This is a genomic window from Aquipuribacter aurantiacus (assembly GCF_051216895.1).
In the GTDB taxonomy this organism is placed as follows: Bacteria; Actinomycetota; Actinomycetes; order Actinomycetales; family JBBAYJ01; genus Aquipuribacter.
In genome coordinates, this window is the sequence record NZ_JBPKAO010000004.1 from 111,797 (window position 1) to 169,467 (window position 57,671).

General features: G+C 74.7%; 49 protein-coding genes (2 of these 49 running past the window's edge). 32 read left to right on the top strand and 17 right to left on the bottom strand.

Going from position 1 to position 57,671, the window contains the following annotated elements; all coding sequences use genetic code 11:
- The 4 genes from ACR80Q_RS07195 to ACR80Q_RS07210 form a co-directional block, all read left to right on the top strand.
- Positions 1–1,299, top strand: partial view of a Clp protease N-terminal domain-containing protein gene (locus ACR80Q_RS07195; protein WP_435376917.1) — the 3' end only. The gene continues 1,473 nt to the left of window position 1, outside the view; only the last 1,299 of its 2,772 coding nucleotides appear in the window; the start codon falls outside the window, past its left edge; the stop codon is at positions 1,297–1,299.
- 35 nt (positions 1,300–1,334) lie between these two features.
- Positions 1,335–1,871: an amino-acid N-acetyltransferase gene (locus tag ACR80Q_RS07200; protein ID WP_435377115.1), complete on the top strand. Its 537-nt coding sequence runs from the start codon at positions 1,335–1,337 to the stop codon at positions 1,869–1,871.
- 321 nt (positions 1,872–2,192) lie between these two features.
- Positions 2,193–4,238 (top strand): putative bifunctional diguanylate cyclase/phosphodiesterase, encoded by a 2,046-nt coding sequence (locus ACR80Q_RS07205; protein WP_435376918.1) that lies wholly within the window; start codon positions 2,193–2,195, stop codon positions 4,236–4,238.
- Positions 4,235–4,813 (top strand): DUF5317 family protein, encoded by a 579-nt coding sequence (locus ACR80Q_RS07210; RefSeq protein WP_435376919.1) that lies wholly within the window; start codon positions 4,235–4,237, stop codon positions 4,811–4,813. Before ACR80Q_RS07205 ends, ACR80Q_RS07210 begins: the two co-directional genes overlap by 4 nt.
- Here the strand turns inward: ACR80Q_RS07210 and ACR80Q_RS07215 are convergent.
- From ACR80Q_RS07215 to ACR80Q_RS07235, 5 genes are all read right to left on the bottom strand, one after another.
- Positions 4,795–5,574, bottom strand: a complete 780-nt coding sequence (locus tag ACR80Q_RS07215) for an iron-sulfur binding domain-containing protein (protein WP_435376920.1) — start codon at positions 5,572–5,574, stop codon at positions 4,795–4,797. The genes ACR80Q_RS07210 and ACR80Q_RS07215 overlap by 19 nt on opposite strands.
- 203 nt (positions 5,575–5,777) lie before the next feature.
- A complete protein-coding gene (disA, locus tag ACR80Q_RS07220; RefSeq protein ID WP_435376921.1) occupies positions 5,778–6,854 on the bottom strand; it encodes a DNA integrity scanning diadenylate cyclase DisA in 1,077 nt (358 codons plus the stop codon).
- A gap of 182 nt (positions 6,855–7,036) precedes the next feature.
- Positions 7,037–8,488 carry a DNA repair protein RadA gene (gene radA / locus ACR80Q_RS07225; protein ID WP_435376922.1) on the bottom strand — a complete coding sequence of 484 codons (1,452 nt, stop codon included), beginning with the start codon at positions 8,486–8,488 and terminating at the stop codon, positions 7,037–7,039.
- Positions 8,489–8,565: 77 nt separating this feature from the next.
- Positions 8,566–8,937, bottom strand: coding sequence for a hypothetical protein (locus ACR80Q_RS07230; RefSeq protein WP_435376923.1), 372 nt, complete (start codon positions 8,935–8,937; stop codon positions 8,566–8,568).
- Between the two features lie 32 nt (positions 8,938–8,969).
- On the bottom strand, positions 8,970–9,833 hold the full coding sequence (locus tag ACR80Q_RS07235; RefSeq protein ID WP_435376924.1) for a DUF3109 family protein: 864 nt from the start codon (positions 9,831–9,833) through the stop codon (positions 8,970–8,972).
- Between the two features lie 62 nt (positions 9,834–9,895).
- Between ACR80Q_RS07235 and ACR80Q_RS07240 the strand changes: the two genes are divergently transcribed.
- The 4 genes from ACR80Q_RS07240 to ACR80Q_RS07255 all read left to right on the top strand — a co-directional run bounded on the left by ACR80Q_RS07240 (position 9,896) and on the right by ACR80Q_RS07255 (position 12,948).
- Positions 9,896–10,720 (top strand): sugar phosphate isomerase/epimerase family protein, encoded by an 825-nt coding sequence (locus tag ACR80Q_RS07240; protein ID WP_435376925.1) that lies wholly within the window; start codon positions 9,896–9,898, stop codon positions 10,718–10,720.
- 9 nt (positions 10,721–10,729) lie between these two features.
- Complete coding sequence (locus ACR80Q_RS07245) at positions 10,730–11,677, top strand: proline dehydrogenase family protein (protein ID WP_435376926.1); 948 nt, start codon at positions 10,730–10,732, stop codon at positions 11,675–11,677.
- Positions 11,674–12,534 (top strand): pyrroline-5-carboxylate reductase, encoded by an 861-nt coding sequence (proC, locus tag ACR80Q_RS07250; protein ID WP_435376927.1) that lies wholly within the window; start codon positions 11,674–11,676, stop codon positions 12,532–12,534. The genes ACR80Q_RS07245 and proC overlap by 4 nt, the downstream gene beginning before the upstream one ends.
- A gap of 66 nt (positions 12,535–12,600) precedes the next feature.
- Positions 12,601–12,948, top strand: a complete 348-nt coding sequence (locus ACR80Q_RS07255) for an oxidoreductase (RefSeq protein WP_435376928.1) — start codon at positions 12,601–12,603, stop codon at positions 12,946–12,948.
- A gap of 15 nt (positions 12,949–12,963) precedes the next feature.
- On the opposite strand, the gene ACR80Q_RS07260 is transcribed toward ACR80Q_RS07255, so the two are convergent.
- From ACR80Q_RS07260 to ACR80Q_RS07280, 5 genes are read right to left on the bottom strand one after another with little or no spacing between them, the layout of a single operon-like run.
- Positions 12,964–14,400, bottom strand: a complete 1,437-nt coding sequence (locus ACR80Q_RS07260; RefSeq protein WP_435376929.1) for a TrkH family potassium uptake protein — start codon at positions 14,398–14,400, stop codon at positions 12,964–12,966.
- Between the two features lie 5 nt (positions 14,401–14,405).
- Positions 14,406–15,911 carry a TrkH family potassium uptake protein gene (locus ACR80Q_RS07265; RefSeq protein WP_435376930.1) on the bottom strand — a complete coding sequence of 502 codons (1,506 nt, stop codon included), beginning with the start codon at positions 15,909–15,911 and terminating at the stop codon, positions 14,406–14,408.
- Positions 15,908–16,687 carry a potassium channel family protein gene (locus ACR80Q_RS07270; RefSeq protein WP_435376931.1) on the bottom strand — a complete coding sequence of 260 codons (780 nt, stop codon included), beginning with the start codon at positions 16,685–16,687 and terminating at the stop codon, positions 15,908–15,910. Before ACR80Q_RS07270 ends, ACR80Q_RS07265 begins: the two co-directional genes overlap by 4 nt.
- A 40-nt stretch (positions 16,688–16,727) precedes the next feature.
- Positions 16,728–17,441 carry a DUF305 domain-containing protein gene (locus tag ACR80Q_RS07275; RefSeq protein WP_435376932.1) on the bottom strand — a complete coding sequence of 238 codons (714 nt, stop codon included), beginning with the start codon at positions 17,439–17,441 and terminating at the stop codon, positions 16,728–16,730.
- 14 nt (positions 17,442–17,455) lie between these two features.
- Positions 17,456–18,091 carry a thioredoxin-like domain-containing protein gene (locus tag ACR80Q_RS07280; protein ID WP_435376933.1) on the bottom strand — a complete coding sequence of 212 codons (636 nt, stop codon included), beginning with the start codon at positions 18,089–18,091 and terminating at the stop codon, positions 17,456–17,458.
- A 281-nt stretch (positions 18,092–18,372) separates the two neighbouring features.
- Between ACR80Q_RS07280 and ACR80Q_RS07285 the strand changes: the two genes are divergently transcribed.
- The 17 genes from ACR80Q_RS07285 (at position 18,373) to ccsB (ending at position 35,145) form a co-directional block, all read left to right on the top strand.
- The gene (locus tag ACR80Q_RS07285; protein WP_435377116.1) at positions 18,373–19,428 is read left to right on the top strand and encodes an acetoin utilization protein AcuC; all 1,056 of its coding nucleotides are present in this window, start codon (positions 18,373–18,375) and stop codon (positions 19,426–19,428) included.
- A gap of 101 nt (positions 19,429–19,529) precedes the next feature.
- On the top strand, positions 19,530–19,628 hold the full coding sequence (locus ACR80Q_RS07290) for a 30S ribosomal protein bS22 (protein WP_012085056.1): 99 nt from the start codon (positions 19,530–19,532) through the stop codon (positions 19,626–19,628).
- A 26-nt stretch (positions 19,629–19,654) separates the two neighbouring features.
- Entirely contained in the window at positions 19,655–20,707 is a 1,053-nt protein-coding gene (locus tag ACR80Q_RS07295) for an NAD-dependent epimerase/dehydratase family protein (protein WP_435376934.1), read from the top strand.
- On the top strand, positions 20,704–21,951 hold the full coding sequence (locus ACR80Q_RS07300) for a lysophospholipid acyltransferase family protein (protein ID WP_435376935.1): 1,248 nt from the start codon (positions 20,704–20,706) through the stop codon (positions 21,949–21,951). The genes ACR80Q_RS07295 and ACR80Q_RS07300 overlap by 4 nt, the downstream gene beginning before the upstream one ends.
- A complete protein-coding gene (locus ACR80Q_RS07305; protein WP_435376936.1) occupies positions 21,948–22,232 on the top strand; it encodes a glutaredoxin family protein in 285 nt (94 codons plus the stop codon). The genes ACR80Q_RS07300 and ACR80Q_RS07305 overlap by 4 nt, the downstream gene beginning before the upstream one ends.
- 94 nt (positions 22,233–22,326) lie before the next feature.
- Positions 22,327–23,133, top strand: a complete 807-nt coding sequence (locus ACR80Q_RS07310) for a redox-sensing transcriptional repressor Rex (protein ID WP_435376937.1) — start codon at positions 22,327–22,329, stop codon at positions 23,131–23,133.
- A complete protein-coding gene (locus tag ACR80Q_RS07315) occupies positions 23,130–24,455 on the top strand; it encodes a glutamyl-tRNA reductase (RefSeq protein WP_435376938.1) in 1,326 nt (441 codons plus the stop codon). Before ACR80Q_RS07310 ends, ACR80Q_RS07315 begins: the two co-directional genes overlap by 4 nt.
- The gene (gene hemC, locus ACR80Q_RS07320) at positions 24,452–25,495 is read left to right on the top strand and encodes a hydroxymethylbilane synthase (RefSeq protein WP_435376939.1); all 1,044 of its coding nucleotides are present in this window, start codon (positions 24,452–24,454) and stop codon (positions 25,493–25,495) included. Before ACR80Q_RS07315 ends, hemC begins: the two co-directional genes overlap by 4 nt.
- A complete protein-coding gene (locus ACR80Q_RS07325) occupies positions 25,492–27,120 on the top strand; it encodes a uroporphyrinogen-III synthase (protein ID WP_435376940.1) in 1,629 nt (542 codons plus the stop codon). Before hemC ends, ACR80Q_RS07325 begins: the two co-directional genes overlap by 4 nt.
- On the top strand, positions 27,117–28,130 hold the full coding sequence (gene hemB, locus ACR80Q_RS07330) for a porphobilinogen synthase (protein WP_435376941.1): 1,014 nt from the start codon (positions 27,117–27,119) through the stop codon (positions 28,128–28,130). Before ACR80Q_RS07325 ends, hemB begins: the two co-directional genes overlap by 4 nt.
- 74 nt (positions 28,131–28,204) lie before the next feature.
- Positions 28,205–28,663, top strand: a complete 459-nt coding sequence (locus tag ACR80Q_RS07335; RefSeq protein WP_435376942.1) for a MarR family winged helix-turn-helix transcriptional regulator — start codon at positions 28,205–28,207, stop codon at positions 28,661–28,663.
- 31 nt (positions 28,664–28,694) lie between these two features.
- The gene (gene hemL, locus ACR80Q_RS07340) at positions 28,695–30,062 is read left to right on the top strand and encodes a glutamate-1-semialdehyde 2,1-aminomutase (RefSeq protein WP_435376943.1); all 1,368 of its coding nucleotides are present in this window, start codon (positions 28,695–28,697) and stop codon (positions 30,060–30,062) included.
- On the top strand, positions 30,059–30,676 hold the full coding sequence (locus ACR80Q_RS07345; RefSeq protein WP_435376944.1) for a histidine phosphatase family protein: 618 nt from the start codon (positions 30,059–30,061) through the stop codon (positions 30,674–30,676). The genes hemL and ACR80Q_RS07345 overlap by 4 nt, the downstream gene beginning before the upstream one ends.
- Before the next feature lie 26 nt (positions 30,677–30,702).
- A complete protein-coding gene (locus tag ACR80Q_RS07350; protein ID WP_435376945.1) occupies positions 30,703–31,347 on the top strand; it encodes a TlpA family protein disulfide reductase in 645 nt (214 codons plus the stop codon).
- Positions 31,344–32,279, top strand: a complete 936-nt coding sequence (locus tag ACR80Q_RS07355; protein ID WP_435376946.1) for a cytochrome c biogenesis CcdA family protein — start codon at positions 31,344–31,346, stop codon at positions 32,277–32,279. Before ACR80Q_RS07350 ends, ACR80Q_RS07355 begins: the two co-directional genes overlap by 4 nt.
- Positions 32,276–34,078, top strand: a complete 1,803-nt coding sequence (gene resB, locus ACR80Q_RS07360; protein WP_435376947.1) for a cytochrome c biogenesis protein ResB — start codon at positions 32,276–32,278, stop codon at positions 34,076–34,078. Before ACR80Q_RS07355 ends, resB begins: the two co-directional genes overlap by 4 nt.
- Entirely contained in the window at positions 34,075–35,145 is a 1,071-nt protein-coding gene (ccsB, locus tag ACR80Q_RS07365) for a c-type cytochrome biogenesis protein CcsB (RefSeq protein WP_435376948.1), read from the top strand. The genes resB and ccsB overlap by 4 nt, the downstream gene beginning before the upstream one ends.
- 9 nt (positions 35,146–35,154) lie before the next feature.
- On the opposite strand, the gene ACR80Q_RS07370 is transcribed toward ccsB, so the two are convergent.
- Positions 35,155–36,870 (bottom strand): GGDEF domain-containing protein, encoded by a 1,716-nt coding sequence (locus tag ACR80Q_RS07370; RefSeq protein ID WP_435376949.1) that lies wholly within the window; start codon positions 36,868–36,870, stop codon positions 35,155–35,157.
- Positions 36,871–37,040: 170 nt separating this feature from the next.
- Here ACR80Q_RS07370 and pruA point away from each other — a divergent pair, with 170 nt between their 5' ends.
- Positions 37,041–38,732, top strand: coding sequence for an L-glutamate gamma-semialdehyde dehydrogenase (gene pruA / locus ACR80Q_RS07375; RefSeq protein WP_435376950.1), 1,692 nt, complete (start codon positions 37,041–37,043; stop codon positions 38,730–38,732).
- Between the two features lie 24 nt (positions 38,733–38,756).
- Here the strand turns inward: pruA and ACR80Q_RS07380 are convergent, their stop codons facing one another.
- Both ACR80Q_RS07380 and ACR80Q_RS07385 read right to left on the bottom strand, forming a co-directional pair.
- Complete coding sequence (locus tag ACR80Q_RS07380) at positions 38,757–40,484, bottom strand: tetratricopeptide repeat-containing diguanylate cyclase (RefSeq protein ID WP_435376951.1); 1,728 nt, start codon at positions 40,482–40,484, stop codon at positions 38,757–38,759.
- A 66-nt stretch (positions 40,485–40,550) separates the two neighbouring features.
- Entirely contained in the window at positions 40,551–41,033 is a 483-nt protein-coding gene (locus ACR80Q_RS07385) for a DUF2505 domain-containing protein (protein ID WP_435376952.1), read from the bottom strand.
- A gap of 89 nt (positions 41,034–41,122) precedes the next feature.
- Here ACR80Q_RS07385 and ACR80Q_RS07390 point away from each other — a divergent pair, with 89 nt between their 5' ends.
- On the top strand, positions 41,123–46,180 hold the full coding sequence (locus ACR80Q_RS07390; RefSeq protein ID WP_435376953.1) for an NAD-glutamate dehydrogenase: 5,058 nt from the start codon (positions 41,123–41,125) through the stop codon (positions 46,178–46,180).
- A 21-nt stretch (positions 46,181–46,201) separates the two neighbouring features.
- On the top strand, positions 46,202–47,719 hold the full coding sequence (locus tag ACR80Q_RS07395; protein ID WP_435376954.1) for a sensor histidine kinase: 1,518 nt from the start codon (positions 46,202–46,204) through the stop codon (positions 47,717–47,719).
- A gap of 98 nt (positions 47,720–47,817) precedes the next feature.
- On the opposite strand, the gene ACR80Q_RS07400 is transcribed toward ACR80Q_RS07395, so the two are convergent.
- Positions 47,818–48,066: a WhiB family transcriptional regulator gene (locus ACR80Q_RS07400; protein ID WP_435376955.1), complete on the bottom strand. Its 249-nt coding sequence runs from the start codon at positions 48,064–48,066 to the stop codon at positions 47,818–47,820.
- Between the two features lie 419 nt (positions 48,067–48,485).
- On the opposite strand from ACR80Q_RS07400, the gene ACR80Q_RS07405 reads away from it, so the two are divergent.
- On the top strand, positions 48,486–48,944 hold the full coding sequence (locus tag ACR80Q_RS07405; protein ID WP_435376956.1) for a hypothetical protein: 459 nt from the start codon (positions 48,486–48,488) through the stop codon (positions 48,942–48,944).
- Between the two features lie 34 nt (positions 48,945–48,978).
- On the opposite strand, the gene ACR80Q_RS07410 is transcribed toward ACR80Q_RS07405, so the two are convergent.
- From ACR80Q_RS07410 to ACR80Q_RS07420, 3 genes are all read right to left on the bottom strand, one after another.
- Positions 48,979–49,836 carry a SigB/SigF/SigG family RNA polymerase sigma factor gene (locus ACR80Q_RS07410; protein ID WP_435376957.1) on the bottom strand — a complete coding sequence of 286 codons (858 nt, stop codon included), beginning with the start codon at positions 49,834–49,836 and terminating at the stop codon, positions 48,979–48,981.
- Between the two features lie 3 nt (positions 49,837–49,839).
- Positions 49,840–50,322 carry an ATP-binding protein gene (locus ACR80Q_RS07415; RefSeq protein WP_435376958.1) on the bottom strand — a complete coding sequence of 161 codons (483 nt, stop codon included), beginning with the start codon at positions 50,320–50,322 and terminating at the stop codon, positions 49,840–49,842.
- Positions 50,323–50,456: 134 nt separating this feature from the next.
- A complete protein-coding gene (locus ACR80Q_RS07420) occupies positions 50,457–54,836 on the bottom strand; it encodes an FtsK/SpoIIIE domain-containing protein (protein ID WP_435376959.1) in 4,380 nt (1,459 codons plus the stop codon).
- A 210-nt stretch (positions 54,837–55,046) separates the two neighbouring features.
- On the opposite strand from ACR80Q_RS07420, the gene ACR80Q_RS07425 reads away from it, so the two are divergent.
- The 3 genes in view from ACR80Q_RS07425 to ACR80Q_RS07435 are tightly spaced (each overlapping or abutting the next) and all read left to right on the top strand, a layout consistent with a single transcriptional unit that may run on beyond the window.
- Positions 55,047–56,273 (top strand): TadA family conjugal transfer-associated ATPase, encoded by a 1,227-nt coding sequence (locus ACR80Q_RS07425; protein WP_435376960.1) that lies wholly within the window; start codon positions 55,047–55,049, stop codon positions 56,271–56,273.
- Positions 56,270–57,142 carry a type II secretion system F family protein gene (locus ACR80Q_RS07430; protein ID WP_435376961.1) on the top strand — a complete coding sequence of 291 codons (873 nt, stop codon included), beginning with the start codon at positions 56,270–56,272 and terminating at the stop codon, positions 57,140–57,142. Before ACR80Q_RS07425 ends, ACR80Q_RS07430 begins: the two co-directional genes overlap by 4 nt.
- Positions 57,139–57,671 carry the 5' portion of a type II secretion system F family protein gene (locus tag ACR80Q_RS07435; RefSeq protein WP_435376962.1) on the top strand. 403 nt of this gene lie beyond the right edge of the window, so 533 of the gene's 936 nt are visible here — the first part of the coding sequence; the start codon lies at positions 57,139–57,141; its stop codon lies beyond the right edge, outside the window. The genes ACR80Q_RS07430 and ACR80Q_RS07435 overlap by 4 nt, the downstream gene beginning before the upstream one ends.

Consider the following 57,671-nt stretch of genomic DNA (forward strand, 5'->3'; position numbering starts at 1 on the left):
GACCTGCGCGAGTTCGACGAGAAGATCGCCGACGTCCGTCGCGAGAAGGAGTCGGCCATCGACTCCCAGGACTTCGAGAAGGCCGCCTCGCTGCGCGACGACGAGAAGCGCCTGCTGGGCCAGAAGGCCGAGCGCGAGAAGCAGTGGAAGTCCGGTGACATGGACGTCGTCGCCGAGGTGGACGAGGAGCTGATCGCCGAGGTCCTCGCCATCGCCACGGGCATCCCGGTCTTCAAGCTGACCGAGGAGGAGTCCCAGCGGCTGCTCCACATGGAGGACGAGCTGCACAAGCGCGTCATCGGCCAGGAGGAGGCCATCAAGGGCCTCAGCCAGGCGATCCGGCGCACCCGCGCCGGCCTCAAGGACCCCAAGCGTCCCGGTGGCTCGTTCATCTTCGCCGGCCCCACGGGCGTCGGGAAGACCGAGCTGGCCAAGTCGCTGGCGGAGTTCCTGTTCGGCGACGAGGACTCGCTCATCCAGCTCGACATGTCCGAGTTCAGCGAGAAGCACACCGTCTCGCGGCTGTTCGGCTCGCCCCCCGGCTACGTCGGGTACGAGGAGGGCGGCCAGCTGACCGAGAAGGTGCGGCGCAAGCCGTTCTCGGTGGTGCTGTTCGACGAGGTCGAGAAGGCCCACCCGGACATCTTCAACTCGCTGCTGCAGATCCTGGAGGACGGACGCCTGACCGACAGCCAGGGCCGGGTCGTCGACTTCAAGAACACCGTCATCATCATGACGACCAACCTGGGCACCCGGGACATCGCCAAGGGCATCAACATGGGCTTCAGCGCGGGCAACGACTCGCGCACCGGCTACGACCGGATGAAGGCCAAGGTCCAGGACGAGCTCAAGCAGCACTTCCGTCCCGAGTTCCTCAACCGCGTCGACGACATCATCGTGTTCCCCCAGCTCACGCAGGAGGAGATCGTCACGATCGTCGACCTGATGATCGCCAAGCTCGACAAGCGCCTGAACGACAAGGACATGGGCATCGAGCTGACCCCGGCGGCCAAGGGCCTGCTGGCCGTCCGCGGCTACGACCCCGTCCTGGGGGCGCGCCCGCTGCGTCGCACGATCCAGCGCGACATCGAGGACCAGCTGAGCGAGAAGATCCTGTTCTCCGAGCTCACCTCGGGCCAGCTGATCCTGGTCGACGTGGAGGGCGAGGGCGACCTCGCGCACTTCACGTTCAAGGGGACCGAGAAGGATGTCCCCGAGGCGCCCGAGCCGGTCGTCGCCGCAGCGTCGGAGGGCCCCGGCCCCGCCGAGGCCGTGGGCGAGACCGGGACCGGCAGCTGAGCCAGGCCCCGCAGCACGACAGAGCCCGGCCGTCCCTGCAGGGGACGGTCGGGCTCCGTGCTGCTCGGCCGGCGGACGTGCCGCGCATCGCCGAGCTGGTCTCGGCGTACGTCCTGGACCGCCGCCTGCTGGCCAAGGACCTCGTCACCCTCTACGAGGACGTGCAGGAGTTCGTGGTGGCCGAGCACCGGTCGCCGCCCTCGGCGGCGCACCCGCACGGCCGCAGCGAGGTCGTGGGCTGCGGGGCGCTGCACGTGATGTGGGCCGACCTGGCCGAGGTGCGCACCGTCGCCGTCAGCAGCCGGTTGCGGGGCGCCGGGGTCGGCCGGGCGCTGGTGGCGGACCTGGTCGAGCGGGCGCGCGCGCTGGGCATCGACCGGGTGTTCTGCCTGACGTTCGAGCGGGAGTTCTTCGGCTCGTTCGGCTTCGTCGAGATCGAGGCCGCGCCGGTCGCCCCCGAGGTGTACGAGCAGCTGCTGCGCAGCCACGACGAGGGCGTCGCGGAGTTCCTGGACCTGGCCCGGGTCAAGCCCAACACCCTGGGCAACCACCGGATGCTGCTCACCCTCTGAGCCCGGCCCGGCGTCCCCCGCGGTGCCGGCGAGCCGCGCGTCACACGATCGGCTGCTTGAGTCCTCCGCGCTGCCTGCCGATGCACTGTCGACGGCAAGGCGCCGCCCACGCACGGCAGAGGAGACGCACATGCTCACGAAGTGGACGCTGCAGAACAGGCTCGCGATCCGGGTCGCGACCTCCACCGGAGCCATGACCGCCCTCGCCCTGGTCGTGGCCGCCCCCGGCAAGTGGACCTGAGTCCTAGTACCTGACGAGGGCCTGGCTCGTCCCGGTCGGCGTTCGTCGTCCTCGTTGATCGTCGACCCAGGAGGTCAGTCGTGGCGTTGTCCGACACCCTGACCCGCTACGTGCTGGGCGTCGTGCTGTGCGGGGCGGTGGCGGTGGGGACGTCGCTGGCGCACGTCGACCGGACCGCGTGGACGGCGTCCGGGGCCGTGGTGGCGGGGCTGCTGGTCGTCGGCATCGTCGTCGGGGAGTGCCTCCCGGCCCGCATCTGGCGGGGGGACGAGTTCCGGGAGTACACCTTCTCCGGCCCGTTCACCATCGCCCTCGTCGTGGTCGGACCGCTGTGGCTGGTCCTGCTCACCCAGACCTGCGCCCTGCTGGTGGCCGAGGTGCGCGACCGTCGGCCGCCCATCAAGGCCCTGTTCAACATCAGCCAGTACGCCGTGGCGGTGGTCGTGGCGTCGGCGGCCTACGCCGCGCTGACGGGCCAGCCGTTCGGGTCGGCCCACACGGGGCCCTTCACCACCGACCAGCTCCTGCCCTCGCTGGCGGCCGCCGCCGTGTACTTCCTGGTCAACGCCGTGCTGGTGGCCGTCGTCATCGCCCTGGCCGACCAGCAGCGGTTGGCGAGATCCGTGGTGACCCACGTGCGCGACGAGATCTCGATGACGACGATGCTGCTCTGCCTCGCCCCCGTGGTGGTGCTGTCGCTGCAGTTCTCACCGCTCACCGCCCCGCTGTGCCTGCTGCCCGTCGCTGCGGTCCGGCAGGCGGCACGCACGGCGGCGCGCAGCCACGTGCAGGCCATGCACGACCAGCTGACGGGCCTGCCCAACCGGGGCATGCTGATGCTGCGCAGCCGGCGCGTGGCGGACGAGGCCGACGGTGGTGAGCAGACCGCGCTCCTCATGCTCGACCTCGACCACTTCAAGGAGATCAACGACACCCTCGGCCACCCCGTCGGGGACGAGCTGCTCCGCCTCGTCGCGGCGCGGCTGCTGTCGGTCGTGGGGGAGGAGGACACCGTCGCCCGGTTCGGGGGCGACGAGTTCGCCGTGCTCAGCCACGGCTGCGGTGTCGAGGCCGCGGAACAGCTCTCGCAACGGTGCCACGACGCGTTGTCGGAGCCGTTCCAGCTGGCCCAGATCTCCCTGCACATCGGGGTCAGCATCGGCATCGCCCTGCTGCCGCTGCACGCCGACGGCATCGACCAGCTGGTCCAGCGCGCCGACATCGCGCTCTACCAGGCCAAGGCCGACCGGGGCGCCACCCGTACCTACGACGCGGAGCGGGACGTCAACACAGTCGCGCGCCTGGCCCTGATGGAGGAGCTGCGCCGCACCATGGACACCCAGCTGGTGCTGCACTATCAGCCCAAGTGCCGGGCCGCCGACGGCGTCATGGTGGGTGTCGAGGCGCTCGTCCGCTGGCAGCACCCGGTCCGCGGGCTGATCGGTCCCGCGGACTTCCTGCCCGCGGCGGAGAACGCCGGCCTCGTCGTCGCCATGACCATGCAGATCCTGCGGCGGTCGTTGCGGCAGGTGCGGCAGTGGCGTGCGCAGGGTCTGCAGGTCAACGTGGCGGTCAACATGTCACCACGCCACCTCAGCGACGTCCAGCTGCCGGAGCAGATCCGGGCCCTGCTGCAGGCCGAGGGGCTGCCGGGCACCGCGCTCACGCTGGAGGTGACGGAGAACTCGATGCTGTCCGACCCGGCGCGGGCCGCACTGGTGCTCCGCCGGATCCGCGACCTCGGCGTCGACGTGTCCATCGACGACTTCGGCACCGGGTACTCCTCGTTGGCCTACCTGCGGGACCTGTCGGCCACCGAGGTCAAGATCGACCGGACGTTCGTGTCGAACGCGAGGACCAGCGGGCGCGACCTGGCCATCGTCAGGGCCGCGGTGGAGCTCGGCCACAGCCTGGGCCTGCAGGTGGTGGCCGAGGGCGTCGAGGACGCCACCACGGCCGCCCTGATGGTGGAGAGCGGCTGCGACCTGCTGCAGGGTCACCTCCTGCTGCCGGCCTCGCCGCCGGACGACGTTCTCGCGTGGAGCCGAGGACCGCAGCGACGGGGTCGGGACCTGCCGCCGACCCGAGCCGACCGCCCCGCCGACCGCGAGCCGGTGACGCGGTGATCATCCTGTACTGCTGCCTGCTGCTGCTGGCCGTGCACGCGGTGCTGCCCGGCAGCGACCTCCGGCGTCTGGGGCGGCTGTCGATGCGTCACACCTGGCTGGTGTGGTTGGCCCTGGCCGTCCAGGTCGTGGTGATGTCCGTGCTCCCGGACGCAGGTCCGCTGAGCCAGGCGGCGCACCTGGGCACCTACGGGCTGGCGGCCGTGTTCGCCGGGCTCAACCTGCGCTCGGCGGGGACCTGGGTCGTCGCGGCCGGCGGCGCCCTCAACCTCACCGCGATCACCGCCAACGGCGGGGTCATGCCCGCGTCGGCGAGCGCGGTCGCTGCCTCGGGCTGGCAGGCCGCCCCGGGGCAGTTCGCCAACTCCGCAGTGCTGGCGCAGCCACGGCTCCTGCCCCTGGGGGACGTGTTCGCCACGCCTGCCTGGCTACCGGTGAACAGCGTGTTCAGCGTCGGTGACGTCCTGGTCGTCCTGGGGGTGGCGGTCTTCCTGCACCTGACCTGCCGTCGCCCGGTGACCGCCGCTGACGAGCGGGGCGATGTCACCGCTCGGGATCAGGTCGGCAGGCGGTAGCCACCGACGGCGGCCTCGGCCAACCCGTCGGCGAGCAGACCGGTCAGGCACCGGGCCGTCTGGTCCTGGTCGGGCCAGACGGCCTCCAGACGTGCCGCGGGCACGACACCGGTCTCCTCGCGGAGCGCCGCCAGCAGCAGGCCGCGGACGTAGCGGTCGGTGCCCACCCAGGCCTGCGGACGGGTGGTGCGGCCCCGGGCTGTGGCGTCGGCTGCGCCGTCGGGGGGCGGGGCGAGGGCGGCCCAGCGGCATCGGTCCCGCAGGGGGCATTCGTCGCAACGCGGTGCCCGGGCCGTGCAGACCACCGCGCCCAGCTCCATCACGGCGGCGTTCCAGGCCACCGACCGCGGAGGTGGTCCCGGCAGCAGCCGCTCGGCGCGCGCGACCTCGGCCCGGGCCGGGGCGCTCGGCAGGGCGTCGACCCCCTCGTGCACCCGGGACAGGACACGGCGGATGTTGACGTCGAGCACCACCGCCCGACGACCGTGCGCGAAGGCGGCCGTGGCTCCGGCGGTGTACGGGCCGACGCCCGGCAGGCCCAGCAGGGCCTCGTAGGTGGTGGGCACCTGCCCGTCGTGCTCGTCCCGCACCGCCACCGCGGCCGCGTGCAGCCGCAGCGCCCGGCGGGGGTAGCCGAGCCGGCCCCACATCCGGACCGCCTCGCCGGGGGAGTCGTCGGCCAGCGCGGTCGGTGTCGGCCAGCGCTGCAGCCATGCGTGCCACGCGGGGACGACCCGGGCCACGGGGGTCTGGTGCGACATCACCTCGCACACCAGCACGGCCCAGGCGTCGGTCCCCGGCCGTCGCCACGGCAGGTCCCGCGCGGCCGAGACGTACCAATCGACGACGTCGTCGACCAGACCGCCGTCCTCGCCGGCCGCCGCCGAGGGGGGCGGACCCTCCCGTCGGCCACCGCTCGACCGTGCCGATCCGGCCTCCTCGGTGGGAGGGGCCGACGAGGGGCTCAGACGTACCGCTCGAGGATGCTGGTCTCGGCCAGGCGGCTGAGGCCCTCGCGGACGGCCCGCGCACGCGACAGGGTCAGCCCGTCGACCTGCTGCAGGTCCTCCACACCGGCGGCCAGCAGCTTCTGCAGGCTGCCGAAACGACCGACCAGCCGCTGCACCACGACGTCGGGCAGGCGGGGCAGGCGGTGCAGCATCCGGTACCCACGCGGGCTGACGGTCGCGTCCAGGCCGGGGTCGCCGGTCTGCAGGGCCACCTGCGCGGCCACCTGGTCCAGGCTGAGCAGCTGGGAGGAGTCCAGCGAGGCGAGCCCGGCCAGCGCGTGCTCCGCCTCGGCGACCGAGCCGTCGGGGCCGACGTAGTCGCGGACCACGCTGGCCAGCTCCAGGCCGAAGCCGGTGATGAGCTCGTCCATCTGCAGCTCGACCAGGCGCCCGTCGGTGCCCAGCTCGACGACGTAGCCGCGCACCTCCTCGCTGATCCGGCGGACCATCTCGGCCCGCTGGAGCACGGTGGCGACGTCGCGCACCGTGACCAGGTCCTCGATCTCCAGCGCCGAGAGGTTGCCGGTGACCTCGTCCAGCCGGGAGGCGTACCGCTCCAGGGTGGCCAGGGCCTGGTTGGCGCGGGCCAGGATCGCGCCGGAGTCCTCGAGCACGTGCCGCTTGCCGTCCAGGTAGAGCGCAATGAGGGTCATCGACTGCGACACCGAGATGACCGGGAAGCCGCACTGGCGCGACGCCTTGTCCGCCGTCCGGTGCCGGGTGCCCGACTCCGGGGTCTCGATGCGCGGGTCGGGCACGAGCTGGACGCCGGCACGGACGATGTTCCCGCTGCCGTCGTGGTCGACCACGATGGCCCCGTCCATCTTGGCGAGCTCGCGCAGCCGGGTGGCCGAGAAGTGGACGTCCAGGACGAACCCGCCGGTGCACATGTCCGCGACCACCTCGTCGAAGCCGAGGACGATCAGGGCGCCGGTGCGACCGCGCAGGATCCGCTCGAGGCCGTCGCGCAGCTGCGTCCCGGGCGCGACCAGGGCGAGGACCTCTCGGAGTCGCTCGTCCGTACCGTCCACCGTCGCGGCCCCCGCGTGCTCGAGCGCCGGTCGTGTCGGTCACACGCGGCGCAGGTCGGTCGTGTCGTCGGCCAATGCTCGATCCCTCGGCAGTGTAGAGCCGGTCCCTCCCGTGGCGGGCTTCGCGACCGGACCGTGACCAGGCGGTGACCTGGGAGTGACCTGAGCGCGACCTGGGACCCTCAGCCCGTGCGGCCCGCCAGGTCGCGCAGGGCCCGGAACGCGCGTTCGACGTGCCCGACCTCGACGACCCGGACGCCGCTGGGCAGGGTGCCGAGGCGTTCCAGCGAGCCCGGGGGCACGAGGATGCGGCGGTAGCCCAGCCGGGCGGCCTCGGCCACCCGCTGCGGCGTCATCGACACCCGGCGCACGTCCCCGCTCAGCGCCACCTCGCCGATCGCCAGGACGTCGGCGGGCACGGGCACGTCCCACGCCGCGGAGGCCACCGCCAGCGTGACGGCCAGGTCGACGCCCGGTTCGCCCAGCCGGGCCCCGCCGACCGTGGCGACGAACACGTCCTTGTCGGCCAGCTTGAGCCCGCTCGCGCGTTCGGTGACCGCCAGCAGCATCGCGGTGCGGGCGCTGTCGAGCCCGCTGACCCCGCGCCGGGGGTTGGGCGTGGACGCCGTGGCCACCAGGGACTGGATCTCGGCCAGGAGCGGGCGGCGACCCTCGACCGCCACGGCCAGGCAGGTGCCGGGCACCGGTTCGTCGCGCTGGCCGCGGAACAGCTCGGAGGGGTCCACCACCTCGCGCAGACCGTCGTCGGCCTGCTCGAAGCAGGCGATCTCGTCGGCGGGCCCGTACCGGTTCTTGGTCGCCCGCAGCAGGCGCAGGCTGGTGTGACGGTCGCCGTCGAAGGTGAGGACGGTGTCGACCAGGTGCTCCAGGGACCGCGGCCCGGCCACCGAGGAGTCCTTGGTGGACTGCCCCACCAGCAGCAACGGGGTGGGGCGGGACTTGGCGACCCGGGTGAGCACCTGCGTGACCTCCTGCACCTGGGCCATGCCGCCCGCCCGGCCGTCGACGTCCCCGCTGGTCAGGGTCTGCACGCTGTCGACCACGACGAGGTCGGGGTCGTGCTCCTCCACGTGGTGCAGCACGGCGCCCAGGTCCTGCTCGTCGGCCACCAGCAGACCGGGCGCGTCCGCGCCGGTGCGGCGCGCGCGCACGGCGATCTGCTCCGCGGACTCCTCGCCCGACACGTAGAGCACCGTGCGGGCCCGGTGGGCCTCGGCGCCCAGCGCGCGGGACCCGGTCGCGGGCCCGACGGGGCCGAGCGCGAAACGGTGGGCGACGTCCAGCAGCAGCGTGGACTTGCCGACCCCCGGCTCCCCGGCCAGCAGGACGACCTGGCCGGCGACGAGCCCGCCGCCGATGACCCGGTCGAACTCGCCGAGCCCGGTGGGCGTCCGCTCCGTCCGCGCCTCGTCGACCTCCCCGAGCCGTCGTGCGGGCCGAGGGGCGCCGGCCGTGGCCCGGGCGCGAGGACCGCTGCCCTCGGTCAGCCCGGCGGGGACCTCCTCGACGGTGCCCCAGCCCTGGCACTGGCTGCACCGCCCGGCCCAGCGCGGGTGCTCCGCCCCGCACGCGGTGCACGCGAAGACGGCACGACGGGTACGGGAGCTGGCCACCGGGTCAACCTACGCAGTGCCGCGACACAACCCGGGGCCCTACCCCGCCCCCGGGGGCGTCGGCCCCGGCGCCGGCCTCAGATGGCCAGCAGGGTGGCGGTGAGGATGACCCCGCCGCTGACGATCGACACCGCAGGCACCAGGGCGAAGACGAGCACGGCCTGGCTCTTGAGGTGCTGGGACAGCAGCATCCCGGCGCCGGCGAAGATGGCCACGCCCACCATGGTCACGGCGAAGGCGATGCCCACCTGTCCCGGGTCCGGGGACGACGAGGTCGGCGGGACGATGAGGAACGGGAGCACGGTGGAGACCGCGATGCCGAGCGTCCAGACGGCGAACAGCCCGATGGACCGGACGTCGGGGTGCGGCCAGTTCGTCCTGCGGTGGCCGCGCGCGGTGTACTCCGCCTCCTGGCGTGGTGCCCCGTCGCTGTATCGGGTGTCCGTCATGCCTACAGGGTGCTCTGCTGCCGCCGCCGTGGCTAGTCGACGGGCCGGGCCGCCGCCGTGGCCGGGTGCACCGTGAGCGGCAGCAGCCGTCGACCGCGGCGGGGCCGCAGCTGCTCGCAGTGCTCGGCCAGGCGGGCGTAGACATCGGCCCCCACCAGCTCCACGAGCTCCTCGCGCAGCGACACCCAGACCGGTTCGGCGCCGACGTGGGCCGACGGGCTGGTCGAGCAGTACCAGTCGAAGTCGGCCCCGCCGCCGCCCCAGCCGGCCCGGGTGTACTCGGTCACGGTGACCTGCAGGTGCTCCGAGCCGTCGGGGTGCCCGACGGTGTCGTAGGTCCGGCGCAGCGGCAGCTGCCAGCAGACGTCGGGCTTCGTGGTCAGCGGCGGGACCCCCTCGGCCAGCGCCAGCGCGTGCAGGGCGCAGCCGTAGCCACCGGCGGAGCCCCGGGGGTTGTGGAACACGCAGGCCCCGTCGACGCGGGCCGTCCGTCGGTCGCCGTCCTCGTCCGACTCGGCCCAGGCGGCGTCCGCGCCGTGCTCGGGGTGGTCGTGGTTGGCCCAGGTCGAGGGGGCGAGCCGGCCCACGGCCTCCGCCACCCGGGCCTCGTCGTCGGGCTCGGAGAAGTACGCCCCGTGCACGCAGCAGCCCGCGTCCGGCTCGGTCGCGTCGATCCCGGGGCACCCCGCCCCGAAGATGCACGTCCAGGACGAGGTGAGCCAGGTCAGGTCGAAGCGGTAGACCGTGTCGGGCTCACCCGGCTCGGCGGTGCCGACGGTGCCGTCCTGGTCGTGCTCCCCGTCGTCCACCGGCTCCGCCGTGGTGGCCGAGAGCTCGAGCCACAACCGGTCGGTGGGGGCGGGGACCTCGTCGGTCGGGACGTCGGGGCGTGCCACCGGAGGAGGGTAGACCGCACCACGGTCCCGGTGAGGGCCGGGGCGACGTAGGCTCATCCTTCGTGACCGGGACACCCGCCCCCGACGGCGGAACGACGGCCGGCCCCCTGGTGGGCCTGGCGACGACGTCGGTGTACCCCGAGCCTGCCGAGGAGGCCTTCCGGCTGGCGGCCGAGCTCGGTTACGACGGCGTCGAGGTCATGGTCTGGTCGGACCCGGTCAGCCGGGACGCCGACGCGCTGCTGGAGCTGTCCGCCACCTACGACGTCAAGATCATGAGCATCCACGCGCCGACCCTGCTGCTCACCCAGGGGGTGTGGGGCCGGGACAACTGGGCGCGGCTGGTCCGCACGGCCGAGCACGCCGAGGCCCTCGGCGCCGACACCGTCGTCGTGCACCCGCCGTTCCGGTGGCAGCGGACCTACGGCGCCGGCTTCGAGGAGGGCATCGCCACCCTGGGCGAGGAGCACCACTGCACGTTCGCGGTGGAGAACATGTTCCCCTGGCGCGTCGGCGGCAAGGACGTCCGGGCCTACGCACCGGGCTGGGACCTGCTCGACCACGACTATGAGCACTGCACGCTGGACTTCTCCCACGCCGCGACGGCCCGCCAGGACGCCATGCACCTGCTGGAGGTGCTGGGCGAGCGCATCACCCACGTCCACCTCACCGACGGCAGCGGGTCGTTGATGGACGAGCACCTGGTGCCCGGGGACGGCACGCAGCCGGTGGCGGAGGTGCTGGAGAAGCTGGCGGCCGGGGGCTGGTCCGGGCACGTCGTGGCGGAGATCAACACCCGCAAGGACAAGGCCCGGCGCGAGCTGGCCCTGCAGCGCAGCCTGGCCTTTGCGCGACGCCACCTGCAGGGCCATCTGTCCGGCGGCTAGCCTGCGGAGGTGATCGCCGAGGCCCAACGGGCAGTGCTGCTGGCCGCGTCGCGCAACTCGCGACTGCGGGACGTCGTGGAGAACGCCCCGGTGACCCGGGACCTGGTGCGGCGCTTCGTCGCGGGCACGGGCGACGACCACGCCCTGGAGGTGTCCGCGGACCTCCGCTCCCAGGGTCTGCTCGTCACCCTCGACCGCCTCGGCGAGGACGTGACCGACGAGGCCGACGCCGAAGGGGTCCGGGACGCCTACGTGGGCCTGCTGGGCCGGTTGGCGGCCGTGGGCCTGGCCGACGACGGCGACGTCGAGGTGTCGGTCAAGCTCTCCGCGCTCGGGCAGGCGCTCGGCTCGACCGGGGAGTCCGTGGCGCTGGAGAACGCCCGGGTGATCTGCGAGGCGGCCGCGGTCGCCGGCACCACGGTCACCCTGGACATGGAGGACCACACCACGGTCGACTCCACCCTGCGGGTGCTGGAGCAGCTGCGCGCGGAGCACCCCTGGGTGGGGGCGGTGCTGCAGTCGCAGCTGCGCCGCACCGAGGCCGACTGCCGTGACCTGGCCACCGCCGGGTCGCGGGTGCGCCTGTGCAAGGGCGCCTACGCGCCGACCGACGTCCACGCCTTCGACGCCGCCCACGAGGTCGACCGCTCCTACGTCCGCTGCCTCAAGGTGCTGATGAACGGCGACGGCTACCCCATGGTCGCCAGCCACGACCCCACGCTGCTGGAGATCGCGCAGGCGCTGGCCCGCGACGTCGGGCGGGAGCAGTCCAGCTGGGAGCTGCAGATGCTCCTCGGGGTCCGGCCGGACGAGCAGACCCGGCTCGCCGCGCTCGGGCGGCGGACGCGGGTCTACGTGCCCTTCGGCGAGGACTGGTACGCCTACCTGGTGCGGCGCCTCGCCGAGCGACCCGCCAACCTGGCCCTGCTGCTGCGCTCGCTGGGGAGCCGGCGGTGACCGAGAGCGAGGCCGGGACGCCGACACCTCGCGAGGACGTCGTCGCGGTGCTGGGCGCCGGGGTGATGGGCGAGACCCTGCTGTCGGGGCTGCTGCGGGCCGGTCGACCGGTGTCCGCGCTGCGGATCAGCGAACGCCGGGCCGAGCGTGCCGAGGAGCTCCTCGACCGGTACGGCGTGCGCGTGCTGGACAACGCGACCGCGGTGGCGGAGGCGGGCACGGCGGTCGTGGTGGTCAAGCCGCAGGACGTGTCGGCGCTGCTCGCGGAGGTCGGCCCCCACCTGGCGCCCGGCGGCCTGCTGGTGTCGTTGGCCGCCGGCGTCACCACCGCCTCCATCGAGGCGGCCCTGACGGCCGCCGGGGCGCCGGCGGACGTGGCCGTGGTCCGTGTCATGCCCAACACGCCGGCCCTGGTGGACGCCGGCATGAGCGCGGTGTCGCCCGGGAGCCGCTGCGACGCCCGTCACCTGGACGCCGCCGAGGCGCTGCTCGCCAGCGTCGGCAAGGTCGTGCGCGTCCCGGAGCACCAGATGGACGCGGTGACCGCGGTGTCCGGGTCCGGACCGGCGTACGTGTTCTACGTCGTCGAGGCGATGATCGAGGCCGGCGTCCTGCTGGGCCTGTCCCGCGACGTCGCCACGACGTTGGCGGTGCAGACGGTCCGTGGTGCGGGCACGATGGTCTCGGAGACCGGTCAGCACCCGAGCGTCCTGCGGGAGCAGGTCTGCTCCCCGGCCGGCACCACGATCGCCGCGATCCGCGTGCTGGACGACCACCGGGTGCGGGCTGCGTTCGTGACCGCGATGGAGGCCGCCCGGGACCGTTCGGCGGAACTAGGACGGCTCGCGGGTAGTTGACGACGAGCAGTGGTCGGCGGTCGCCGACCGCGAGGCCCGGGTCCGCCCGGTTGACGGAGGTGTGACGTGGGTTGGCTCTCGAAGGTGTTCGGCGGGCGTGGACGGTCCGGTGCGTCCGGACCCTCCGGGCCCAGCCGGCTCGAGGAGGACCTGGCGCACCTGCGTGACTTCGCGACCACCCGCCGCGGGGTCGAGTTCTACCTGGAGCCGCAGACCGACGGCTTCGACACCACCATGGTCGCCGTGGCGCACGACGGGGAGTGGACCCGTCGCCGGGTCGGGTCGCCGTCGACGGCCGGCAAGCTCGCCCGCAGCCTGAGCGCACCGGTGTACGAGGCCGGGGTGACCGGCTACCCGAAGCGCATGAAGGAGTGGAGCCGCAACCACCCCGAGCGCCGGCTCGGACCCCGCTGACGGGGGGCAGGAGCCCTAGCCGATGAGCGGGCGGGTCTCGGGCAGCCGGAACAGCCGGGGCCGCTCGCGCAGGGCCAGCGCGCCGGCCACCGTCACCGGTCCCAGCCGGCCCAGGAACATGCAGACGATCAGCACCCAGTCCCCGCCGGGCGGCAGGTCGGGGGTGATGCCCGTGGACAGCCCCACGGTGGCCGTGGCCGAGATGACCTCGAACAGGACGTCGGCCATCCGCTCGCCCGACAGGTGCAGCAGCAGGATCGTCGCCGAGCCGACCACGGCCAGGTACAGGCCGATGACCGCCAGGGCCTGCCGGACGGTCTCCGGCCCGATCCGGCGCCCGAACGCGTTGGCGTCGGCGTCGCCGCGCGCCTCGGCCAGCACGGCGGCGACCAGGACGGCGACGGTGCCGACCTTGATCCCGCCCGCCGTCCCGGCCGACCCGCCGCCGATGAACATCAGGGCGTTGGTCAGGAAGAGCGAGGCGTCGGTCACCTCGCCGTAGTCGACCGTGTTGAAGCCGGCCGTGCGGGCCGTCACCGACAGGAACACCGCGGTCCACAGCTTGTCCGAGCCCTGGAACCCGCCCAGGGTCGCGGGGTTGTCCCACTCCAGCAGCAGGAACATCAGGGTGCCGCCGACCAGCAGGACCGCCGTGGCCACGAGTACGAGCCGGGTGTTGACGCTCCAGGGCAGCCGGGTGCGGCGCAGCACCTCCAGGACGACCGGGAACCCGATCCCGCCCAGCACGATCGCCGCCATGATCGGCCCGGTGACCCACTCGTCGGTGGCGTAGTCGTACAGCGCGTTCTCCGCGAACAGCGAGAAGCCCGCGTTGTTGAACGCCGACACCGCGTGGAACACGCCCAGCCACAGCGCCCGCCCCGGCGGCTCGCCGTAGTGCACCGCGAAGCGCAGCGTGAGGAGCAGGGCGACCGCACCCTCGATCACCACGGTCGTGCGCAGGATGCCGACCAGCACCGAGCGCGCGTCGGCGAGGCCGCCCACCCGGGTGGCCATCCCCGCCGTGATCCGGCTCTGCAGGCCGAGCCGGCGGGTCACCGCCAGCGCCAGCAGGGCCGAGATGGTGGCGATGCCCAGCCCGCCGACGTGGATCATCGTCAGGATCAGGGCCTCGCCCGTGGTCGACCAGTACGTCCCGGTCTCGACCAGGGTCAGCCCGGTCACGCAGACGGCCGAGGTCGCGACGAAGACCGCCGTGGTGAACGGGACGCCGTCGGGGGCCTGGCCGGGGGCCACCGCCCAGGGGGTCAGCAGGGCCAGCGTGCCGACGGCGATCGCGACGACGAAACCGAGCGGGATGACCCGGGCGGGGCTGAGCAGCGCCCGGACCCGACGGCGACGCCACAGCGGGCCGTGGGGCGGAGGGCGCCGGGGCAGGTCCCGGCCCGTCCGGCTCCGGGACGGGCCCCGCGGCAGCGGGTCCTCCGTCATCCGGCTCAGCCGATCAGGGGGCGCGCCTCGGGCAGGCGGAACAGCCGCCGGCGCTGCTTGGTGGCCACCGCGGCGGCCACCGCGACCGGACCCACCCGGCCGACGAACATGCAGCCGGTGACGAACCACATCGCCGGTTCCGGCAGCTGGGCGGTGACGCCCGTGGACAGGCCCACCACGGCCGTCGCCGAGACCGCCTCGAAGATGGTGTCGCTCAGCTCGAAGTCGGTGAGCTGGAGCAGCACGACGATCGCGACGCCGGTCAGGGCGATGGAGAAGCCGAGGACCGCCAGCGCCTGCCGGACCGTCGCCGTGGCGATCCGACGGCCGAAGGCGTGGACGTCGGTGTCGCCGCGCGCCTCGGCGTACACCGCCAGGGCCAGCACGGCCAGGGTGCCGACCTTGATGCCGCCGGAGGTGCCCGCCGAGCCGGCCCCGACGAACATGAGGGCGTCGGTGACGAACCGACCGGCCTCGCCCATGCCGCCGTAGTCGATGGTCGAGAACCCGCTGGAGCGGGGCGTCACGGCCATGAACGCGATGGCGAGCAGCTTGGTGGGCATCGCCATCTCGCCGATGGTGGCCTCGTTGCCCCACTCCAGGGCGCCGAGCGTCAGCGCCGCCCCGACGAGCAGGACGGCCGACGTGGCGATCACCAGCTGGGTGTGCAGCGACCAGGTCCCCGGCCGCTTGAACCGGGCCAGCTCGACGAGGACCGGGAACCCCAGCCCGCCCAGGACGACCGCCGTCATGACCGGGACGATGATCCAGGGGTCGCCCACGAAGCCGATCAGGCTGTCGCTGAAGAGCGCGAACCCGGCGTTGTTGAAGGCCGAGACGCCGTGGAAGACGCCCAGCCACAGGGCTCGGCCGGGGGGTTCGTCGTAGTGCAGCAGGAACCGCAGGGTGAGCGCGACGGACACCACGGCCTCGATGACGGCCGTGGTCAGCAGCAGCCGGGGCAGGATGGTGCGGATCTCGCCGAGGTCGAAGCCCTTGGTCTCCTGGCTGGCCGCGAGCATGCTGCCCAGGCCGAAGCGGCGCAGCACCGCCAGGCCCACGAGCGAGCCGAGGGTCGCGATGCCCAGGCCGCCGACCTGGAACAGCACGAGCATGACGACGTGGCCGAACGTCGACCAGTACGTCGGGGTGTCCACGACGACGAGTCCCGTCACGGCGGTGGCGCTGGTCGCGGTGAACACGGCGACCACGGTCGGCGGGAGACCTTCCGGCCCCGTGCCGCCCTCGCTGACCGAGCGCACCGCCCAGGGGGTGTGCAGGAGCAGGGCACCGACGACGATGACGGCGAACAGCCCCAGCGGGATGATCCGGACCGGCGACAGGAAGGCCTCGAGGCCGGCGCGGCGCGCGATGGCCGACGGCGTGCGGTCCCCGCCCGGCAGGACGCGGCGGATGCTGAAGCGGTCCCGCTTGCGACGGCGGAACCGGCTCGTGGCCAGGGTGGGCTCGAGGTCGTCGTCCGGCTCGCCGGGGCCTGCGGGGCTGGTCACGGTCGGGCCGCGAAGGCCTCGATCTGGTCGACGTGGCCCGACACGATCAGCGTGTCGTCCGGGTGCACCTTCGTGGTGGGGATGGCGTAGGTGAAGTCGTTGCCGGGCCGCTTCACCCCCACCACCGTGATGCCGTACTTGGTGCGGACCCCGGCCTGGTCGAGGGTGAAGTTGTGGGTCTCCTTGGGCGGGGCCATCTTGACGATCGCGAAGCCGTCGTCGAACTCGATGTAGTCCAGCAGCTTGCCCGTCACCAGGTGGGCGGTGCGCTCGCCCATGGTCGCCTCGGGGTAGACCACGGTGACGCGGCTGCCGGTCCGGCGGACCGGGTTGTCCTTGCGCTGGCGGGTCTCACGGCTGCGTCGGGCCGCGGTGGCCAGGTCCTCGTCGCCGGTGATGCGGTCGGACTCGGCCTCGGTGGCCAGCCGCTCGAGGATCTTGCCGTGGGCGTGGGAGATGGCCTTGGCCCAGATCTGGCCCACCTTGAGGTCGACCAGGTTGAGGGTGGACAGCACGCTGGCCTCGATCGAGGTGCCGATCCCGACCACCGCGATCGGGAACTGCGCTGCGCCGATCTGCTTCATGGCCTGCAGGTTCGTGGAGTCGGCCTCCACGACGTGGGTGAGGCGGCCGGACCACTCCTGCACCAGCTCGGGGTTGCGCTCGACGGCGAGCACCTCGTGCCCGAGCCGGTGCAGCGCCTCGGCGGCCGCGGCCCCGAACCGGCCGAGCCCGACCACGAGGACGGCGTCGGAGTGCAGCTTCCCGTTTCCCACGAGGGGTCACGCTACGCCCGCGGGCGGGGTGCTGCGGGCGCTACAGGCCGACCGGGCCGCCCCGGTCGTCCAGCAGGTCCTGCAGCACGGTGATCTCGAACGTCTGGGCGTTGACCATCGACTCGGCCAGCCGCCTGACCTGGGGCTGCGTGGCCTCGTCCTGGGCGACCTCGGCCATCTCCACCCCGCCGACGTGGTGGGGGATCATCAGCTGCAGGTAGATCCGCTCGGCCTCGACGCCGTCCGCGTCCCGCAGCGCGGCCATCTGCGCGTCCGTGGCCAGGCCCATGGCGATCATCGGGTTGCCCGGGGCCCCGTCGACGGCACCGTCCGCCGACTCGTCCTCGGCCATGCCGGTCATGCCCTCCATCCCGTCGGAGAACGGCCCGGACATCCAGCCCATGATGGGCTCGGCCGACGCCTGGGGCAGGCCCCACAGCTGCAGCCAGCCGGCCATCTGGCCCTGCTGGTTCTGCTGCGTGAGCAGGACGTCCAGGGCGATCTGGCGCAGGGTCGGGTCGTCGCTGCGGTCCCGCACCATCACCGACATCTCGACGGCCTGACCGTGGTGGACCTGCATGTCCCGGGCGAAGCCGGCGTCCACGGAGTCCTCGGTCGGCACGGCGGCGCTCGCCGGACCGGCCAGGGCGGAGCCCAGCAGCAGCCCGACGACCACCAGCAGTGCGCCGCCGACCACGGCGAGGGCGGTGAGGAACGGCCGGGCGAGCAGGGGGGAGGTGCTGCGTGACGTCATCGCGCCCCGACCGCTCAGGCCGTCGTGTCGATGCTGCCGGAGCAGGCTGCCCCGGGCTCCTGCGTCTGCTCGCCCTGCAGGTACTTGACGAGGAACACCGGCAGGCGCTCGTCGTCGACGGAGTCCAGCTGCAGCTGCAGGCCCCAGGCGCTGGCCACCACGGGGGAGGGCAGGTCGGGCATGGGGGAGACCAGCAGGTAGCTGTTCTCCCCGGCGAGCCGCTCGAGCTCGGCGACGTCCTCGGCGGGCAGCTCGGGGTCGTAGGTCACCCACACGGCGCCGTGCTCGAGGGAGTGCACGCCGGCCTCGCTGGTGATGGGGGCGTCGTAGAAGCCGCAGTTCTGCCACTGGGCCAGGTGGTCGCCGCCCACCGGGGGCATCACCTCGTACTGGACCGGGGTGGTGACGTGGTTGGCGGTCTGCTCGCCGAAGTCCTCGACCCCGTCGATGTCGGCGTCGGCCGCCCGCTCGACCTGGCTGCGCTGGCCCTCGCTCTGCACGATGACGGCGACGACGACGCCGATCAGGACCAGGGCCAGCGTCGCGGCGACCCCGACGATGAGGAACGACCGACGTCGCTCCTCGCCCTTCTGGGCGGCCTGCATCTGGGCCAGGCGGGCCTGGCGGTCGGCGGGGGTCTTGGCGGCCACGGTCAGGCTCCTCGGTCGGGTCCGGCGGGTTGCACGGGCGTGCTGCGGGGGGCGAGCGCGTGGGTGCGGCGCCCTCGTCACAACACATGGTGCCCTGTCCTGGTTCCCGTCGCGGCATCCGGTCGTGCACCGGGCCGGCGGCACCGGGCTAGCGTGAGGCCATGAGGAGTCGGACGCGGGTCGTCTGGGACGAGGACTTCGTGCGCTACGACTTCGGTCCCGGGCACCCGTTCGCCCCCGTCCGCATCGCGCTGACGGCCCGGCTCTGCCGCGACCTCGGCCTGTTCGGCCACGTCGAGGTGGTGGACGCCGGGGTCGCCGGGGTCGACCTGCTCCGCACCGTGCACACCGCCGGGCTGGTCGAGGCGGTGCAGCGCGCCTCGGTCGACACCCGCGCGGACGTCGGTCACGGCGTGGGCACCCTGGAGACGCCGGCGTTCGCCGGGATGCACGACTCCGCCGCACGGGTGTTCTCTGGCTCGGTCGACCTGGCGCGGGCGCTGGTGGCGGGTGAGATCGACCACGGCGTCAACTTCGCGGGGGGCCTGCACCACGCCTCGGCCGACGCGGCGTCCGGGTTCTGCGTCTACAACGACTGCGCCGGCGCCATCCGGGCGATGCTCGACGCCGGCGTGGAGCGGGTGGTCTACGTGGACACCGACGTGCACCACGGCGACGGCACCGAGTCGATCTTCTGGGACGAGCCGCGCGTCACCACCATCTCGGTCCACGAGTCGGGCCACACACTGTTCCCCGGCACGGGCTACCCCGGCGACGTCGGCGGGGCGGGTGCCGAGGGCACGGCCGTCAACGTCGCGCTGCCCGCCGGCACCGGTGACGCCGGGTGGCTGCGCGCCGTCCACGCCGTGGTGCGCCCGGTGGTCCGTGCGGTCGAGCCGCAGGTGCTGGTGACCCAGCACGGCTGCGACACCCACGTGCTCGACCCGCTGGCGAACCTCCGCGTCTCCGTCGACGGCCAGCGGGCCGCGGCGGTGATGATGCACGACCTCGCGCACGAGGTCGCGGGGGGTCGCTGGCTCGCGCTGGGCGGCGGGGGCTACGAGCTGGTCGACGTCGTGCCCCGGGCCTGGACGCACCTGGTCGGGGTGGCCGCGCACCACCCCATCGAGCCCACCACCGCCGTGCCGCAGGCCTGGTTGGACTACGTCACCGAGGCGCTGGGGCAGCAGGCGCCGCGGCGGATGACCGACGGCGAACCCGCCTCCTTCTCGACCTGGGAGTCCGGTTACGACCCCGCCGACCCGGTCGACCAGGCGGTCATGGCCACCCGCAAGGCCGTCTTCCCGCTGCTGGGCCTGGATCCCTGGTTCGACTAGGGGGCGAGGTCGCTCCGCGCGGGCGGTAGCCTGGGCCCTCAGTCCAGGGGCGCGCGCAGGCGGGCCCGACCCTCAGCACGATCTGCGGAAGAAGGACCCACGTGGGCTCTGTCATCAAGAAGCGTCGCAAGCGGATGGCCAAGAAGAAGCACCGCAAGCTGCTTCGTCGTACCCGTCACCAGCGCCGCAACAAGAAGTAGTCGGACCCGTAGGGTCCGGGGGAGCCGTGAGCCGGCGCGTCGTGCTGGTCACCGGGGTGTCTCGATACCTCGGCGGCAAGGTCGCGGCCGCGCTGGCGGCACACCCCTCGGCCCCGGACGTGATCGGGCTCGACGTCGTACCGCCCCACGCCTGGATGGGTGGGGCGCGCTTCGTCCGCGCGGACATCAGGAGCCCGTCCATCGCGAGGCTCCTGGTCGACGAGCGGGTGGACACCGTCGTCCACATGAACGTCATCGCCACGCCCCGCTCCGCCGGCGGGCGCGTGCCGATGAAGGAGATCAACGTCATCGGCACCATGCAGCTGCTCGCGGCGCTGCAGAAGGTGCCCGGCGTCACCCGGCTGGTGGTCAAGTCCACCGCCGGCGTCTACGGCGCCGGCCCGGGTGACCCGGCCATGTTCACCGAGGACTCCACGGCGGCCACGCCGCCGCGGACCGGGTGGGCCAAGGACTGCCTCGAGGTCGAGGGCTACGTCCGCGGCTTCACGCGGCGACGCCCCGACGCCTCCGTCGCGCTGCTCCGCTTCGCCAGCATCGTCGGCCCCGGCCTGGAGACCCCGCTGTCGCGGGCGTTCGCGCTCCCGGTGGTCCCCGGGCTGCTGGGCCACGACGGCCGGCTGCAGTTCGTCCACGAGGTGGACGCGGTCGAGGCCATGGTCGTCGCCACGCTGGGAGAGGTCACCGGCCCGGTCAACATCGCCGGGGACGGGGTCCTGACCACGAGCCAGGCCGCGGCCATGGCCGGGCGCCCCGTGCTGGGCCTGCCGGAGCTGCTGGCCCCCACCGCGTCGCGCTGGCTGACCCGGCTCGGGGCCGCCGAGCTGTCGTTCGAGGACCTCAGGCTGCTGGGGTACGGCCGGGTCCTGGACACCAGCCGCAGCCGTGACGTGATGGGTTTCGTGCCCGCCCGCACCACCCGCGAGGCGTTCGCGGAGTTCCTGGCCGCCCACGGGCTGCGCGGGGTGCGTCCGGTCGTGGACCTGGTCGCCGACGAGGTGAGCAAGGCCGTGGTCGACACGGTCGGCGCCCCTCGGGCTGCGAAGGGGACGACGCGATGAGCCCCTCGGGCCGGGACCCGGCCGGCGGGGGCAGCAACCCCGTCTCCCTGGGGGCGGACCGGGCCGCGGCCGAACGTGACCGCCGCCGTCGCCGGGGGACGCCGCTGCTGAGCGCGTCGGGACCGGCCGCGCCGCGCACCCGGCCCCCGGTGCGGCGCACCTCGCCCGTCGTGACGCCGCTGCGCCGTGACGACCCCGTCGAGACGGTGATCGACCTGGTCGCCGAGGAGGCCGGCCAGCGGGTCGTCGAGGCCCTCGAGGCGGGGGCGCCGCCCCACCTGGCCGTGGTGCCGGACGAGCCGGCGCCGGACGGGCCGGGACCGGACGAGCCGGGACCGGACGAGCCGGGACCGGACGGGGAGCTGTCGGGGGGCGGCGAGGCGCCGGTGGACCCGGACGGCAGCGCGCACCTGCAGGAGCTGCTGCTGGACGCCGTCGACTTCGTCCGGCGCCGGCTGCAGGGCGACTACGCCGTCGACGAGTTCGGCTTCGACCCCGAGCTGACGGAGCGGGTGATGCTCGCCGTGCTCCGCCCCGTGTACCGGCGCTGGTTCCGGGTCGAGCTGCGCGGGGCCGAACGGATCCCGGCCGACCGCGGCGCCCTGCTGGTGGGCAACCACTCCGGCACGGTGGCCTGGGACGCCCTGATGACCCAGGTGGCGGTGCACGACAGCACCGACGGGCGGTTCCTGCGGCTGCTGGGCGCGGACCTGGTGTTCGCCACGCCGGTCGTCGGCGACGTCGCGCGTCGGATGGGGGCCACGCTGGCCGCCAGCAGCGACGCCGAGCGGCTGCTGTCCTCCGGCGAGCTGGTCGGGGTCTGGCCCGAGGGGTTCAAGGGCATCGGCAAGAACTACCGCGACCGGTACCGGTTGCAGCGCTTCGGCCGCGGCGGCTTCGTGTCCGCCGCCATCCGCACCCAGGTGCCCATCGTGCCGGTGAGCATCGTGGGGGCGGAGGAGATCCACCCGATGCTCGCCGACGTCCGGCCGCTGGCCCGGCTCACCGGGGCCCCCTACTGGCCCGTGACCCCCACGTTCCCGTGGCTGGGGCCGCTGGGGCTGGTGCCGCTGCCCAGCAAGTGGCTGATCGAGTTCGGCGAGCCGATCCCCACCGACCAGCTCGACCCCGGCGCCGCGGAGGACCCGATGGTGGTGTTCGAGATCACCGACCGGGTCCGCGAGGTCATCCAGCAGACCCTCTACGCGCTGCTGGTGCAGCGTCGCAGCGTGTTCCTCGGATGAGCGCTCGCGCCGCGAGGCCGCCGGTGCAGGTCCGGCTGATCGGCAAGCCCGGCTGCCACCTGTGCGACGAGGCCCGGGTCGTGGTGCAGGCGGAGTGTCGGCGCGCCGGCGCCGAGCTGACCGAGGTGTCCGTCCTCGACGACCCGGAGCTGCACGCCCGGTTCTGGGACCGGATCCCGGTCGTGGAGGTCGACGGCGCCACCGTCGAGCAGCTGCGGGTGGACCCGGTGCGCCTGCGGCGGCTGCTGAGCCCGGGCCGGCGGCGTCGCCTGCTCTGGTGAGGCCGGGCGGGGGCTACGGCGGACGCGTCGCGCCACTTTGTGCACGTCGTCACAAGCCCTTACGATGACACTTCCCGGCCGAGGAGAGACCCAAGTGCCCTTGCAGCGACTGCGACTGCCCCGCACGGGCTCCCGCGCGCCGAAGGGCCCCCTGGTCCAGGTCCGGACCGACGACGCCGTCGCCCGCACCGCCGCCGCCAGGGGGGTGCCCGAGGCCACGGTCGCGAGGCTCCCCACCTACCTGCAGGCGTTGCACGCCCTCGCCGACCGGGGGACCAGCACGGTGTCGAGCCAGGAGCTGGCCGACCTGGTCCACGTGTCCGCGGCCATGCTGCGCAAGGACCTGTCGCAGCTCGGCTCCTACGGCACCCGCGGTGTGGGCTACGACGTCGCGACCCTGGTGCACGAGATGTCCGCCGTGCTGGGCCTGGAGCACGACTGGCCCGTCGCCATCGTCGGCGTCGGCAACCTGGGCCGGGCGCTGGCGCACTACGGGGGGTTCACCAGCCGCGGCCTCAGCATCGCGGCGCTGTTCGACGCCGACCCCGCCGTCGTGGGCACGACCGTCAACGGCCGCACCGTCCACCACGTGGACGAGGTGCACCGGCTGGTGCAGGAGCGAAACGTCCGGATCGCCGTCATCGCCACCCCCGCCGAGGCCGCCCAGGTCACCAGCGAGACCCTGGTCCGGGCCGGCATCACCAGCATCCTCTGCTTCGCCGGGGCGGCCGTGCGCGTGCCCGACGGCGTCACCGTCCGCGCCGTCGACCTGTCCAGCGAGCTGCAGATCCTCGGGTTCCACGAGCAGCGCAAGCGCAGCGACGTCCTGGGGCCGCTGCGCCCCCCCGAGGGCCTCCGGGGGACCGACGCCGTCCTGCGCGCCGAGAGCGGTGCCCGGTGACCCTGCTCGTCGTCGGTGCCAGCCACCGGACCTGCCCGCTGCCGTCGCTGGAGCGCCTCGCGGAGGCCGCGGCCGACCCGGCCGCCCTGGCCCGCCGGGTGCTCGACGAGCGCTACGTCAACGAGGCCATGGTGGTGTCGACGTGCAACCGGGTCGAGGTCTACGTCGACGTCGACCGGTTCCACTCCGGCGTCGCCGCCGTGTCCAGCGCCCTGGCCCTGGGGACGGGGGTCGACGCCGCCGACCTGGGTGAGCACATGTACGCCCACTACGACGGGGCCGCGGTCGAGCACGTCTTCCAGGTCGTCGCCGGCCTGGACTCCATGGCCCTGGGCGAGGCGCAGATCCTCGGCCAGGTGCGGGGCGCGTACAGCCGCGCCCGGGCCGCCGGGCACGCCGGGCGGGGGCTGGCGGCGGTCGTCGAGCGTTCGCTGCGGGTCGGTCGACGGGCCCGCGCCGAGACCGGTCTGGACCGCCTCGGCAACCGCATGGTCACCGAGGCGCTGCACCTGGCCACGGCGCAGGTGGGGCCGCTGCCCGGCGCGCGGGTGGCCGTCGTGGGCGCCGGGGGCATGGCCGGCCTGGTGACGGCCACGCTGGCCCGCCAGGCGGCCGGCGCCATCACGGTGGTCAACCGCACGCACGACAAGGCCGTCCGGCTCGCGGAGTCGGTCGGGGGCGACGTCGCGACCCTGGCCGACCTCCCCCGTCTGCTGCGCGAGTGCGACGTCGTCGTCAGCTGCACGGGCTCCGTGGGGCACGTCGTCGAGGCCGACGACGTCAGGGCCGCCGTCGCCGCCCGCGGCGGCCGCCCGCTGGTGCTGGTCGACCTGGCCCTGCCCCGCGACGTCGCACCGCTGCCGGCCGGCCTGCCCACCGTCACGCTCGTCGACCTCGAGGGCCTCGGCGGCCTGCTCGCCGCCGAGGGCGACGGGACGACCGAGGTGGCCCGGGCGCGTGCCGTGGTGGCCGACGAGGTGCTCCTCTGGCGCGCCGAGGTCGAGGCCGCCACGGTCACCCCGACCGTCGTCGCGCTGCGAAGCCAGGCGGACGCCGTCGTGGCGGCCGAGCTGCAGCGGCTGCGGGGCCGGCTCGGCGACCTGGACCCGGCCGTGGCCGCCGAGGTCGAGCGCACGGTGCGCCGTGTGGTCGACAAGGTCCTCCACACCCCCACGGTGAGGGTCAAGGAGCTGGCGAGCGGACCGGACGGGTCGATGTACGCCGAGGCGCTGCAGACCCTCTTCGGCCTGCACGTGGCCGACACCCTGGACCCGGTCAACCGGCTGGGCACGCCGGGCCGGGCCGAGGGGACCAGCTCGTGATCCGCGTCGGCACCCGGGCCAGCACGCTGGCGCGCACCCAGTCCCAGCTGGTCGCCGACGCCCTGGCCCGGACGCTCGGCGAGGACTGCGAGCTCGTCCTGGTCTCGACCCACGGCGACCGCTCCGCCGAGCCGCTGCGCGAGCTGGCCCGTGACACCGGCGGCACCGGGGTGTTCGTCTCCGCGCTGCGCGACGCCCTGCTCGCCGGGCAGGTCGACGTGGCCGTGCACTCGCTCAAGGACCTCCCGACCGCCCCGTTCCCCGGGATCGACCTCGCCGCGGTGCCCGAGCGCGAGGACCCGCGCGACGCGCTGGTCTCCGTGGGCGGGACCCGGCTGGTCGACCTGCCCGACGGGGCCCGGGTCGGGACCGGCTCGCCCCGGCGGGCCGCGATGCTCGCGGTGGACGCCGCCCGCCGCGGACGCAGCCTGAGGGTCGTGGACGTGCGCGGCAACGTCGACACCCGGATGGGACGCGTCGGGGTGGACCTGGACGCGGTGGTCCTCGCCCTGGCGGGGCTGCGCCGGCTGGGTCGGGACGGCGAGGTCAGCGACGTGCTGGGCACCGACGTGCTGCTGCCCGCGCCGGGCCAGGGCGCCCTGGCGGTCGAGACCCGCAGCGGCGACCCGCTCGGCGCCCGGGTGCGCGACGCCCTCGACCACGCCCCGACCCGGGCCGCGGTCACGGCCGAGCGCACGATGCTGCGGGTCCTGGACGCCGGCTGCTCCGCGCCGGTCGGCGCCCTGGCGACCGTGAGCGGCGAGGAGGTGGTGCTGCACGCCGCCCTGGCCGACGACCCGGTCGCGGACGCCGCCGACGTCGGGGTCGCTGCATCCGCGACGGCCCCCCGGACGGCATCACTGACGACGGACCGTACGACCACGGTCCTCGACGGCCCGGACGTGGTCCCCCGCCTGCTGCGGCTGCGTCAGGTCGGGGCGGTGGCCGACGCCGCGTCGCTGGGGGAGCGGGCAGGCCACGAGCTGCTCCGGGCCCGGCTGGAACACCCACGCACCGACCACGAGGAGACCCTTCGATGAGCACGCACAGCGACGACCGGGCGGCCACGCCCAGCGACGCCGGCCGCCGCGCCCACGTGGGTTTCGTGGGGGCCGGTCCCGGTGACCCGGGCCTGCTCACGCTGCGCGCCGCGGCCCTTCTGGAGGTGGCCGACGTGGTCGTCACCGACCTGGCGGACCCCTCCGACCTGCTCGCCCGCTGCGCCCGCCCGGGTGTCGAGGTGGTCTCGCTGGCCACCGACGCGGACGGCACGCCGCTGAACCGGGCGGCCCGCTCCCGTCGGGTGGCCCGCCTGGCCGTCGACGGGGCCCGGGTGGTCCGCCTGGTCGCCGGCGACGCCACCACGTTCTCGTCGGTGTCGGCCGAGATCAAGGCTGCGCGTGCGGCCGGGGCCGAGGTCGAGCTGGTGCCCGGCGTCTCCGCGGCCTTCGCCGTGCCGGTGTACGCCGGGGTGCCGGTCGCGCCGACCGGGACCGACCGCGTCCACGTCGTCCACGTCACCGACGGCTCCACCGAGCTCGTCGCGCCCGGGCGCGGCGGCGGGGACACCGTCGTCGTGCTGGGGGCCGCGGCCCTGCTGGGTGGTGCGGCCGACCGGATGGTCGCCATGGGCTGGAGCCCGGACACCCCGACGGTCGCCGTGTCGCAGGCCACGACCACGCACCAGCGCAGCATCGGGGTGGCGCTGGCCAAGGTCGGTGACGTGGTCGGTGAGCTGCCCGAGCCCGTCAGCCTGGTCGTCGGCGAGGCCGTCAAGCAGCGCGAGGCCGTCTCCTGGTTCGAGACGCGCCCGCTGTTCGGCTGGCGGGTGCTGGTGCCCCGGACCAAGGACCAGTCGACGTCGGTCGTGGAGCACCTGCGCGAGCTGGGCGCCGACCCCGTCGTCGTCCCCACCATCTCCGTCGAGCCGCCGCGCACCCCGCAGCAGATGGACAAGGCCGTCCGCGGCCTGGTCACCGGTCGCTACGAGTGGGTCGGGTTCACCAGCGTCAACGCCGTCCGCGCCGTGCGCGAGCAGCTGGACGCGCTGGGGCTGGACGCCCGGTCGTTCTCGGGGCTCAAGATCGCCGCGGTGGGCGGGGTGACGGCCGACGCGCTGCGCGAGTGGGGCCTGGAGCCCGACCTGGTGCCCACCGACGAGCAGTCGGCCCACGGCCTGCTCGACGTCTGGCCCGCGTTCGACCCGCAGCTGGACCCGATCGACCGGGTGCTGCTGCCGAGGGCCGACATCGCGACCGAGACCCTGGTCGCCGGTCTGCAGGAGATGGGCTGGGAGGTCGACGACGTCACGGCGTACCGCACCGTCCGCGCCGCGCCGCCCGCCGCCCCCGTCCGCGACGCCATCAAGTCCGGCGGGTTCGACGCGGTCCTGTTCACGTCCAGCTCCACCGTCCGCAACCTGGTCGGCATCGCGGGCAAGCCCCACGCCGCGACCGTGATCGCCTGCATCGGCCCCCGCACCGCGGCCACGGCCGAGGAGCACGGCCTGCGGGTCGACGTGCTCGCCCCGCTGCCGGAGGTGCGCGCCCTGGTGGACGCCCTGGCCGACCACGGCCGCGCGAGCCGGGCGGCGGCCGAGGCGGACGGCCAGACCTGGTCACGGCCCTCCGAGCGCACCCCGGCGGCCCGCCGGCGCGCCCGGTGACGGCCGGGGCCCCTGGCGTCCCCGCGGCCGGGGCGTTCCCCCTGCGCCGCCCCCGGCGGTTGCGGGGGACGCCTGCGCTGCGGCGCCTGGTCGCGCAGACGCGGCTCGACCCGGCCGACCTGGTGCTGCCGGTGTTCGTCAAGGAGGGCCTCGACGAGCCCCGGCCGATCGCCAGCCTGCCCGGCGTCGTCCAGCACTCCCGGGCCTCGCTGGTGGCGCTGGCCCGTGACGCGGTCGACGCGGGGGTCGGTGGGCTGATGGTGTTCGGGGTGCCCAGCCGCCGGGACGCCACCGGGAGCGGGGCGGACGACCCCGACGGCGTCCTCAACGTCGCCCTCGCCGACCTGGCCGACGCCGTCGGAGGGGAGACCGTGCTGATGGCGGACCTCTGCCTGGACGAGTTCACCGACCACGGCCACTGCGGCGTGCTGGACGACCGGGGTCGGGTCGACAACGACGCCACCCTGGAGCGCTACGCCGACGTGGCCCTGGCGCAGGCCGGCGCGGGCGCCCACCTGCTGGGCACCAGCGGGATGATGGACGGGCAGGTCGGGGCCGTCCGCGCGGCCCTGGACGGCGCCGGGCACGACGACGTCGGCGTGCTGGCCTACGCGGCCAAGTACGCGTCCGGCTTCTACGGCCCCTTCCGCGAGGCCGTCGAGTCCACCCTCACCGGGGACCGGGCCACCTACCAGCAGGACCCGGCCAACACCCGGGAGTCGCTGCTGGAGGTCCAGCAGGACCTGGCCGAAGGCGCCGACGTCATCATGGTCAAGCCCGCCCTGCCCTACCTGGACGTGCTCCGGCAGGTCGCCGACGCCAGCCCCGTGCCCGTCGCGGCCTACCAGGTGTCGGGGGAGTACGCGATGGTCGCCGCCGCGGCCGCCAACGGCTGGGTGGACGGTGACCGCGTCATGCTGGAGTCGCTGCTGTCGATCCGCCGGGCCGGGGCCGACGTCGTCCTCACCTACGCGGCGCTCGACGTGGCCCGCGCTCTGCACGCAGCGTGACGACGGTCACCGGGAAGCCGGCTCGCCGTCGCGTCCCGCAGCTGTCCGCAGAGCGGACGGTAGGCTTCGGCGCCGTGACCAGGGGTGAATGGCTCGACTCGGAGCAGCAGGCCGCGTGGCGGGCGTGGCTGGAGGGTTCGGCCCTGCTCGACGACGCGCTCGGGCGGGACCTGCTGGCCGTCGGTCTCACGTTCAGCGAGTACGACATCCTCGTGCAGCTGTCCGAGCAGGAGGGACGGTCCCTGCGGATGAGCGAGCTCGCGGGCCTGGTCCTGCACTCCCGTTCCCGGCTCACCCACACCGTGAGCCGGATGGAGTCCCGTGGCCTGGTGCGGCGGGAGCCCTGCGAGGAGGACAAGCGCGGCGTGCGGTGCACCATGACCGAGGCCGGCCTGAGCGCCCTGGTCGCCGCCGCGCCCCACCACGTCGGCAGCGTCCGCGAGCACCTGGTGGACCCCCTGACGCGTGAGGAGTTCCTGGCGCTGGGGGCCGCGATGGCCAAGGTGCGCGACCGGTTGCGACCCCTGGCCTGAGCACGCAGCAGCGGTTGGGACACTGGGAGGCGTGACAGCCGAAGCGACGACCTCCGCACCCGGTACGACCCGCTCCCGGGCCCTGCTCGAGCGTGGCTCCCGGGTGGTCCCCGGCGGCGTGAACTCTCCGGTCCGGGCCTTCCGCGCCGTGGGCGGCACGCCCCGGTTCATGACCTCGGCGTCCGGCCCGTGGCTCACCGACACCGACGGCAACCGCTACGTCGACCTGGTGTGCTCCTGGGGACCGATGCTGCTGGGCCACACCCACCCGCAGGTGCTCGAGGCGGTCCGTGACGTCGCCGGCCGCGGCTTCAGCTTCGGCGCGCCCACCGAGCTGGAGGTCGAGCTGGCCGAGGAGATCGTCCGTCGGGTCCCCGCGGTGCAGCAGGTGCGCCTGGTCAACAGCGGCACCGAGGCCACCATGAGCGCCGTCCGCCTCGCCCGCGGGTTCACCGGGCGGCCGGTCGTGGTCAAGTTCGCCGGGCACTACCACGGCCACGTCGACGCCCTGCTGGCCGAGGCGGGGTCCGGGCTGGCCACGTTCGGGCTGCCGTCCAGCCCCGGCATCACGGGGGCGTCGGCCGCCGACACGGTCGTCCTGCCGTACAACGACCCCGACGCGCTGCGGGCGGTGTTCGCCGAGCACGGCGACCGCGTCGCCTGCCTCATCACCGAGGCCGCCGCGGGCAACATGGGCGTCGTGCCGCCCCGGCCCGGTTTCGCGGCCCTGATGCGCGAGGTCACCGCCGCCCACGGTGCGCTGCTGGTCTACGACGAGGTGATGACCGGGTTCCGGGTCGGGCCCGGCGGCTGGCACGGCCTGGAGCAGGACTGCGCGGCCGCGGGCGACGAGCCGCTGCCCGCCCCGGACCTGTTCACCTTCGGCAAGGTGATGGGCGGCGGGTTCCCCGTGGCGGCCTTCGGCGGCCGGGCGGACGTGATGGCCCACCTGGCCCCGCTGGGGGCGGTCTACCAGGCCGGCACGCTGAGCGGGAACCCCGTGGCGGTCACCGCGGGCCTGACCACGCTGCGGCTGGCCGACGCGGCCGTCTACGCCCGGGTCGACGAGGTGTCGCGCACCGTCTCCGCCGCGGTCGACGAGGCGTTCACCGCCGTGGGGATGCCGCACGTCGTGCAGCACGCCGGCAGCATGTTCAGCGTCTTCCTCACCGACGGCGTCCAGGGGCGGGTCGACGACTACGCCACGGCCCGGACCCAGGACTCGACGGCCTTCGCGGCGTTCTTCCACGCCATGCTCGACGCCGGGGTGCACCTGCCGCCGTCGTCGTTCGAGTCCTGGTTCGTGTCGGCCAGCCACGACGAGGAGGCGGTCGAGCACGTGCTGGCGGCCCTGCCCGGGGCGGCGCGCGCCGCCGCGGCCGCGGGTGGTGCGGCATGAGCCCCGCAGTCCGCACCGTCGTGCACCTGGTGCGCCACGGCGAGGTGCACAACCCCGACGGCGTCCTGTACGGCCGGATCGCCGGATACGGGCTCAGCGAGCGCGGCCACGCCATGGCCCGCCGCGTCGCGGAGCACCTGGGCGACGCCGACGTCGGCGCGGTGGTGGCCTCCCCGCTGCAGCGGGCCCAGGAGACCGCGACCCCCGTCGCGACCGCCCACGGCCTGAGCATCCGCACCGACGAGCGGCTGATCGAGAGCGGCAACGTGTTCGAGGGCCTCACCATCGGCGTCGGCGACGGCGCCCTGTCCAGCCCGAGGCACTGGCGGCACCTGTACAACCCGCTCCGCCCGTCCTGGGGCGAGGCCTACCGCGAGATCGCGGCCCGGATGCTGGCCGCCGTCGAGGCGGCACGCGACCTGGCTCCCGGCCGCCAGGTCGTCTGCGTCTCCCACCAGCTGCCGATCTGGACCGTCCGGTCCGCGGCCGAGGGCCGCCGGCTCTGGCACGACCCGCGTCGTCGCCAGTGCGGCCTGGCCTCGCTCACCTCGTTCACCTACGACGGCGACGAGCTGGTCGGCGTGGCCTACCGCGAGCCCGCGGCGGACCTGTGACCGGCGGACCTGTGACCGGCGGACCCGTGACCAGCCGACCCGTGACCCGGGCCCGGCGCGGTCCGGCGCGTGCGGGTCTGCTCGCCGGCGCCCTGCTGCTCGCGCTTACCGGTTGCTCGTCGGGGCAGGCAGGGGTGCCCGGCCTGCGCGAGGAGGCCGGCGCCGCCTACGTCTCCGGGGACAGCACGGTCCAGGTGATCGCCGCCGACGAGCGCGGCGAGCCCGTCGACGGGTTGACCGGCCAGACCCTGACGGGGGAGGCCCTCGACGTCACGGGCCTGCGCGGCGGCCTGGTCGTCCTCAACGTCTGGGGCTCGTGGTGCGGGCCCTGCCACGCCGAGGCGCCCGACCTGGTCAGCGCCGAGCAGGTGCTGACCGGTGCCGACGGGCCGGGCGTGGCCGTGCAGTTCGTCGGGCTCAACATCCGTGACCGCTCCGTCGAGGCCGCGGCCGGCTTCGAGGAGGAGTACGGCATCGACTGGCCGAGCCTGCACGACCCCGACTCCGCGCTGCTGCTGCGCCTGGCCGGCGAGGTGCCCACCAACGTCGTGCCGGCGACGCTCGTGCTGGACGAGCAGGGCCGGGTGGCCGCCCGGATGCTGTCCCAGGTCGACGAGGCCACCCTGGTGGGCGTCGTCGAGGACGTCGCGTCCGGAGGGGGCCAGGCGTGAGCGTCGGGGCGGTCGGGGCCGACGTGGTGGCCGGAGGGCTGCTGGCTGCGGGGTCCTCCGTGGCCGCGCAGACCGTCCTGGACGGCTCGCTCCTGCTGGCCGTGCCCCTGGCGCTGCTGGCGGGGCTGGTGTCGTTCGCCTCGCCCTGCGTGCTGCCGCTGGTGCCGGGCTACCTGGCCTACGTGTCCGGCATGGCCGAGCCCGGCCCGGCCGCCGCGGTCGCGTCGAGCCCCGCGAGCACCAGCGCCGCGAGCACCAGGACCGCGAGCACCGGGACCGCGAGCACCGGTGCCGCGAGCACCGGTGCCGGCCCCGCCCGCGGTGGCACGGCCGTGCTCGCCGACCCGGAGACCGTCCCCACGGGGCGTCTGGTGCTGGGCACCTGCCTGTTCGTCGCCGGGTTCAGCGTCGTGTTCATCAGCATCAGCATGGTCGCCGGCGTCGCGGGGGCGCTCGTGCCCAACCTGCGGGTCGTGTACGTCGTGTCCGGCGTGGTCGCGGTCGCCATGGGGCTGGTGTTCATGGGCGCGCTGCCGTTCCTGCGCACCGAGCGGCGACCCCGTTGGCGCCCGGCCGTCGGCCTGGGCGGCGCCCCGCTGCTGGGGGCGGCGTTCGGCGTCGGCTGGATCCCCTGCGTGGGACCCACCCTGGCCGCGGTCCTGGGGCTGTCGTTCGTCGACGGCGGGGCCGGGCGGGGGGCGCTGCTTGGCGCGGCGTACTGCGTCGGGCTGGGCCTGCCGTTCGTGCTGGTGTCCCTCGGGTACGCCCGCGGGTTGCGCGCCCTGGGGCCGCTGCGCCGGCACCGGGTGCTGGTCCAGCGGGTGGGGGGCGTCCTGCTCGTCGTCGTCGGTCTGCTGCTGATCACCGGTCTGTACGAGGCCCTCGTCGAGGCGCTGCGCGCCCCCATCAGCCGGTTCCCGGTGCTGCTGTGAGCGCCGACACCCGGACCCCGGACGCCACCGGCGCCTCGCCCCTCCCGCCCGCGCCCACGCCCCCGCCGCTCGGGGCGAGGGGGACCGCCCGCTGGCTCTGGCGGCAGCTGACGAGCATGCGCACGGCCCTGGTGCTGCTGCTCCTGCTGGCCGTCGCGACGATCCCGGGGTCGCTGTTCCCGCAGCGCGGGGTCGACCTGGCCGCGGTCAACACCTACCTGCGCGAGAACGAGAGCACGGGGGAGTGGCTGGACCGGCTCGGCTTCTTCGACGTCTACGCCTCGCCCTGGTTCGCCGCGGTCTACCTGCTGCTGTTCGTGAGCCTGCTGGGCTGCATCGTGCCGCGCGCCCGGGCGCACGTCACCGAGTGGCGCCGTCGCCCGCCCACGACCCCGCGCCGCCTCGAGCGGCTGCCCGGGCACGGCGGCGTCACCGTCGCCGAGCCCGTGGACGTGGTCGTCGACCGGCTCACCGTCGCGCTGCGGCGGCGGGGCCGTGGCGGGGGGCCGCTGCTCGGTCACCGGGTGGACGTCCACGCCGAGACCGGTGGCGGCCCGGGCGCCCGGTCGCTGGCCGCGGAGACCGGCCGGCTGCGCGAGACCGGCAACCTGCTGTTCCACGTCAGCCTCGTCGGGGTGCTGGTGGCCATGGCCACCGGCTCGCTGTACTCCTACCGCGGTGAGGCCCTCGTGGTGGAGGGCGAGTCGTTCAGCAACGTCCTGCAGCAGTACGACTCCATCAACCCCGGGGCCCGGTTCGACGCGACCGGGCTGCCGCCGTTCTCGTTGCGGCTCGACGCCCTCGACGTGGCCTTCGAGGAGGAGCAGGTCAGCCAGCTCGGCTCGCCCCGCAACTTCGAGGCCGCCGTCACCGTGACCCCGTCGCCGGGGGCGGAGGGCGAGCCGGGCACGATCCGGGTCAACTCCCCGCTGGAGGTCCAGGGCACCCGCCTGTTCCTGACCGGCAACGGCTACGCCCCCGTGGTCGAGGTCCGGGACGCCGACGGCGAGGTCCGGTTCGCCGGGCCGGTGCCGTTCCTGCCCGAGGACGGCGGGTACACCTCGACCGGCGTGGTCAAGGCGGCCGTGCCCGGGGGCGACGACATCGGGCTGAGCGGGGTGTTCCTGCCCACGGCGGGCGCCGACCCGCTCGCGGCGCCCGTCTCGCTGTTCCCCGACGCCCGCGTCCCCCGGCTGGTCCTCACCCCCTGGGTCGGCGACATCGGTCTCGGCGACGGCACCCCGCAGTCGGTCTACGACCTGGACACCGACGACATGACGCAGATGCTGGACGACGCGGGTGAGCCGGTCCTGCTCCTGCTCGCCCCCGGCCAGAGCGTCGACCTGCCGGACGGGGCGGGCAGCGTCACGTTCGTCGAGCTGCCCAGGTTCGCGGCCTTCCAGGTGCGTTCCGACCCGTCGGGGCCGCTGGCCCTGGTGTCGGCGTCGCTGGCCATGCTCGGTCTGGTCGTCAGCCTGTTCCTGCCGCGACGACGCCTGTGGGCCCGCCTCACCCCGGACCACGGCGAGGACGGCGCCCGGCGTACCGTGGTCGAGGTCGGTGGTCTGTCCCGGAGCCGGGACGCCGGGCTGCAGGGCGAGGTCGACCGCCTGCTGCTCGTGGCGGCCGCCGCCCCGCCGACCGGCAGCCCCCCGCGCTCCACCGAACCGCGCAGCACCCAACCGCTCAGCACCGACCCGCGCAGCACCGACCCGCTCAGCACCGAACCCCGCAGCACCGACCCGCGCAGCACCCACCCGCCCGGCCCCGGGCCTGCACCCACGAGCGAGGACCGATGACCGCGCCACCCCTGGACCTGCTGGCGCTGCCGGCTGTCCTCGTCACCGGCCGCGCCGCCGACGAGGGCCTGGCCGGCATCAGCGACGCCCTCGTCTACTCGGCCATGGCCGTGTACGCCGTCTCGCTGGTCGCCTACGCGATCGACCTGGGCGCACGCCGGGCGCGGCCGGAGCCGCAGGCCCTGGTGACGGCTGGGGCGGGCGTCGGGGCCGGGGCCACCGCGGCGCGGTCCGCCGGCGCCGACGTGCACCCGGACGGGCGGACCAGCCCGCTCCCGGGGGGCCCGGACGACGCGGCAGGCCAGGAGCGGCAGGGCCGGGCCGCCCGCATCGGCACCAGCCTGTTCGTGCTGGCGACGCTGCTGCACGTCGGGTCCATCGTGGCCCGCGGCCTGTCGGTGCACCGGGTGCCCTGGGGCGACGCCTACGAGTTCGCCCTGACCGGATCCGTCCTGGTCAGCCTGGTGTTCGTCGTGCTGCTCCGCCGGGCGCAGCGGTGGAGCTGGCTCGGCTCGTTCGTCGTGGTGCCGGTCCTGCTGGCGCTCATGATCGCGACGTCCTTCTTCTACACCGAGGCCAGTGCCCTGTCCCCGGCGCTGCAGGACTCCTGGCTCGTCGTGCACGTGTCGATCGCGTTCCTGTCCTCGGCGCTGTTCACCATCGGGTTCAGCCTGGCCGTGGTGCAGCTGGTCCAGCACCGCCAGGAGGCGGTCCTGGCCGCCGGGGGCCAGCCCAGCCGGTTCCTGTCCCGGGTGCCCGACAGCCGCACCCTGGAGCAGACCTCGTTCCAGCTGCACGCGGTGGCCTTCGTGCTGTGGACGTTCACCGTGGTGGCGGGGGCGATCTGGGCCGCCGAGGCGTGGGGCCGGTACTGGGGCTGGGACCCCAAGGAGGTCTGGTCGTTCGTCATCTGGGTCGTCTACGCGGCCTACCTGCACGCGCGGTCCACCGCCGGCTGGGCGGGACCGCGCTCGGCCTGGATCGCCGTGCTCGGCTTCGCGTGCCTGATGTTCAACTTCTTCGGCGTCAACTACCTCTTCGTGGGCAACCACTCCTACGCGCTGTAGGCAGGGGGCTCACGGGCCGACGAGGCGGTTCCGGCCCTTGCTCTTGGCGGTGTACAGGTGCCGGTCGGCCGCCCGGAGCAGGTCACCCGCGGGTGACGCCGCGTCGACCGGCACGCCGATCGCCACGCCGGCCGACGCGGTGACCTCCAGGTCACCGGAGTGCTCGTCCCGCACCGGCACCCCGATGTCGGAGAAGTCGACGGCCGCCACCGACCGCCGGACCCGTTCGACCAGCGCGACGACCGCGCGGTCGTCCATCCCGTCGACCGCGAACGCGACCACGAACTCCTCGCCGCCGACCCGGTACAGGCCGACCTCCGCCGTGGGCCCGGTGCCGGTCAGGGCGGGCAGCGCGGCGAGCATCGCCGCCCCGACGCGCACCAGGACCTCGTCGCCCACCACGTGCCCGAACCGGTCGTTGACGGACTTGAAGTGGTCCAGGTCCACGATGGCCAGGGCCAGGCGGGCGCCCTCGCGGGCGTGGGCGACCATGGCGTCGGTGAACGCGCGACGGTTCTCGATGCCGGTCAGGGGGTCCACCCGGGCGGCCCGTCGCTCGTGCTCCGACGTGCGGCGCCAGGTGTCCCGCTCCCGCTCGACCTCCTCCCGGCGGAGCCGGGCCGCGTTGACCGCGGCGGTGTTGTGCACCTGCATGTCGCGGGAGGCGGTCACGGCGGTGACGTAGCGCCGCATCGCCGCCAGCGCGCCCCGCAGGTCACCGCGTCGCTCACGGCAGACCGCCAGCATGTGCCACACCATCACGCTGGTGACCGAGCCGAGCCGGTCGGTCGCCTCGGTGGCCTCGACCAGGATCTGCTCGGCCTCGTCGAGGCGGTCCAGGTCCATCAGGATCTCGGCCAGCAGCGCCCGGGCACGGGCGAGCACGTCCAGCTCGCCGAGCGTGCCGACCAGGCTGACGGCGTCCTGGGCGTGGGTCAGGGCGGTCGGCAGGTCCCCGCTCAGCTGCGCGTGGCGGGCCTGGCACCACGAGGCACCACGTCGGTTGGCCAACCCCTCGCCGACCGCCACGGCGCGGTCGGCGGCGTCGACGGCCTCGGCGGTCCACCGCCCGATGTCGCGCAGCAGCCGCTCGTGCTCCTCGCCCTGCAGGGGGGACTGCCCCTCGTACCCGCGCAGCAGGAACGACGCCGCGGCCACCGAGCTCATCAGCACCCACTCCTGCTGCCGGGGGTGCCCCAGCTCGCGCGCCTCCCGGCGGGCGTCGGCCAGCAGCCCCAGCGCGCCCCGGGCGTCGCCCAGGTCGTACAGCGCCACCGCGAGGTTGTGGCGCATGACCGAGCGCAGCCGCGTGGCCTCGGGGCCCTCCGCGCGCAGCAGCGCCTCCAGGCCCCGGTCCAGGCAGCGCAGCTGGGCGTGCAGGTCGCCCAGGTAGCCGGAGGAGATCGCGTGCATGTTGAGCGCCTGCGCCGCCAGCAGCGGCTCCTCCTCCGCGTCGAGCAGCAGCAGCGCGGCGGCGGTGTCGTCGTGGGCGCCCAGGTCGCGACGGAAGTGCCCGGCCCGGGCCCGCAGCAGCAGCAGGTGCGCCACGTCGGTGCGCCGGTCGTCGTCGACGGCGTCGGGCAGGTCCTCGCGCCCACCCGGCAGCAGGTCGCCCAGCAGGGCGTCCAGCTCGGCCGTGGCGCGGACCGGGTCGGAGTCGACGAGGGTGGCGAGGCGGACCGCGTCGTCCGCCGGTGGTGCGGCCGCACCCGGCTCGCTGGGCACGGCGTTCACCTCCGTCGTCGTCGTGGAGAAGCTCCTGGGCGGGTCGTGGGGGAAGTATGGCCGGGGGCGAGCGGCGCGCGCGCCCGGTGTGCCCGGATCGGGCCCCGCGGCGCCCGGACGGCCCTGCCCGCAGGCGTTGACGTGGTCGCCCGGACGCGTAGCGTGCGGGCATGAGCAGCCCCCAGCACCCGCCCGCCCCGACCGACGCCCCCGGCGGCGGCTTCGACGGGGTCAGCACGCCCCCGCCGCCGCGCAACGAACCCGTGCTCGGCTACGCGCCGGGCTCGACCGAGCGGTCCTCGCTGGAGCAGGCGCTGCGCGAGCTGTCCGGTGAGGTGACCGAGCTGCCGGTGTTCATCGGTTCCGACGTCCGGATGGGCGGCGGCGAGCCCTTCGACGTCGTGCGTCCCGACCGGCACTCCCACGTCCTGGGCCGGGGACACGGTGCCACCCACGCCGACGCGGAGCAGGCGCTGCGGGTCTCGCGGGAGGCCGCCGGACCGTGGCGGCGCCTGCCGTTCGACGCCCGCGCCGCGATCCTGCTGCGCGCGGCGGACCTGCTGGTGGGTCCCTGGCGGGCCAGGATCAACGCCGCCACCATGCTCGGGCAGTCCAAGACGGCGCAGCAGGCCGAGATCGACGCGGCCTGCGAGCTCGCCGACTTCTGGCGGTTCAACGTCCACTACGCCCGCCAGATGCTCGCCGAGCAGCCGCCGCGCAACTCCGACGGGGTGTGGAACCGGCTCGACCACCGCCCGCTCGAGGGCCCGGTCTACGCGATCACGCCGTTCAACTTCACCGCCATCGCCGGCAACCTGCCCACGGCGCCGGCGCTGATGGGCAACACGGTGATCTGGAAGGCGTCGCCGACCCAGACCCTCGCGGCGGTGCTCACCATGCAGCTGCTGCGCGAGGCGGGCCTGCCGGACGGTGTCATCAGCCTGCTCACCGGGGACGGCCTCGCGGTCAGCGACGTCCTGCTGGCGGCGCCCGACCTGGCCGGCATCCACTTCACCGGCTCCACCCCCACGTTCCAGCACCTGTGGCGCAGCGTCGGGGAGAACATCGCCTCCTACCGCTCCTACCCGCGCCTGGTGGGGGAGACCGGCGGCAAGGACTTCGTCGTGGCCCACCCCAGCGCCGACCCCGACGTCCTGGTCACCGCGCTGGTCCGCGGTGCCTTCGAGTACCAGGGCCAGAAGTGCTCGGCCGCGAGCCGGGCGTACGTCCCGGCGTCGCTGTGGCGGGCCGGCGTGCGCGACGCGCTGGCGGCCACCACCGACTCCCTGACGTACGGGCCGGTGGACGACCTGGACAACTTCGGCGGGGCGGTCATCGACGCCCGTTCCTTCGCGCGCAACGCGGCCGCGGTCGACCGGGCGCACGGCAGCACCGGCATCGAGGTGCTGGCGGGCGGCACGTACGACGACTCCGAGGGCTTCTTCGTCCGACCGACGGTGCTGGAGGTCGCCGACGCGGACGACGAGGTGTTCTCCACGGAGTACTTCGGCCCGGTGCTGGCCGTCCACGTGTGGGACGACTCCCGACCGGGGGCATGGTCGCAGATGCTGGCCCAGATGGAGTCCGTGGCGCCCTACGCGCTGACCGGCGCCGTGATCTCGCGGGACCGGTACGCGGTGGAGGAGGCGATGTCGACCCTGCGGTTCGCGGCGGGCAACTTCTACGTCAACGACAAGCCGACCGGGGCCGTCGTGGGGCAGCAGCCGTTCGGCGGCGGGCGCGCCTCGGGGACCAACGACAAGGCCGGCGCGGTCCACAACCTGCTGCGCTGGGTGTCGCCCCGGACCATCAAGGAGACCTTCGTGGCCCCGACGGACCACCGCTACCCGCACATGGGCTGAGCCCGGCGGGCCGGGTCGTGCGGGTCAGTCCGCGACGACCCGGTCCCGGCCGCGCCGCTTGGCGCGGTACAGGTTCTGGTCGGCGTGGCTCAGCAGGGCGCGGTGGCTGCGGTCGCCGGCCGCGCCCACCGTGCCCACGGCCAGCCCGGCCGACACCGTCAAGGTGATGGTCGAACCGCCCGTGCGCACCTCCTGGCGCGCCACGGCCCGGCGGACGTCCTCCAGCGTGGCCAGCGCCTTGCCGGTCCCCCCCGGCTCGTCGTGGCCGAGCACGGCCGCGAACTCCTCCCCGCCGATCCGGAACAGCTGGGCCCGGGGGTCGCCCGCCAGCAGCCGGTCGTTCATCGTGGCCGCCGACGCCCGCAGCACCTCGTCGCCCACCAGGTGCCCGTGCACGTCGTTGACCACCTTGAAGTGGTCCAGGTCCAGCAGCGCCAGGTACGTGGTCCGTCCCCCGGCGGCCAACGACGACAGCGCGTCCTCGAAGGCCAGCCGGTTGCCGACCCCGGTCAGCGGGTCCATCCGCGCCAGCCGGCTCGCGTGCCGGCTGTCCTCGCGGGCCAGGTCGCGCTCCGCCTCGGCCCGCTCCCGCATCACCGTCACCGCGGCCATCGAGGCCGTGTTGCGCAGCCGGACGTCCCGGGACACCCCGCTGTGCCGGACGTACTCGTGCAGGGCCGCGATCGCCTCGCGGTGCCGTCCCAGGGCCTCCAGGCAGTCCGCCACCAGGTACCAGGCCGTCAGCTGGAACGCGGTGGTGATGACCCCCCGGCCCTCCACGACCTCCTCGAGCTGGGCCAGCGCCTCCGCGGGGCGGCCCATCGACACCAGCAGCTCACCGGCCAGCGCCCGGCAGCGGATGAGGTGGTCGGGCTCGCCGCGCTCGGCCGTCAGCCTCACCGCCTCCTCCACCAGCTCCAGGGCCCGGGGCAGGTCGCCGCGCACGTGGGCGGCGCGGGCGGCCGCGTAGACGGCGTGACGCCGGTTGGACAGCAGCGGGTCCCGGGCCGCCGCGGCCTCGCCGGCCTCGGCGGCGGCGGCGGCCCACAGCTGGACGTCCCGCTCCAGCTCCGCCCGACGTTCCTGCGGGGCTCGCTCGACCCCGTCGGGGCGGACCAGCCACAGCCCGGCGACCGTGACGGCGGTCGAGTGGATCTGCTCCAGCTGCTCGGGGTCGTTCAGCAGCCGGCTGTCCGGCATGGCGGCGGTCAGCAGCGACAGCGCCCGCTCGATGTCGCCCAGGTCGGCGAGGATCTCGGCCAGGTTGATGCGCACGGCGGCCCGGACCGCCACCGATCGCTCGCGGTCGGCCCGCTGGACGATCTCCAGCGCGTGGGTGAGGGTGCCGATCTGGTCCTCGATGCGCCCCTCGAAGCCCTCCCAGATGGCGCGCCCGTTCAGGACGAGGGCCGCCAGCAGGGGGCTGGTGCGGGGGTCGACGATCTGCGCGGCCTGCTGCAGGTCGGCCAGCGCCTTCGGCTCGTTGCGGTAGTGGCGCTGGGCCGACCGGGCGTACAGCAGCTGGGCGCGCCAGTGGGACAGGTCGACCTCGACGGACACCCCTGCCCGCTCCGGGCCGACCGTCGTCGCCCGGTCGAGGTGCTCCAGGGTGGCGGTCAGCAGGTCGTCGGCCGCCTGCGGGTCCTCGCCGAGCAGCTCGCGGGCGCGCGCGTCGACCGCCGCGAGGTCCTCGACGGTCAGCACCGTCCCGTCCGGCCCGTCCGCGGGCGCGACCGACCCGGGTGCGCTCACCGGCTCCGGTCGGTGCGGCCGGTCCCGGCCACGCGACCCCTCCCGCGCTGCCCTCTCACCGGGCGGTCACAGACCCTTCCACTCCCGGTAGGCGTCGACCTGCGCCTCCAGGGCGGCGTCGAGCGCGGGGGCGACGGCCTTCTCGATCCGGCCGCCGACCAGGGGCACCTTGGCCGTGACCTGGCCGGTCACCTGCTCGACGGCGCCGTCGCCCTCGGGGCGGACGACGGTGGAGCTCGCCGAGGTCACCGGCGCCCCCTCCACGTGCATGGCCACGTCGGCCCGGCGGGCGCCGTCCGGATCGGCCTCGGCGTGCCAGGTGGTCGTCTCCACCAGCGTGAGGCGCTCACCGGTCATCTTGCGGGCGAAGTCGGGGAACCGGTCGGTCGGCATCACCCGGCGGACGACGGTCCGCAGGCCGTCGACCTCCACGGAGTGCTCGATCGCCCCGGTGCGTCGGGCCAGGACCTCCAGGTAGCCCGGGTCGCAGCGAGCGGCGACCACGTCGGCGGGAGGAGCGGGCCAGTGCAGCGTCGTCCGGATGTCCACCCCCCGACGGTAGAGCAGAGCGGACCGTCCTGGCCGCGCACTCCCGCGCCGGGGGCGTGCCGGACGCCGTCCGGCACTACGGTCGGGGGATGGTCGACGAACGTGCGGCACTGCTGGGACGAGCCGACGCCATCGCGAAGGAGCGGGGCTGCTCGCGGGGCGACGAGGTGCTGCTGGCGGGGTACTTCGCCGACGTGTCCGACGAGGACCTCGTCGACCGTGACCCGACGGACGTCTGCGGTGCCGTGCTGGCCCACCGCAGCCTGGCGGCCTCCCGCCCGGCGGGGACCTCGCTCGTCCGGGTGTTCACCCCGACGGTCGAGCACGACGGCTGGACCACCGCCCACAGCGTCGTCCACGTCGTCACCGACGACATGCCCTTCCTGGTCGACTCCGTCACCAACGAGCTGTCCCGGGCCGGGAGGGGCATCCACCTGGTCGTGCACCCCCAGGTCGTGGTCCGCCGGGACGAGGACGGGACGCTGCTGGACGTCCTGGACGTCACGCACGGCGAGACCGACCCGTCCACGGTCGGCGAGGACGTCGTCGTCGAGTCCTGGATCCACGCGGAGATCGACCGGTCGGCCCCGGGCCGGTTGTCCCCGGCACGCGGGGAGGTCGGCGACGACGGGTCGCAGGACGGGGACGACCGCCCCGGCACCGGCGACGACGAGCGCGCGCAGGACGACCCGGACTCCCGCCTCGCCCTGGCCCTGCAGGGCGTGCTGGGTGACGTGCGCGCCGCGGTCGAGGACTGGCCGACCATGCGCGACAAGGCCCGGGAGCTGGCCGCCGACGTCGACGAGCTGGCCGGGCGGCTGCCGGCCGGGGCGTTGGACCCGGAGGACGGCGCCGAGGCGGCGCGGCTGCTGCGGTGGCTGGCCGACGAGCACTTCACCTTCCTGGGCTACCGGGAGTACGCGCTGCGCCCCGGCCGCTCCGACGACACCGCGGTGCTGGAGTCCGTGCCCGGCACGGGCCTGGGCATCATGCGTCAGGGCGACGAGCGGCCCACCGTCAACCCGCTGAGCCCGACCGTCACCGCGCACGCCCGCCGGCACGACGTCCTGGTCCTGACCAAGGCCAACAGCCGCGCCACGGTCCACCGCTCGACCTACCTGGACTACGTCGGGGTCAAGGTCTACGACTCCACGGGCGAGGTCGTGGGGGAGCAACGGTTCCTCGGGCTGCTGTCGTCGGCGGCGTACACCCAGAGCGTGAGCCTGGTGCCCGTGGTGGACCGCAAGGTCGCCACGGTGCTCGCGACGTCGGGGTTCGGCCCCCGGACGCACTCCGGCAAGGACCTGCTGACCATCCTGGAGACCTACCCGCGGGACGAGCTGTTCGCCTCCGACGTGGAGACCCTCACCCGGATCAGCCTCGGCGTGCTGCAGCTGCAGGAGCGTCGTCGGACCCGGCTGTTCGTCCGCCACGACGACTTCGGCCGGTACGTGTCCTGCCTGGTCTACCTGCCTCGGGACCGGTACACGACCGAGGTCCGCCTGGTCATGCAGGACGTGCTGCTGCAGGCGTTCGGGGGCAGCTACGTCGAGCACGCGGCGCGGGTGTCGGAGTCGGTGCTGGCCCGGCTGCACTTCGTGGTGCGGCTGGGCGACCGCGACAGCGGCCGGCCGGTGGACCTGGACCTCGTGGAGCAGCGGCTGGTCGCCGCGACCCGCACGTGGGAGGAGGACCTGGCCGACGGGCTGCGCGCCGAGCTGGGCGAGGCCGAGGCCGTGCGGATGAGCCGCCGCTGGGCGGCGACGCTGCCGGAGGGCTACAAGGAGGACACCTCGGCCCGGGTCGCCGTCGGCGACCTGGTGCGGCTGGAGGCGATGGAGCGCGCGAGCGGCTCCGCGGCCGAGATCGACCTGCTGCTGTACTCCCCGGTGGGCTCGCCCGCGCGCACGTCGCGGCTCAAGCTGTACCGCCGGGAGAAGCTGGGCCTGTCGGAGGTGCTGCCGTTCTTCGACCACCTGGGGGTCGAGGTCGTCGACCAGCGGCCGTACCACCTGCGCAGCGACGACGCCGACGGCCGGGCCGCCGACGAGGTGGTCGACCACTGGGTCTACGACTTCGGGCTGCACCTGCCGTCGGTCGCGGTCGAGCCCGGGACCACGACCGACCCGGCCCGCCTGGCCCGCCGCTTCACCGAGGCGTTCACGTCGGCGTGGACGGGGACGAGCGAGTCCGACCGGTTCGACCGGCTGGTGCTGCGGGCCGGTCTGACCTGGCGCCAGGTGGTGGTGCTCCGCACCTACGCCCGCTACCTGCGTCAGACCGGGACGACGTTCTCCGAGGACTACATCGCCGCCGTCCTGTCGTCCAACCCCGAGGTCGCCCGGCTCCTGGTCGCGGTGTTCGAGACCCGGTTCGCGCCCGACCGGTTCGCTCAGGCGGACGGCCAGCACCCCAACCCGGCCCGTCTCGGCGCGACCGAGCGCGCCGTCTCCGCCGTCGAGCAGGCCCTGGAGGACGTCGACAACCTGACCCAGGACCGCATCCTGCGCGCGCTGCTGGCCACGATGGTCGCGACCCAGCGGACCAACTTCTACCGGCCCGGCCCCGACGGGCGCCCGCGGCCGACGGTGGCGGTCAAGCTCGACCCGCAGCAGGTCCCCGACCTGCCGGAGCCGCGCCCCGCCCACGAGATCTGGGTGTGCGGGCCCGACGTCGAGGGCGTGCACCTGCGCTTCGGCGCGGTCGCCCGGGGCGGGCTGCGCTGGTCGGACCGGCAGGAGGACTTCCGGACCGAGGTGCTCGGCTTGGTCAAGGCGCAGCAGGTCAAGAACGTCGTCATCGTCCCGACCGGGGCCAAGGGCGGCTTCGTCGGCAAGCGGCTGCCCGACCCGACCAAGGACCGTGAGGCCTGGTACGAGGCGGGCAAGGAGTGCTACCGGACCTTCATCAGGGCCATGCTCGACGTCACGGACGACCGTGACCTGACCGCCGGGACCGACCCGGCGCCGGTGGTCCCGCCGTCGCGGGTGGTCCGGCACGACGGCGACGACTCCTACCTGGTCGTCGCGGCGGACAAGGGCACGGCGGCGTTCTCCGACGTGGCCAACGCCATCGCGGTGGAGCGCGGGTTCTGGCTGGGCGACGCGTTCGCCTCGGGCGGGTCCAAGGGCTACGACCACAAGGCCATGGGGATCACGGCGCGCGGGGCGTGGGAGAGCGTCCGGTTCCACTTCGACGAGCTGGGCCGCGACGTGGACACCGACCCGTTCACGGTCGTCGGCATCGGCGACATGAGCGGGGACGTGTTCGGCAACGGCATGCTGCTGTCGCGGGCGACACGGCTGGTGGTCGCGTTCGACCACCGGCACGTGTTCATCGACCCCGACCCGGACCCCGGCACGTCCTACGTCGAGCGGGAGCGGCTGTTCGCGCTGCCGCGCTCGTCCTGGGCCGACTACGACACCTCGCTGCTGTCCGCCGGTGGCGCGGTCCTGAGCCGCAGCGCCAAGTCGGTGACGCTGTCCGCGGAGGCGGCGGCCGCCGTCGGGCTGGCCGCGAAGGAGACCACGCTCACCCCCACCGAGGTCATCCGGGCCGCGCTGCGAGCCCCGGTGGACCTGCTGTGGAACGGCGGGATCGGCACCTACGTCAAGGCCTCCGACGAGTCCCACGCCCAGGTGGGGGACAAGGCCAACGACGCGCTGCGCGTGGACGGGGTGGACCTGCGCTGCCGCGTGGTGGGGGAGGGCGGCAACCTCGGCCTGACCCAGCGCGGTCGGGTCGAGGCCGCCCGGTCGGGGGTCCGTCTGAACACCGACGCCATCGACAACTCCGCGGGCGTGGACACCAGCGACCACGAGGTCAACATCAAGATCCTCCTGGACCGGGTGGTGGCCGCGGGCGACCTGACGGACAAGCAGCGCGACGCGCTGCTGGTGGACATGACCGACGACGTGGCCGCGGGTGTGCTCCGGCACAACGTCGAGGCCAACGTGCAGCTGGGCAACGCCCGCCACCAGGCGGTGGAGATGCTCCCGGTCCACCGCCGGTTCGTGCAGCACCTGACCTCGTCGGGGGCGCTGGACGCGGCGCTGGAGTTCCTGCCGGACGAGCTGGGCTGGGAGGAGCGGGCCGAGGGCCGTCGCGGCCTGGTCTCGCCCGAGCTGGCCGTCGTGTCGGCGTACAGCAAGCTCACCCTCACCGCGCAGCTGGTGGGCTCCACCGTGCCCGACGAGGCCTGGTCGGAGCGCTACCTGGTCGACTACTTCCCGCCGCGGCTGCGCGAGCAGTACCCGCACCAGGTCAGCACGCACCCGCTGCGCCGCGAGATCGTGGCGACGTCGCTGGCCAACGCCGTCCTCAACTCCTCGGGGACCACGTTCGTGTTCCGCCTCGGCGAGGAGCTCAACGCCTCGCCCGACCGGGCGGTCCGGGCCTGGGCGGTGGCGCGGGAGGTGTTCGGGCAGGAGCAGTGGCACGCCGACGTGGCCGAGCAGGCGGCCTCGCTGCCGACCCCGGTGCGCCTGGAGCTGCTGCTGTCGTTCCGGCGGCTGCTGGACCGCGCCTGCCGGTGGCTGCTGCAGAACCGGCCCGACCCGCTGGACGTCGAGGCGGAGATCGCCCGGTTCGCGCCGGTCGTCGCGTCGCTGCGGGGCGCCCTGCGCGACGCCGTGGCGGGGCAGGAGGGCCGGGACATGACGGCCCGGACCGACGAGCTGGTGGAGCAGGGCGTGCCGCAGCCCCTGGCGGAGCGCTCCGCCGGGTTCCTCGAGGAGTTCTGCCTGCTCGACGTCGCCGAGATCTCGCTGCGGGAGGGGGAGCCGGCCGAGGACGTCGTCGCGGTCTACTTCGCCCTGTCCGACCGGTACGCCGTCGACGGCGTGCTGACCCGGATCACGTCCCTGCCCCGCTCCGACCGGTGGCAGTCGCTGGCCCGGGCGGCGCTGCGCTACGACCTGTACGCGGCGCTGGAGGAGCTGACGACCTCCGTGGTCCGCACGACGTCCGGCGACGCCAAGGCGCGGATCGAGTCGTGGGAGTCGGCCAACACGGCGGCCCTGGACCGGGCGCGGGTCACCCTGGACGAGGTCCAGCGGTTGTCCGGGCACGACCTGGCGCCGCTGTCGGTCGCGCTGCGGACGCTGCGCAGCGTGGTCAAGAGCGGGACGGCCGACGACGCACGCTGAGGACTGCGTCATGATGCCCGCGTGACCACCATCACCGACATCGTCCGCCGCCACGCCGACGTCGAGGAACCGGACGTCGAGTGGCTGCGGACCCTGGTGGGGGACTGGCAGCTGGTCTCCGACCTGTGCTTCGCCGACCTGGTGCTCTGGGTCCGTGACCGCTCCGGCGGCTGGTCCGCGGTCGCCCACGCCCGGCCCAGCACCTGGGCCACGGTGTTCTACGACGACGTCGTGGGGACGGTGGCCCGGCCGGGGCTGACGGGCCGTCTGGACGCGGTGGCATCGGGGACCGCGGACCCCGAGGCCCCTTCCGGCGACGCGCAGCCACCGTTGATGGAGGACCAGCCCTGGCAGGTCGACCTGTTCCCGGTCCGCCGCCGCGACGGCGCGGCGCTCAACGGCGTCATCGGGGTGGTGGCCCGCAGCACCGACCCCAGCTCGACCCGCACGCCCGGGCGCCTGGAGCTGGTGTACCGCGAGAGCGGCTCGCACCTGCTCGGCATGCTGGCCGAGGGCACCTACCCGTACAGCTCCGCGCCGACCGGCCCGCGCCGCGGCGCCCCCCGCGTGGGCGACGGCCTGCTGCGGATGGACGCGGACGGGGTGGTCACCTACGCCTCGCCCAACGCGGTGTCGGCGTTCCGCCGGGTCGGCGTCGTCACCGTGAGCGGGCGCAGCCTGGCCGAGGTCGTCACGGCCAGCCTGCAGGAGCGCGACCCGGTCGACGAGGCCCTGCCCCTGGTGGTGATGGGCCGCGCGCCCTGGCGCTGCGACCTGGAGATGCGCGGGTCGGTGCTGTCGCTGCGGGCGGTGCCGCTGATGCGGGGGGCGGGGTCGGTGCCGGAACGGGTGGGCGCGCTGGTGCTCGTCCGCGACGTCACCGAGGTGAGGCGCTCCGAGCGGGCGCTGATGACCAAGGAGGCGACCATCCGCGAGATCCACCACCGGGTCAAGAACAACCTCCAGACGGTGTCGGCGCTGCTGCGGATGCAGGCCCGGCGGACCTCCAGCGACGAGGCCCGCGCCGAGCTGCAGGAGGCGGGCCGGCGGATCGCGGCCATCGCCGGGGTCTACGACACCCTGGCCCACGAGATCGACGAGACGGTGCCGTTCGACTCCGTCGTGGACACCGGCCTGGCCAACGCCCTGGAGCTGGCCACCGCGACGGGTCCGCACCGGGTGCGGCTCGAGCGGCACGGGTCCTTCGGCCGGGTGCAGGCGGCCGACGCGACCCCGCTGGTGCTGGTGCTCAACGAGCTGGTCAGCAACGCCGCGGAGCACGGGTTCCCGATGGCGGGGGTCGAGGGCCCCGTCGGGGTGATCGGGTCGGGCACGGTGACGGTGACGGCCGAGCGGGACGGGGCCCGCCTGGTGGTCCACGTCGACGACGACGGGCAGGGCATCGACCCGGCGGCGCAGCCCGGTCTGGGCAGCCGCATCGTCGACAACCTGGTCCGGACCGAGCTCAACGGCACGTTCACCCGTGGGCCGGGTCCCGACGGCGGCACCCGCGCCACCGTGGCGGTCGTGCTGCGCTGACGGCCGGTCCCGGGCACGACGAAGGGCGCCCCACCCGCAGGTGGGACGCCCTTCGTGGTGCTCGAGCCGTGCTGCTGGGTGCTGACCCGGAGGTCGGCTCAGCTGGCGCGGCGGGCCCGGGCGGCACGACGCTTGAGAGCGCGGCGTTCGTCCTCGGACAGCCCGCCCCAGACGCCCGAGTCCTGTCCGGACTCGATGGCCCACTTGAGGCAGGTGTCGACCACGTCGCAGCGGCGGCAGACAGCCTTGGCCTCCTCGATCTGGAGGATCGCGGGGCCGGTGTTGCCGATGGGGAAGAACAGCTCGGGGTCCTCTTCGAGGCAGGCTGCACGGTCACGCCAGTCCATCTTCATCTCCATCTCACGTCAACGCACGGAAGGCCGTGCGAGTTTCACGTCGGGGTGTGCTCCGGAGGCCGGGTCGGCCTGTCCGGTGACGACGGCCGGGGTCCCGGGCCGCTGGCTCACTCGATGGGCGCGTCAGGTTCCCGCGCCGTCCTGATACAAGGAGACCACTTCGTGAACGCCTTCACAAGACCCGTTCCGCAATTAGTTGTGCCAACTACGTCACACGGTTGTAACCGAACTGTCGACCAGGTGTGACCCGGTCGTCACCCGGTCATCCGCTCGCGAGGACGACGCTAGGTGCACCGTGAGGCTGCTGCCAGCCCTGTTGTGCCATTGACAGGGCTTTCCCAGGTTGACCGGGTCTGAAACATCCGGTTCGCGTGCCGGCCCGCCCGCAGGCCCCGGTTAACGTGGACGCCATGCCGCAGGACCTGCCCGACCCGCCGTCCGCCGCCGCCGACCGCGGCCTCGCCCGGGCGAGGAAGGGCCGCGCGCTCGCCGTCGGGGTGGCGCTGCTGGAGGCCCTCGTCGCGGCGGGGGCCGGTGTGGTGGCCCTGGTCACGGGGCTGCAGGGCGGCTCGCTCGTGCTGGGTCTGGGCGTCGGGGCCGCCTGCGCCGGGCTGGCCTACCTGCTCCTCGAGGTCGCCCGCGGGTTCGCGGCCTGGCGGGCCTGGCCGACCGGCATCTTCCTGACCGTGCAGGTGCTGGTCGTCCTGGTGGCGCTCAGCGTGGGCTCGCGCGCCGTGCTGTCGCTGGTGAGCAACCCGCGGGTCGGGGGCCTGACGCTGCTGGCGGTCCTGGTCGGGGTCGCCGGTGTGGCCGGGGCCGTGCTCATGGCCGGCCGCACCCGGCGCGGCAGCAGCCCCCCGGTCCTCTGAGGCGGACGTCCGACCGAGGGCCGGGGTTGCGGGCTCAGCCGGGGGCGTCGGGCCGGGTCATGTCGGCCCGCAGCCGGGTGAGGGTGCGGCTGAGCAGGCGAGACACGTGCATCTGGCTGATGCCCACCTCCTCGGCGATCTGCGCCTGGGACATGCCCCGGACGAAGCGCAGCGCGATGATGCGCCGTTCGCGGGGCTCGAGCTTGGCCAGGACCGGCCGCAGCGTCTCCCGGGTCAGCACCTCGTCCAGCGCGACGTCCTCCTCGCCGAGGGAGTCGCTGACCCCGTTGTCCACGTCCAGGGGGACCGTGGTCAGCGAGTAGGCGCTCTCCAGCACCTCCAGCACCGTGTCGGTGTCCAGCCCGGCGCGCTGGGCTACCTCCTCCACGGTGGGGGTGCGACCCATCTCGTGGGTCAGCGCCTCCCGGGACTGGGTGACGGCGACCTGGACCTCCTGGACGCGGCGGGGCAGGCGGACGGTGCCGGCCCGGTCCCGGAAGTAGCGGCGGATCTCGCCGGTGACGGTCGGTACCGCGTAGCCCGCGAAGGGGACCCCGCGGCCGGGCTCGTACCGGTCGACGGCCTTGATGAGCCCGATCGTGCCCACCTGGACGACGTCGTCATGGGGCTCGCCGCGACCGGCGAACCGGCGGGCGATGTGGTGCACCAGCGGCAGGTGGCTGGTGACGATCGTGTCGCGCAGGTGGGTGCGCTCCGGGTGGTCCTCGGGCAGCACCGCCAGGCGTTCGAGCAGCGGGTCGGTGTCGGGGCCCGAGTGCTGCCGCTGGCGGCGACCGGACGGCGCCGCCGCCTGCCCCTCGTCGGACGGGGTGCCGACGGGCACGGGCCCGGTGTCCGGTGAGTCGGTGGGCAGGTGCGTGCGGGTGTCCACGGGTCAGGCCGCTCGCGCGCGGGTGTGGGTGAGCGAGATCCACGAGCCGGCCGGCTCGACACCGGAGTCGACGTCACCGGCCAGGGCCTCCAGGACGGCCCAGGCGTAGCTGCTGTCACCGGGAAGCAGCGGGTTGGGCCCGTGCACGCGCACGGCGAGCGAGGAGCGGGACACCGAGAAGGTGGCCCGCAGCCGCACGTCGTTGTCGTGGGGGGCCCGGCCGGGCGGCAGCACCAGGGTGCAGGCCTCGTCGACGGCGATCCTCAGGTCCTCGATCTCGTCGAGGGTCAGGTCGAGCCGGGCCCCGAGGCCGGCGCACGCGGTGCGCACGACCCCCAGGTAGGCCGGGTCGGCCGGGAGCTCGAGCTCGACGACGTCCGGTGCCGTGGCGGCGGGCTGCGCAGGCACCGTCGCGTCACCCGGCTGCGCGTCGCCGGCCGGGGCGTGGCCGTCGCGCTGGTGCGGGGTCGAGGGGGCGGGCGTCATCGGGGTGGGTCTCCTGTCTAGGCGTCTGACGAACGGTAGTGCTCGCCACGACCGGTTGGGTTCGGTACCGCGAGAAATCGGTCGGTCGGGGGCCGGGCGCTCCCCGGACCACGACCGCACGGCTGCCCGTGGGGCTACCCAGCCGTACCCGCCAGCGCGATCTGGATGCGCGCCGCACGCCCACGTTCCACGAGCACGCCCCGGCCGGGCAGGTGGGTGCGCTGCCGCAGCGGGTCCCGGCAGCCCAGGACGTCGCGCACGTCGGTGCGACCTGCGCCGAGGACGACCCCGAAGCCGTGCCGTCGGACCACGGCCGGGACCCCCCGGAACTCCCCGGCGAACCAGTCGGTCGACCCGGTCACCACCACCGTGGCGGCGTCGGCGAGCAGCCCGGCCAGGGCACCGGTGCCGCCGGACAGCCACTGCTCGAGGTGCTGGAGGGCGTCGGGGGAGCAGCGTTCGACGTCGTCCACGAGCAGGAGCCGGACCGGTGCGGGTGGCGGGCCGTCACCGCCGGCCGAGCCGTCGTCACCGGCGAGGCAGGTGCGGGCGGACCCGGGCAGGGAGAGGTCGGACAGCCCCGCGGTGGGCACCCCGGCCGCGAGGGCCTGGCGGCGGATCGTGGCCAGCGCGGTGCTACGACCGCTGCGGGCCGGTCCGACGACGGCCAGGACAGGGGTCGCGCCCACCTCCAGCCACCACGGCGACCCCTGCGGCGCGACGACGCCCAGCGGCAGCCCGGCCGAGGAGGCGACCGGGAGGGACGTGACGTCGACACGGGCCGGCAGCGGACGGACCGGCCACCCGGCGCTCGCCACGAGGCCTCGCCCGCCTCCTCGCCCGCCTCCTCGCCCGTCCGAGCGCCCCGGAGGTGCGTGGTCCGCTCCGTCGGGGGCCAGGACCTGGGCCTCGACCACCGAGGGCCCGTCCCTGGTCGTGGGGTCGTCGACCGGCAGCCCCACGACCAGGCAGCGACCGGGCACGTCGGCCCCGACGCGGACGCCGCCGGGCACCCCGGCGAGGGTGGCGTCCGCGGGGTCCGCCGTGCGGTGGACCAGCCGCAGCCGGGTGGCGGCCGCCAGCCTCGACACCGCCGTCGCCCGGCCGCCCGCCAGGGCCACCCCGATGCCCGCCCGGTGCCCGGAGCGCAGCACCCGGAGCAGGAGGTCGGCCGGCTCGGGATCGGCGGCGGGGTCGAGGACCGTGTCGCAGTCGTCGACCAGCAGCAGCACCCGCAGCCGCCCCGTGGTCGTGGTCGTGGTTGCAGGCGCAGGCGCAGGCGTCGCCGTCGTGGGCCGCGTCGGTGCCGTGGTCCCTGCCGGTGCGGGGGTGGGCGGAGGCGCGTCGGGTGGTGTCTCGGCGAGCCGCATCAGCACGTCGACAGCGTGGTCCCCCTCGACGGTGGCACCGTCCAGCCGGACGACGGCGACCTCCAGGCGGTCGGCAGCCTGGGCCATCGCCTGTAGCGTGGTGCTCCGGCCGCTGCGCGGGCCGCCGAGGACCAGGGCGGGACCGTCGTGGACCGGGTCCCAGGTCAGCTCGCCCCGGGCCTGCGCCCACGGGAGGTCCGTCAGGCCCAGCCGCAGCCGCGACCCGGTCGGCCCCCCGTCGTCGGGCAGGTCGCCGCGACGCAGGCGGGCCGGGAGGGGTGGGAGCCACGGGCAGGCCGCCGGTGCGCGACCGCTCGACGTCAGCGCAGCCAGCACCTGGTCGACGACCTCCTCCGCCCCGGCACCCTCGTGGGTCTGTGGGGTCGGCTGGGGGGTGCCCCGACGGGGGTCGCGCCCGCTGTCCCCGTCGTCCCCGTCGTCCCCGTCGGGGGCGGCGAGGGTGGGCCACCAGGAGGCCCCCGGACCCAGCACCGTCAACGAGGGCCCCGGTTCGGCCCCGCCGCCGACCCATGCGGCTTGAAGGGTCTCGTCGACACCCGCACCGACCACCACGGCCCGCCCGGGGCGGTCGTGGGGGAGCCAGGCCGCGTCGGGGCGGTCGACGACGTCACGGGACTCACCCACGTCCTGCACCCGCAGCGCGATGCGCAGCCCGGTGTTGGCGCGGATGTCGGCCGACACCACACCGGCCGGCCGCTGGGTGGCCAGGACCAGGTGCAGCCCCAGGGAGCGACCCGTCGCCGCCAGCCGGACGAACTCCGCGAGCACGTCGGGTGCGTCCTCGGCCAGGACCCGGAACTCGTCCACCACCACCAGCAACCGGGGCAGGTCCACACCGCGCCAGGCTCGCAGCTGGTCCAGGTCTCGCGCGCCAGAGGCCGCCATCAACCGCTCCCGTCGCCGGACCTCGGCCCGGAGGGAGTGCAGGACCCGGGTCGTGGCACCGGAGTCCAGGTCGGTGAGCAGGCCCACGACGTGAGGCAACCGCGACAGCTCGTCGAAGGTCGCCCCTCCCTTGTAGTCGACCAGGAGCATCGCCACGTGCTCCGGCGGGTGGCACAGGGCCAGCCCCAGCAGCCAGGCCCGGAGCAGCTCGGACTTGCCCGACCCCGTCGTCCCCGCGACGAGCGCGTGCGGCCCGGCCGCGACCAGGTCCAGCACGACCGGCCCCGCGCGACCCATGCCGATCGGGACCGGCAGACCGGAGCCCGACGCCGCCCACCGCTCGAGCGTCGCGGCCGGGGAGCCGTCCAGCAGGTCGTCGAGCGGTGCCCGCTCCGGCAGCGTCGACGGCGCACGCTCGGCCGGAGCCCTCAACGGGGCCAGGTGTCGGGCCAGGCGTTCCGACCACCACGGCCCCACCCGGTCCGCCACGCACACGGCGGCCGAGCCGTCCCCGACGACGGTCACGGTCAGCTCGACACCGTCGGGGGCGGTGGGCGCCGCGACCGTCCCGCAGCCGCGGGGCAGCATCGTGGCGTCGGGCGCGACGACGACGACGTGCACGTCGACCGCCGCGGCGTCCGGCAGCCAGGCCAGCTCGCCCGAGGCCAGCTCGCCGTCGGGGTCGTCCACGACGACCAGCAGCGCGGTTCTGCCCGACGGGCCCGGGTGTGCGGCAGCCGGCCCGCCGCGGGCGGCGGTCCGTTCCCGGACCAGGTCACCCACCCAGCGGGCGCAGGTCCTGGCCCCCGCGCCGGCCGGTGCGGGCCGACCCCGCCCGTCCACGGTGCCGAGGACGTGCGGGGTGAGGGTCAGCCAGCGCCACCGCTCGCGGGCACGCGCGCCCAGCACAGGGAGCACGTGGAGCCCTCCTGGGGGGAGGAGCGTCGCCAGCTGGCCCACGACGAACCTCGCCACCGACGGGTCGCCGTCCGGCTCGACGAGCCCGAGCGGACCGGCACGCAGGTCGACCGAGACCAGGTCGGCGGGGGTGCTCACCGGCCGTTCGACGCCGTCCGGGTCCACCAGCACGACCTGCGGTCGTAGGGACGCGGCCTGCGGCCCGTCGCCGTCACCTGCGGCCCGACCCAGCCGGACCCGGAGCGCGTCCGCGTCACCTGGCTCGCGTTCCCAGACCCTCGGCCCGTGCCCGGCTGCCTGCCGCAGCAGCATGTCGGCGTCCGGCATCGAGACCCGGCGGGCCCCGGCCAGCGCCGCGGCCGCTCGCTGGGCCCGCCCGTGCAGCCGGGCGCAGGTCCGGGCGTGCTCTCCTCGACTGAGCCGGCCGTCGCGCCGGGCCTCACGCCGGGCGCTGACCCAGCCACCCGCCACGAGGAGCGGCCCCAGGGCGGCGAGCAGCAGGTAGACCGCCGAACCGGTCCACAGGGCCAGTCCCCCCGCCGCCGCGGCCGGGAGCAGCACGGCCAGGACGGGGAAGCCGGTGGTGCGAGAAGGCCGGGCCGGGGTCGGGAGCTGCACGACCGTCGCCGTCTCCGGGAGGTGGACGCGAGGTGACCTCCGCAGCAGCAGGGTGCCGTCGCCTGCGGGCCTGGCCGTGGTGACGACCGCGGGTGCCACGGCGCGCAGCGTCACCAGGCTCGCGCCGATGACGCACTCCTCCCCGAGGCCCAGCCGTGGCCCCTCGACGTCCGCCGCCTCGCCCGGCGGCGAGGTCTCGGACGGAGGGAGCACGGTCGTGCCGTTCGTCGACCCCAGGTCGACGAGCCGGACGCCGTCGCTGCGGACCACGAGCTCGCAGTGCTCGCGCGACATCCGCGGGTCCCGGACCGCGACGGCGCAGGTGACGGCCCGGCCGCAGACCAGCCGTTCGCCGTCCAGCGGGTGGACCGTGCCGGCGTCCGGGCCCGCCAGCACCGCGAGCTCCAGCAGGCGTCCCGTGCTGCGGGGGCTCCGTCGTCGAGGACCGTCCCCGTGGGACAGCACGACCACCGCGCCGTCCAGCAGCGGCGGCGCGCCGACCACGGCGGTGCGGGGGTCGACGGGGGCGCCGCCCACCGTCACCCTGGGCGGTCGACCTCCTGCCGCCGTCGCACCGAGGCCCGGTACCTGCGCCAGCGTCGTCCCGGCCGGGCAGTCCAGCACGACGTCGCGTCGACCGACCGGCCCGGACCCGTCGTCACCGGGGTGGCCGCGCACGACCACCGTCCACCTCAGCCGCACGTCGGACCCCCTCGTCCCGCACCGGCGCCTCGTGCGACCGGTCCCGCTGCGACGACACTGCCCCGGTCGACGGCCGCCGGCGGTGGTGGCGTCACATCTGTGGACGACGCGGCGTCGTCCACAGGCTCGGACCGGCCCTTCCCGACGGGGCCCGGGCTTCGTAGTCTGCGGGCACCGGTCCGGGGAGGGCCGGGATCCGGAGGGGGACGCGTGGACGCTGTCGCGGCGGTGACCGACGAGGCGCGGGAGCTCATCAGGCGCCGGGACCTGGACCCGGGCACGGACCCCGCCGGGATGCGTCGGCTGGTCGAGGACCTGGTCGCGGACTACGACGAGCGGTCGCTGTCGGGGACCCTGCCGCCGCTGGTCGACACGGGCACGACCGTCAAGCAGGTCCTGGACGCCGTGGTCGGCTTCGGCGTGCTGCAGCCGTACCTCGACGACCCCGAGGTGGAGGAGGTGTGGATCAACGAGCCGGGCAAGGTGTTCGTCGCCCGCCGCGGTGTCTCCGAGCTGACCACGACGATCCTGACCGACGCCGCGGTCCGTGACCTGGTGGAGCGGATGCTGCGGTCGTCGGGGCGGCGGGTCGACCTGAGCAGCCCGTTCGTGGACGCGACGCTGCCCGACGGGTCCCGGCTCCACGTCGTCATCCCCGACATCACGCGCCGGCACTGGGCGGTGAACATCCGGAAGTTCGTCGTCCGTGCCGACCGGCTGGCCGACCTGGTCGCGCTGGGGACGATCGGCGAGCAGGCGGCCCGGTTCCTCGACGCGGCCGTGGTCGCCGGGCTCAACGTCCTGGTCTCCGGCGGTACGCAGGCCGGCAAGACGACCCTGCTCAACTGCCTGGCCGCTGCGGTGCCGGCCCGTGAGCGCGTCATCACCTGCGAGGAGGTGTTCGAGCTCAAGGTGCCGGGCCGGGACGTGGTCGGGCTGCAGTGCCGTCAGCCCAGCCTCGAGGGGACCGGCGAGATCCCGCTGCGCCGCCTGGTGAAGGAGGCCCTGCGGATGCGGCCCAGCCGCATCGTCGTCGGCGAGGTCCGGCAGGCGGAGAGCCTGGACCTGCTCATCGCGCTCAACTCGGGGCTGCCGGGCATGTGCACCGTGCACTCCAACAGCGCTCGCGAGGCAGTGACCAAGATGTGCACCCTGCCCCTGCTGGCCGGCGAGAACGTGAGCGCGAGCTTCGTCGTGCCGACCGTGGCGAGCTCGATCGACCTGGTCGTGCACGTCGAGCTGGCGGCCGACGGTCGGAGGCGTGTGCGTGAGGTGCTCGCGGTGCCGGGGCGGGTGGAGGACGGCGTCGTCGAGACCGCGACGGTGTTCCGCCAGGGCGCGGACGAGGTGCTGGTCGCCGCGGGCGGGTACCCGCCGCACGAGGAGCGGTTCCGTCGGGCGGGTTTCGACGTGGCCGGGCTGCTGGCACCGGGGTGAGCACGGGGGAGGGCCTGGCGCTGGGCCTGGTCGCCGGTCTGGGGGCGTTCTGCATCTGGTGGTCGTGCTGGGTGCCCGACACCGAGCCGCGGCCCGCCGTACGGCGCTGGACGACGGGGCTGGAGGACGCGCTGGTGCAGGCGGGGGTCCGCTCGGTCAGCGTCCGGTCGCTGCTGGCCCTCTGCGCGGGCGCCGGGGTCGGGGTCTTCGCGGTGGTCTACCTGCTCAGCGCCGCCCCGTGGATCGCGCTCTGCTTCGCGCTCATGGCGTCGTGGGGGCCCTTGGCCCTGGTCCGGTACCGCGCCGAACGACGCCGCGCCGACCTGCGTGAGGTGTGGCCGGAGGTGGTGGACAACCTGGCCTCGGGCGTCAGGGCCGGCCTGTCGCTGCCGGAGGCCCTCGGGCAGCTGGGCGAGCGGGGGCCGGAGCAGCTGCGACCGGCGTTCACGGAGTTCGCCGAGGACTACCGCGCCACCGGTCGCTTCGCGGAGTCGCTGTCCCGGCTCAAGGACCGGCTGGCCGACCCCGTGGCCGACCGGCTGGTGGAGTCCCTGCGCATCACCCGTGAGGTCGGTGGGTCCGACCTGGGGCGGCTGCTGCGGACGCTGTCGACCTTCCTGCGTGAGGACGCCCGGACCCGGGGCGAGCTGGAGGCGCGGCAGTCGTGGACGGTCAGCGCCGCCCGGTTGGCGGTGGCGGCCCCGTGGGTGGTGCTCGCGATCCTCGCGACGCGCGAGGGCGCGGTCGCGCCGTACAACCAGCCCGCCGGGGTGGTCGTGCTCGCGATCGGGGGTGCGGCGTCGGCGGTCGCCTACCGTCTGATGCTGCGGATCGGGCGCCTGCCCCAGGAGCAGCGGGTGCTCCGATGAGCGACGTCGTCCTGGGGGCCGTCCTGGGCGGCCTGGCCGGGATCGGGCTGCTGCTGGTGGTGGTCTCGGTGCCGTGGTGGCGCCAGGTGGACCTGGGTGACCGGCTCGAGCCCTACCTGCGCGACACCCGCAGGTCCCGGCTGCTGCAGGACCTGCCGGGCCGGCGAGCCAGGTTCGGCACCCTGGAACGGTTGCTGGCCCCGGTGATGACCGACCTGGTCCGCTGGGTCGAGCGCATCTCCGGGGGGCCGGGCACGGTGCGCCGCCGGCTCGAGCAGTCCGGGACCGGGACGACCCTCGAGCAGTTCCGGGCCGAGCAGGTCGTCTGGGGGGTGCTGGGCGTCGTGGCCGGTGCCGGGGCGGCTGCGGTGATCGGTCTCACCCGAGGACCGGCGGTGCTGCCCATGGTGGCCGTCGTCGTCATCGGGGGCCTGGTGGGCGTCCTGGGTCGCGACCAGTACCTGTCGCAGCAGGTCAGCGCCCGCGAGGAACGCATGATGCAGGAGTTCCCGACCGTCGCGGAGCTGCT

Bases quoted from the DNA above. Each gene is read 5' to 3' on its own strand.
- ACR80Q_RS07400 (WP_435376955.1), bottom strand. From the start codon at position 48,066: ATGGACTGGCGTGACCGTGCAGCCTGCCTCGAAGAGGACCCCGAGCTG.
- ACR80Q_RS07305 (WP_435376936.1), top strand. From the start codon at position 21,948: ATGAGCGCTCGCGCCGCGAGGCCGCCGGTGCAGGTCCGGCTGATCGGC.
- pruA (WP_435376950.1), top strand. From the start codon at position 37,041: ATGAGCAGCCCCCAGCACCCGCCCGCCCCGACCGACGCCCCCGGCGGC.
- ACR80Q_RS07275 (WP_435376932.1), bottom strand. From the start codon at position 17,441: ATGACGTCACGCAGCACCTCCCCCCTGCTCGCCCGGCCGTTCCTCACC.
- ACR80Q_RS07230 (WP_435376923.1), bottom strand. From the start codon at position 8,937: ATGACGGACACCCGATACAGCGACGGGGCACCACGCCAGGAGGCGGAG.
- ACR80Q_RS07325 (WP_435376940.1), top strand. From the start codon at position 25,492: ATGAGCACGCACAGCGACGACCGGGCGGCCACGCCCAGCGACGCCGGC.
- ACR80Q_RS07300 (WP_435376935.1), top strand. From the start codon at position 20,704: ATGAGCCCCTCGGGCCGGGACCCGGCCGGCGGGGGCAGCAACCCCGTC.
- ACR80Q_RS07260 (WP_435376929.1), bottom strand. From the start codon at position 14,400: ATGACGGAGGACCCGCTGCCGCGGGGCCCGTCCCGGAGCCGGACGGGC.
- ACR80Q_RS07215 (WP_435376920.1), bottom strand. From the start codon at position 5,574: ATGTCGCACCAGACCCCCGTGGCCCGGGTCGTCCCCGCGTGGCACGCA.
- ACR80Q_RS07405 (WP_435376956.1), top strand. From the start codon at position 48,486: ATGCCGCAGGACCTGCCCGACCCGCCGTCCGCCGCCGCCGACCGCGGC.
- ccsB (WP_435376948.1), top strand. From the start codon at position 34,075: ATGACCGCGCCACCCCTGGACCTGCTGGCGCTGCCGGCTGTCCTCGTC.
- ACR80Q_RS07415 (WP_435376958.1), bottom strand. From the start codon at position 50,322: ATGACGCCCGCCCCCTCGACCCCGCACCAGCGCGACGGCCACGCCCCG.
- ACR80Q_RS07390 (WP_435376953.1), top strand. From the start codon at position 41,123: ATGGTCGACGAACGTGCGGCACTGCTGGGACGAGCCGACGCCATCGCG.
- ACR80Q_RS07345 (WP_435376944.1), top strand. From the start codon at position 30,059: ATGAGCCCCGCAGTCCGCACCGTCGTGCACCTGGTGCGCCACGGCGAG.